Genomic DNA, 57,671 nt, shown 5'->3' on the forward strand with positions numbered 1-57,671 from the left:
CTGGTCAAGGTCATAGCAGGTGGTATTTTCGATATCGATGAGGATGCCCGGCAGACCAAGACGGGCGAAATCCTCCACATGCTTGATGTAGAAAGGCTGGCAGCAGCAACCAATAAAGGCGGGCACGCCCTGTCCTTTCATTTTCTCCAGCTCCTGCATGAGATGCTCGAAGCTGGTGATGCAGACAGTGCGCCATTTGCGTTCGCGCCCCAAGGTCCAGGCATCGCCCACAACGCACTCGCCGCAAGCGCGGCACGCCCGGGTAAAGCGCAGGTCGCAGTCCTTGAGTTTGGCGCAATACGGCAAAAGCAGCGCCTGCGGCCCCGCCGCCAGCACCTCGTCAAAACTGCCGTTGGTGGTAAAGATGCGGTTGCAGTGCTCAAGGGGGATGCCGTGACGGGCAATGGCGGCCTTTTCCATAGCCATGCGCAGGGGGATGCAGATATCTTCCGCCCCCATATCCGGTATGGCTATTTTGCCAGCTCTGAAGAAATCAGTAATAATGCCGCATAGATGATCGACGTCCAGAAGTTGCCCGCGCAGGGCGGCCTCAAGATCAAAAAGCGCCCGCGACGGAAAAGACAGAAAATCGCCGGTAATATAAATATTCTTGAGCGTTTTGCGCGGCATGTTCAACTGCATGGTCACGCGCACAAGACCGAAAGGAGACTTGCGCGCGCCCTGCACCACCTCTGTTTTTTCATAGGTGGGGCGCACCATGTCTATCCACTCCTGCGAGCGGAAATACGGCAGCTTTTGGGCCAGCAGATCCTCTTCTTCAGCCGTGAGGCCGCCAGGCCTGAGCGTGATGCCCATATGCTGCTCAAAGGCCTCCACAAGGTTGCGCTTCACCTCCCTGGTTTCGGGCACGCGGCCCAGTTCCCAGGCAAGGCAGGTCACCCTTTTTTTGATGGAATCTATTTCCTTGGCCTTGAGCTTTTCCACAGGCACGCGCAGGCATTTGAGCATGGTTTCAATGTCAAAATCCACCAGCAAAGTGCCCTGGAACAAAAAGGCCGACTCGCAGTCCGTGCCGCCCGTGCCCGAAATTTTGCGGCCTGCAACCTCGATGTCGTTGCGGGGCCTGAAGGCCGCGTCAATGCCCATGCCGCGCAGGGCCGTGATGGTGGGCGCGCACAGGCGGCGGAACAAATTGGCGTTGGGTATGCCCACGCCAAAAAAGGATTTGGCGCAAATGATCTCCCAGCCGAGCTGGTTTTCGTCAAAAAGCAGGCCGCCGCCGCCCGTGATGCGCCGGTTCACGTCAATGCCGTTTTCACGGCAGTAGGACAGGCGCACTTCTTCCTGCAAGGACTGATGAAAACCCACCAGCACCGTTGCCGGGCGGAACTGCAGAAAACGCAGGGTATCCCTGGAGTGTCCGCTTCCGCGCACCTCCACCAGCACTTCATCCAGAGCCATGTTTTCCGCCGCTGTCATGGGCGGCAAATCCAGCAGTCGCCACTGCGCTTTCATGAAACTACCCCTTGAAGTCTGGCGGGGAAGAACCGTCCCCGGCGGACCGGGGGCCTTCTCCCCGGCTTTTTGAGATCTAGAGCAGATTAACTTTGAAATGCTTCACATTCCAAAGTTTTCATTCAGCCGAAAAATACGATTCGCGGCTGAATCCACGCCACGTTGTGGCGCGCTGCATGTTCGTGCAGCGTTAGAGCATTTACATTTTTTCAAAGTTAAAATGCTCTACTAGTGCCTGTGGCGGCCCGTTTGCGGCACGCCTGTGGCTGTCGCGTGAAAAACAACTCTGCTGAACACGGGAGCCGGGGAGCGCCCGCTACCCCCCAGCCCCCGATTATTATCCCTGAGTTCCCGCGGCGCTCTCTGGCTGCGCCGCCCTGGCGGCTTCGGCCGCAGCCAGAGCCTTGCGGCCCGCCTCAATGGATTTGGCCACAAGCTGACTCATATCCATCACATCTATATTGATCTTGTTGCGTTTGGCATAGGTCATCATGGTGCGGACACACTGCTGGCAGTTGGTGATAATGGCCTCCGCACCTGTGGCCACGGCTTCCTCGACCTTGCGTTTGGCCATGGCGGCGGAAAGGTCGGGGTCGATCATCTCGAGGTTGCCGCCGCCCCCGCAGCACAGGCAATGCTCGCGGTTATGCTCCATCTCCACCAGAGTGAGGCCGGGGATGCGGGCCATAACCGCGCGCGGTTCGTCAAAAATACGCCCGCCGCGCCCGAGGTCGCAGGGATCGTGATACGTGACGGTCATAGGCAGTTCGCCAAGGGGGAGCCTGTCTTCAAGAACGAGCTGGGCCACCATTTCAGAGGCGTGGACCAGTTCGAATTCCGGGGGATAAGCTTCACGCCAGATCTGGTAGCAGGACGGGCAGGTGAACACCACCTTGCGCGCGCCGCGAGCCTTGGCCGCAGCCACGTTGTGGGCAATGATGGCGGGCAGCCCTTCGCTCTGGCCAGAACCCTGCAAAGGAAAGCCGCAGCACCACTCGTCGCCAGCCATGATGGTGAAATCAACGCCGCCAGCATCCAGTATTTCCACAAAGGCCATAGGGATCTTCTGGGCCAACGGAAAGTAGGCGCCCACGCAACCCGTGAAGTACACAACCTCAGCCGCGTCCTTCAGGCAACCGCCCTTTGGGGGCTTGCGCATGTCGTCCACCCAGTCGCCGCGCTCGTCGTTATCTTCGTCAAAGACGTTGTGGCTGCCGTCGAGATTGGAGCGGATCATGCGTATCTTGTCGGGAGCATCGCCGGTGCGCGAGAGTTCCTCGCGCAGGGCCAGCCACATGTCCTTGAGGGGCAGTCCGGCCGGGCAGACCTCTTCGCAATCGCCGCAGAGTGAACAACGAAAAACGGAGAGGCCATAGTCCTTGAGCACCTTGGGCGTGGCCAGAGGCTCCCGGCCCAGCATTTCGTTGAGCGCCTTCCAGAAGAAGTTGCGGTCGCGCAGCAGTTTTTTCAGGTTATGCATGCGCACCTGGGCCGAAAGGTCCGCATCGCCCGAGGCCGCCACGGCCGGGCACACGGTGAGGCACTGGCCGCACTCGGTGCAGGCGTCCAGGGCCATACGCTGCCTGATGCTGAATGCTGACTGGCGCATGATTTAGTCCTTCTTGAATTTCTTGATATCCTCCAGCAGCCAGGCCTCGATAACGTCCTTGCCGCCGTGGATGAGAGTGTTGATCTGGCTCATGTCCGCAGGCTTGATCTTGTACATCCAGCCCTTGCCATAGCAGTCGTTGTTGATGAGGGAGGGATTGGCCTCCAGTTCCTCATTGACGGCGCTTATTTCGCCGTCCGCCGGGCTGTAGACCGTGCCAAGCCACTTGCCGGATTCCACCTTGGCGAACTTCTTGCCCGCCGTGACGGCCTTGCCCACAAAGGGCAACTGCACAAACACTATCTGCCCGGCCAGTTTTTCCGCAAAGTCGTCCATACCTATGACCAGTTCGTCGCCGTCGACACGGGTCCAGAAGTGGTGTTGGTCGTAATACAATTCCTCGGGCATATTGTAGCCGGCAATTTCCATAACAGTCTCCTTATGTGGTTCCGGGGCTGGAGCAGTTTCACTTTGAAACTGCTCTGGCGGCTGCGGGAGCAGACGCCCGCCCTGGATGTGTAAGCACAATGTGTTTGCGCGGTTAAACGCCGTAAGTGCAGTGCCTTAAACGCTGGGAATATCCATGCTCAGCTTTAGAAAAACACTGATTTAATAGCCCCTTGGAAACGTGCAGTTGTTTCGTTTGGCAAGGCGCGATCTTTTTTTGAAGCAGGAGTGGACTCTTCCGTCCTCGACTGTTTCAAAAAAAGTGAAGCAACGCCGCCAAACGGAATAAATCAGCGTTTCCTAGTTTGCTCTAGTGCTTCCCCCTCAGGGTTTGGACAAGCAGAAAAACGGGGGTGGCGACAATGTGGCGCAACTGGCTGAAGGGCATATAGGCCACGGTGGCCGCCGTAACGATGGCGTGCGCGTACCAGCCCCAGCCGTAAACACGGGCCAGTTCCGCAGGGCTCATAAAGCCGAACAGGCTGGCCAGCGCGTAGCCCGCAAAGGCCCACTCACTGCCGTCAGGCATGCCGGTAAGGGCAATGCGCATGCCTTCCAGCACAAAGCCGGTGACGGTGATGGCCAAAAGCAGCCACAGGGCGGGCCAGTCGTGCCGCGGCGCATTGGCTGCGGCCAGCTTTTCCCTGCGCCAGAACAGGGCAGCCCACACAAGGCCAGCAAGCAAGGCCAGACCGCTGACGTCATAAATGAACGCTGTGGGAGCCCAATCCTTGTCCAGCATGAGCCAGGGCCATTCCGTTGCGGCAGCCTGATGCGAGCCAAACAGGGCCAGCATGCCCCAGCTGAAACGGATGACGAAGGGGAAGAAGATCAGGGCGTGGATGGCCCAGCGCGTGCGCGATTCACGGAACAGGCGGCGTTGCAGCAGCACGTCGTAAAGGAGCGCCAGCCAGCGGTTTTCGCCCTTGCCATGGTGTTCTGGGCGCGGGCAACCGTGGGTCTGGCCTGTGCCGTCGGCAGTGCTTTGCGTGTCTGATGTCGCGGCAAGGCTTCCCTTGCCAAGATTGGTGGTGGAGAACCAGAACAGCATCAGCGCCACAAAACCCAGCACAAAGATGCTGAATCCCAGGCGGCTGGGCGTATCCTGCACGGTAAAGGCGCCCGCGTGGCAGCCCATGCACAGCACGCTTTTGGCTGGCAGCACGGCGTCTGCCGCGCCCACGCTTCCCGCACCCGCCGGGCTGGCGGCGGAAATCGCCGGGGAATGGCAGCGCACGCAGGAAGCCGTGCCCGAAGGCAGGCGCATGTCGTGCACCATGAAGGGGCCAGCGTCCACACGCGCCACAACCATGCCGTTCTTAAGCTCGGGGGTCACGCCCTGCAGGTGGCAGCTTTCGCAGCTTACCCGGCTGTGGGCGTCATGAATGACCGATTCCGTATGGCGCGTGTGGCAGGTCAGGCAGGGCACGCGCTCCTGCCTGTTATGCGGATAGCGCGCCGCGTCCTTGTGGCAGGACAGGCAATCCATATTTTTGTGGGTCATGGCAGCCAGGGCCTGCGCGTCCATGCGGGCGGCTCCGGGCATATCCCTGCCTTCAGGCCCGTGGCAGGTCATGCACAGGGCGCGGGGTTGCAGGGCCAGTGCTTGCTGGGATTGGCCCTGCGGAGCCTGGCCCTTTGGAGTCTGGGCCTGCGAAATTTGTCCCTGCGGACTCTGACCTTGCGAAGTCTGGGCCTGCGGGATTTGGGCTTGCGGGGCAGCCCCTTTGCCAGCATCCGAAACAGCCGCCGCGCCAGAGGCCGCTTGCGCCACCCCGGTCTGCAGGCCGTGGCAGGTCAGGCAGGCGGCCACATCAGCAGCGGGCACGGGCAAAGCCTTTTTCATCTCATGGCAAACATTGCAGGACTGCGCGATGTTGCCGCCCTTTCTCAGCCCCTTGGCGCGGGACTCGGCCCCAAGAACATAGTGCGGATTATGGCAGGTAATGCACTGGGCATAATCCTGCCCCTTCACAAGGTTCTTGCCCGCGTGTTTGCCCTTGGCAAGCTCGGCCTCCACCTCGCTATGGCAGTTGTAGCAGCCCTCGGCGGAAAAAGCCGTGCTGCCAGGCTGATTCAGCCCCTTGGCCGTGGGGTGTTCGGCGGCTTCGGCAATGTCTGTGTGGCAATCGGTACAGGACAGAGCGCTGTGGGCCGAGGCGTGAAAACGCATCTCGTCAATGAGCCATGAACTGCCTGCATGGGCGGCGGCGGGTCGAAGCCAGCAGACCGCCAGCACCAGTAGAAAGGCCACCAGAAGCATGGGCAGAGAGGCGGCGGTATGGCGCGTAGTAAACCACAACTTCATGATCTTCTCCTAGAGCAGATTAACTTTGAGAATATCCATTCTCAAAGTTTACGGCACGCCACTGAGGGCGCGTGCCCACACAACTAACAAGCTTTTTCGCCACTACGGCGGGGTCTGCTGTGCAGCACCCGAACATGGCATCATGAACAGGCTCTATACATACGGCACTGAAACAATCATCTCACCACAGGCAAGGCTTGCCCAAATCTCTTTATTACGGGGATTGTTACGCAATCCCCTGCGGCGCATTGGCGCACGACATTCCCTGGCGGCCCTGACTGCCCACAACCACCTCTGTGGAAGCACTATGAGCTTGGCACGGCTGCAGCCGGGACGCGGCGGCCTGCTCTTCCAGCATGGCTTCCGCCCTGTAGGAGCTGCGCACCAGAGGCGCTGAGGCCACGCCGGTAAAACCCATGTTCAGGGCCACACGCTTCCAGTGATCAAATTCGTCCGGGGCCAGATAGCGCGCTACGGGCACATGGGCCGTTGACGGCGCAAGATACTGCCCCAAGGTCAAAAAGCGGCAACCGTTGGCATGCAGATCCGCAAGGGTCTGCCGTATTTCGTCCCACGTTTCGCCAAGCCCCAGCATAATGCCGGACTTCACGCGCAGTCCCCTCACAGCGGCATGGGCCAGAACCTTCAGCGAAAGGTCGTAGCTGGCGCGGGGGCGCACCTGGGCGAAAATGCGCCGCACGGCCTCAAGGTTGTGATTGAAGACGTCGGGCCGCACGTCGCAGACGGCGTCGATGGCATCACGGTTGCCCTGAAAGTCCGGCACAAGCACCTCAACGCTGGTATGCGGGCTGGCGGCCCGAACGGCCTTCATGACGGCCACAAAGTGCCCTGCTCCGCCGTCGGGCAGGTCATCGCGGGTCACGGAAGTTATGACAGCGTGCCGCAGCTTCATGCGCTGCACGGCATGCGCCACATTGTCCGGTTCCGCCGCGTCCGGGGGTTCGGGTTTGCCCTTGCCAACCGCGCAATAGCGGCAGCCCCTGGTGCAGACGTCGCCCAGAATGATGAATGTGGATGTGCCGCGCGCAAAACATTCGCCCTTGTTGGGGCACATAGCCTCCTGACAGACCGTGTGCAGATGCAGGCCGGACAGCATTTCCTCCACGGGACTGACGTTTTCCTCGGGCTGCAGACGCACCGTGAGCCAATCAGGCCGCCGCTCCTGCGGTTCGGGGCGCGGCGAAAAACCGAACTCGTCGGCGAACGCGCGCACAAAGCGGCGCGAAACTTCGGCAAAGTCCACATCATGCCCCAGTTCCTGCCGCATGGAGGTTATGCGCTCGGTGGGATTGCCGCAGGGCGTGATGAGGCCGAACCAGCCTATGTCAGTATTGACGTTGAGGGCCATGCCGTGAAAGGTCACCCATTTGCGCACGGCCATGCCCACGCTGGCGATCTTGCCGCCATTGACCCACACTCCCGGGCCGTGGACGCCCAACTGCGGCTCAAGCCCGTAGCCGCGCAACACGGCGGCAACGGCGGCCAGCAGTTTTTCCATATACAGGTGCAGGTCTTTTTCGTGCAGAAGGATTATGGGATAGGCCACAAGCTGCCCCGGCCCGTGAAACGTGGCCATGCCGCCCCGCTCCACCCAGAAGAGCCCCACGCCCTGTCGCTTGAGGTGCTCCTCGCTCACATGCAGGTGTTCGGCCAGACCGCCGCGCCCCATGGTGATGACCGGCTCGTGTTCCAGCAACAGCAGGGTGTCGCCGGTGACGCCGTTGATGCGGGAACTCACGCGGCTTTTCTGAAAATCCAGAGCCTCGCCGTATTCGATACGGCCAAGGTCAAGGATTTCCAGAGGCGTCGCGCATCCTGTCTGAGGCGGAGTATTTTGCGGCAGGGCTTGAACTCTGGACATGGCGCTTCTTCCTTGAAAATTGGGTGCTCCGGCCGTCTTGCGGCTGGACCGGCGCTGAACCGGCACGGTTTGCGGCGGGACGGCCGGAGCTGCTGTTACGCGGTATTATCCTCTTTTGGGCAGGTACAGGGCCCAGCCGGCGGCGTCGCGCGCGGCGTCGACCACTGTTTCGCAGAAGGCCGGATGCACGCGAAAGCCCTTGGCGAATTCACGCACCGTGCATTCGAGCTGCATGGCCAGCACCGCTTCGCCGACAAGCTCCGATGCGCAGCTGCCCACAATGTGCACGCCCAGGATTTCGCCCGTTTCGGCGTCGGAAACCATCTTCACCGCGCCGTCCACCTCGCCGCGCAGCATGGCGTAACCGTTGATGGAGTACGGGAAGCCGCCCACTTCAACCTCATAGCCCTTGCGCTCGGCCTGCTCTTCAGAAAGGCCCACTGAGCCCATTTCCGGGCTGCCCCAGATGGCGCGGGAAACCAGGTGGGCCGGGAACTTCGAAGACATGCCCATGCAGTTTTCCGCCGCGCAGATGCCCATGGCCGACGCCACATGGCTCAGCATCCAGCCGCCCGTGCAGTCGCCAATGGCGAAGACGGAGGGGCAGGCGGTGCGGCACTGGCCGTCAACCACGATGCTGCCGTCCTCGCCAAAGCCTACGCCAAGAGCCTCAAGGCCAAGCCCGGCGCTGGCGGCCTTGCGGCCGGAAATCAGCACCTTGTCCACGTCAACGGTCTGTTCCTTGTCGCCGCTCTTGAGGGTGCAGGTCTTGCCCGCCACCTTGACCAGGGTGTGGCGCGCCAGAATCTGCACGCCGCGCTCACGCAAGGACTGGGCCATGCGCTGGCTGGAATCCTGATCCTCATCGGGCAGGATGCGGGGGCCAGGCACGGCATAGACCACCTTGCTGCCAAGGATGCTCAGTAGGGCGGCCATTTCAACGCCGATATAGGTGGGGTCGGTGACAAGAACCGAAGCCGGGGCTTCCTTCATGTCCAGCAGATCGTCCGTGGTGAAGGCCGCGCCGGAAAGACCGGGCACATCGGGCATGTCGAGCATGCTGCCCGTGGCCACAATGATGTTTTTGGCCTCAAATTTTTTGCCGTCCACTTCCACGCTGTTGGGGCCGGTTATTTTTGCCATGCCCGTGATGACTTCCGCGCCGTTGTTGGCCAAAAGAGCTTCCATGCCCATGCGGATGTCATTGGACACGCCCTTTTTGCGGGCCAGCACCGCGTTAAAGTCCAGCTTGCCCACGGTCAGCTCAAGGCCGAATTCTCCGGCATTGCGCGACTGTTCAAGCAGGGTGGCGGCGCGCAGCCATATCTTGCTGGGAATGCAGCCGCGCATGACGCAGGTGCCGCCCATATTGCCGCCCTCGACCAGAGCCACCTTACCCTTGAGCTGTGAAGCGCGAATGGCGGCGGCATATCCGCCGGGGCCACCACCAATAACAAGCACGTCGTACATTTTGTTCTCCTGAACGCTGTTTGTATTTCTTCTGTGCGGGATATGCCCGCAGCCGGAATATCCGCCCGGCTTTCCCGGACCCGAGGCATTTTTGCCTTCCGGCCAATGCCTCCAAAATCCTGGCGCAACCCGCCCGTAAAACCGTACACAATTCAAGCCTGCATTCCGCCGCCAGCGCGGTTTACTGTCGCATGCGCGCTGCAAACGCGGCATGCCTCACCGTGCCCGGCGCACGAGCCTTTCAGACCTGGAACGCCTCAGAACAGCAGCAGGGCCGGTTCCGCCAGAAACTCGGTCAGCGTCTTCAAAAATTCCGCCGCCGGTGCGCCGTCTTCAACCCTGTGGTCAAAGGTGAGGCTCAGGCCCATCATGGAGCGCGCCACAATGGCCCCGTTGCGCACCACGGGCTTTTCCGTCACGCGGCCCACGCCCAGGATGCCCGTTTCGCCGGGCTTCAGGATGGGGGTGAAAAAGTCCACCACGGAATGCGCCATGTTGGTAATGGTAAACGTGCCGCCGCTCATGTCGTCGGGGGTGAGCCCGCCCTTGCGCGCACGCCCGGCCAGCAGGCGGGCCTCGCTGGCGATGCGAAGCAGGCCCATCTCGTCCGCGTGGTGCAGCACAGGAACCACAAGCCCTTCGGGCAGGGCCACAGCCACGCCCATGTGCACTTCCGCGTGGCGGGTGATGGTGTCGCCCTCAAGGGTGGAATTCATGCGCGGGTGCTTTTTCAGCGCTCGGGACACGGCCAGGATGAGCACATCGTTCATGGACAGGCGGAAGTCCTTGTCCTTCTTGTACCTGGCCCTGAGGTCGGCAATGATGTCCACGCAGGCGGTCACGTCGGCCTCGCTGACCAGGGTGAGCTGCGCGGAATTCTGCAGGCTGGCCTGCATGTTGTCGGCAATGATCTTGCGCATGCCTTCCATAGGCACGCTGCCAGGGCCATCGGCCCCAGACCCACCGGAGCAAGACGCGGACCCGGCCGGGGCCTTGGCCTCCTGGGCCACGAACTTTTCGGGGTGCAGCGCGCGCTCCACATCTTCACGCACGATCTTGCCGCCCTCGCCGGTGCCGGTGAGCGTTGCGATGTCCAGCCCGGCGCGGGCGGCCACAACAGCGGCCAGGGGCGTAATCTTTATCTTGCCCACAGCATCAAAACGGGCGCGCACATCACGTTCGAGAATGCGCCCTTCGGGGCCGCTGCCGACCACACAGGCAATATCCACATCAAGTTCGCACGCCAGCCGCCGTGCGGCGGGAGAGGAGAAGGCCCGCCCGCCTGAGCGTGGGGGCTGGGCGGCGGCTGGCGCGCTCTTTTGGGCAGCGGCAGGAGATGCGGCATCAGTATCGCCATCAGGGGAAGAGGCGGCGCCGCCTTCCATTCGGGCGGGATTTTCCCCTGGTTCTGCAATAAGTCCGAGTACCGCGCCTACGGCCACTTCCTGCTTGGGCTGCACTATGATCTGAAAAAGCACGCCGTCTGCCGGGCTTTCGACCTTGTTGGTGATTTTGTCCGTTTCCACCTCAAAAAGGTCGTCCCCCTGCTTAACCATGGCGCCTTCGGCCACGAACCATTTGGAAACTTTGCCGGTCTTCATGGTGAGACCCAGTTTCGGCATGGCAAGTTCAATACTCACTGCTGTGCTCCTGCTGATTTTATAAATGTTATGGCAAAAGGCTGTTCCGGCGGCTTTTTCATCAGCAACGTGACTGCATCAACGGTAGACCATGCCGCCGTCGATGAGCACGGCCTGGCCGGTCATGTAGTCCGAATCCGGCCCGGCCAGATAGGACACGAGCGCGGCCACATCTTCCGGGGTTTGCGATCTGCCAAGGGCGATGCCGTCACAGAATTTCTTGAAGGTTTCGCCCTTGGGCGCACCCGTGATCTTGGAAAAGCCCTCGTCTATCTGCAGCCACATGTCCGTGCCCACCACGCCGGGGCAGTAGGCGTTGACGGTGATGCCGTGGGGCGCGAGTTCGCGCGCGGCGGCCTGGGTCAGCCCGCGTACGGCGAACTTTGTGGCGCAGTAGGCCCCTATGAGTGCAAAGCCGTCGTGCCCGGCAATGGACGAAGCGCTGATGATCTTGCCCTTCTGCTTGCGGGCGCGGAATTTGGCCGCAGCAGCCTGAATGCCCCAGATAACGCCGTTTACGTTGACCTTGAAAATCTGTTCCACCTCTTCGGGCGTCACGTCTTCCAGAGCCTTGACCTGGGCTATGCCAGCGTTGTTGATCATGACGTCAAAACCGTTGAGTTCCTTTTCCGCATGATCCACCGCAGCGAAAACCTGTGCCCTGTCGGTGACGTCAGCCACAAAAACGCTGGCTTTACGTCCCAGTTCGCGCACCTCTTTGGCCACGTCCTCCAGCTTGTCCTTGCGCATGTCCACCAGGGCGATATCCGCTCCGTCTTTTGCCAGACGCAGCGCAATGCCCCGCCCGATGCCTTGGGCGGCTCCGGTGACCAGCACAACCTTGCCGTTGATAGCCATGTATCTGTCCTCCTGTATGGTAGGGCATGACCGGGAAGTTGCCGGGCATGACGTGAAGGGCGTAACCGTAAGGCCAACAATGCTCCGAATCAGGCAAAAATGCCGTCGCCGCTCACGTTGCCGAGGCCGGGGTGCACGTCAAAGCGCACAACGCCCACGGGAACCTGCACCGCGCGGGACACAAGGGCCGTCCCCTGCACGCCGAACCCGCCGCACAGTTCAATGCAGACGCAGCCTTCTTCATTGACGGCCTTTTGCGCCGCCGCCACTGCCTGGGCATACGTAGCCACGCCAATGGACAAGAGATCCACAGCGGGAGTGCGCGTCCAGTTTCTGTATTCAGCGGGAGAATCCCCCCCTGATTCCATCTTGGTAAGAAAAATGAATGCCGCCTTGAGTTTCATATGCTCCCCTTCATTTTTGCAGTTGATCCATGCCGCTCGTGCAGCGTGTGCCGACCCTGGCCTGATGTCATATTTGATGCTGTTGCCGCGTTGCCGTGTTGCCGCACGTGCTGCAAACGCTAGCGGGAGTAGCAGACCTGCGCCCCGCGCATAAAGAGTCCGCGCTGGCGCGCGTATTCGAGCGTGCGTTGCACATCCACCACGCGCAGCCAGTCGTCCGACAGCCTGACCCCGGCCCGCTGGCCCTTGCGCACTTCAACCTCGCGTTCGCCGTCCAGCGCCAGGGTGCAGGGCGACCGACGCACGGGGATGACGTCGCCGGGCAGCATCCTGTGCATGCCGGACACGCCCACATCTGCAAAAAGGCCGGGGCCGATGGCCGCGCGCACGCGACAGGCGAAATCGGGATCAATATCCAGCGCCAGCCCGCGCGGTTCTTCAGGCCTGATGCTGTCCAGCTGGCCGCCAATGGCGGAAAATCCTATGCAGGCGGGGTTGCAGCGCGAAAAAAAGAGTTGGCTTACGTCGCTCATGTCCCACAGGGCGCGCGACCCCACAAAAAGATTGTCCGACACGGCCACGTCCACCAGGGCGATGTCCACCGGCGCATCGTCCACCAAAACTTCCAGAAGGCTGACCTCGGTACAGCCCTCGCCCACAGAGACGCCGCCACAGGCCAGAACGCCCGCAGCCAGACCCGCCACCGTGGCTTCGGTCATGATGGGAAAAACATTGTTTGTGCCTGTTGAAAGGGGAAGCAACGGCGTGTTGCGCGCCCCCTTGCAGGCGGCGCGGCTGGTGCCGTCGCCGCCAAGCACGATGATGACGGCCACGCCAGCCTCCTGCATGAGGGCGGCGGCGTTGACCGTGTCCTGCTGCGTATTGTGCAGATAGATATCCACCGGAGTCACGTTTACAGGCGTCTCAAGGGTTTCCAGATCGCTGAGGGCGCGGGGCACGATGCCGTACCCCTCAGGCATGTAAAGAACATCCCGCACTCCGGCGGCGGCCAGACCAACCAGGATACGGCGCACCATGCGCACCTTTTCCTGATTGTCGAAGACGCTGCCGTGCGCGACTATGCGGCGAATGTCCTTGCCTGAAGCTGGATTGGCGATAATGGCTGCTTTCACGTGAACTCCGGTGGAAATTTCGGCCGCAGGCCATACCTGCGGCCATATCTGCTAGAGCATCTTCGGCGTATCCGCTCTTAGCGAAGGGATTTGACCGCAGCCACAATCTGTTCCGCAGAAGGAATGTAGGCCGCTTCCAGCGGAGGGCTGAAGGGCACGGGGCAATAGGGAGCGCCCACGCGAGCGATGGGGGCGTCCAGATAGTCCAGAGCTTCCTCAGCCACCATGGCGGCAATTTCAGCGCCAGCCCCGGCGGTTTTCACAGCTTCCTGAGCCACCACCAGCGCATGGGTCTTTTTGACGGAATTAAGGATGATGTCCTTGTCCAGCGGCACGAGGCAGCGGGGGTCGACCACTTCAACGCTGATGCCCTCGGCGGCCAGCTTTTCGGCGGCTTCCAGAGCCTTGTGCACCATGAGGGACGTGGCCACGACGGTCACATCGGCGCCTTCGCGCTTGATTTCGCCCTTGCCCAGGGGAATTTCATAAACGGCGTCGTCCACTTCGCCTTCCACGCCGTAGAGCAACTTGTGCTCAAGGAAGACCACGGGGTTGTCGTCGCGGATGGCGCTGATGAGCATGCCCTTGGCGTCCGCAGGGGTGGAGGGGATGCACACCTTGATTCCTGGCATATGCATGAACCAGGCTTCCAGGCACTGGGAGTGCTGGGCCGCGGCGCTGACGCCCGCGCCCTGAGGCATGCGCAGCACCATGGGCACCTTGGCCTTGCCGCCGAACATGTAGTGCATCTTGGCTGCCTGGTTGAAAAGCTGGTCCATGGCTACGCCGATGAAGTCCACAAACATGAGCTCGGCAATGGGCCGCAGACCGGCCGCCGCAGCGCCAGCCGCAGCGCCCACAATGGCGCTTTCGGTAATGGGGGTGTCACGGACGCGGCGCTCGCCGAACGTGTCGAAAAGGCCCTGAGTCACGCCGAAACAACCGCCGAACTTGCCCACATCTTCACCGATGATGAACACATTTTCGTCCCGCTCCATCTCCTGGCGCATGGCATCGTTGATCGCCTGCAGGTAGGTTTTGATGGCCATATCTTTCTCCATTATGAAAATATGAAGGTGGTTCCCTAAATTACTCCGCCGCTCCAGATGATGCTCCGGAGCGTCAGGCGTATACGTCTTCCAGCAGGTCGGCCTCAGTGGGGAAGGGGCTGTCTTCGGCGAACTTCACGGCTGCTTCCACATCGGCTGTCACCGAGGCGGTAATGGCGTCCAGTTCCGCCTGGGTGGCCAGGCCGGAGTCGACCAGCTTGGCTGCGAAACGCGGCAGGGGATCCTTGGCCTTCCATTCTTCCAGTTCCTGCTCGGAACGGTAGACGCAGGCATCACCTTCAAAGTGGCCGCGCCAGCGGTAGGTCTTGCATTCAACAAGCGAGGGGCCCTGGCCCTTGCGCGCCCGTTCCACAGCTTCTGTCACGGCTTCGTAGACAGCCAGAACATCGTTGCCGTCGACCACAACGCCGGGCATGTCATACCCTGCCGCGCGGTCGGCGATATCGGTGATGGCCATGGCCCTGTGCTGGGCGCAGGAGATGCCGTATCCATTGTTTTCATTGATGAAGACCACGGGCAGCTTCCAGGCGCTGGCCATGTTGAGCGCTTCCTGAGTGGTGCCCTGGTTGGACGCGCCGTCACCGAAGAAGCAGGCGCACACGCCCTTGTTGTTCTTGTACTGGCAGCTCAGGGCCGCGCCCACGGCCAGGGGGCCGCCGCCGCCCACGATGCCGTTGGCGCCAAGAATGCCGATGTTGAAGTCGGCAATGTGCATGGATCCGCCCTTACCCTTGCAGTAGCCCGTGGAACGGCCATAAATTTCGGCCATCATGAGCTTGAGGTCGCCGCCCTTGGCCAGACAGTGACCGTGCCCACGGTGGGTGCTGGTGATCATGTCGGTCTTTTTAAGAGCCGCGCAGGCTCCCGTGGCCACGGCTTCTTCACCGAGGTACAGGTGAACGAACCCGGGAATCTTGCCCGCTGCAAAGAACTTTTGCAGTTCGGTTTCAAAAAGGCGGATCTTGGTCATGGTGCTGAACATGTCCAGCAAGACCTTCTTGTCGGGATGTTTCATGATGCTCTCCTCCTTTACTTGATCAGTGCCTGTTCAATCCACATAGACCGACACGGTAAGAGCCGCGCAGGCCATCACAATATCGCTGCATCCCGGTCCGAAAATCGGCACTTCCAGACCAGGAACGCGCAATCCGCCGGAAACAATGGTCACGCTTTTGTCGCCAATGGGTATGGCGGTTTTTACGGCCTCCACATCCACGCCCGCAGGGTCGGGCACGGCGATTTCAGCGTGCACGTGTACTCCCTGAAAAGACGAACGCCCGAGCACTTCAACCAGACCGCAGAGGCAGGAGCGCGAAATGGCGTCCTTCACGGCGCGCCTGGCGGCCTTGGTCATGTCCGCGCCGTGCAGGTCAGCTCCGGTGCCGAGTTCAACAATGTAGCGTTGCAGCATGGTTTCCTCGCTTTGTCCGCTCGGGCTTAGCCCAGCATGCGCACCGGTTTTTCCAGCATGTCCGCCAGGGTGCGCAAAAAGCTCATGGCCGGGCCGCCGTCGGTGACCATATGGTTGAAGGTGAGCGAAAGCGTCATCATCTTGCGCACGCACACTTCACCCTCGAATACGCCCGGTTTTTCCACCACGCGGCCAACGCCAAGGATGCCCGTTTCCGGCGGATTCAGTATGGGCGTAAAGCCGTCAACGCCAAGCATGCTCACGTTGGAGATGGTGAAGGTGCCGCCGGATATCTCGTCCATAGAAAGCCCGCCCTTGCGGGCGCGAGAAGCCGCGTCGCGCACCTTTTCCTTGAGCTGCTCAAGGCTGAAGGTGTCGGCGTTTTTCACATTGGGCACGATGAGGCCGGTATCGAGAGATACGGCCATGCCCAGATTGACATGCTTGTGCAGGTGGATGCCGTCTTCACGCAGGGTGCTGTTCATGACGGGGTGGCGCAGCAGAGCGCGGCATACGGCGAAGGCGATGATGTCGTTGTAGGAAAGGCGGTACTCGGGGTTCTTTTTGTTGCGGGCCAGCATACTCTCACGCAGGGCCACCATTTCGGTCACGTCGGCTTCCACAAAAACCGTAAGCTGGGCAGCGCCCTGAAGGCTGGCCATCATATTGTCGGCTATGAGCTTGCGCAGGCCGTCCATGGGCACAATCTCATCTTCGCAACAGGGGGCGGAGCTTGCGCAGGAGCCGGAGGCTGCCGGGGCTGCCGGAGCGGCAGGAGCCTTCTGGGCGGCTTCGTGCGCTGCCCGCACGTCTTTTTCGCTCACGGCCCCGTCACGCCCGGTCCCTTGCACCGAGGCAAGGTCCACGCCCAGTTCCGCAGCCAGCCTGCGCGCGGCGGGCATGGCCCGTACGGACTCGCCGGATGCTCTGGCGGCGGCTCCGGAAGCCGCGGCTTTTTCTGTTTTGGCAGGAGCTGCGGAGGAGGCGGCATCCGCAGAGGGCTTTGCCGACACGGCTTCGCCTGATGCGCCAATGATGCCGATGACCTGCATAACCGGCACCACCTCGCCCTGAGGGGAAACTATCTGTAAAAGCACGCCACTGGCGGGAGACTCCACCACATTGGTAATCTTGTCGGTCTCCACCTCCAAAAGCGGCTGCCCCGTTTCCACCGCGCTGCCTTCTGACACAAGCCAGCGCGCAATTTTGCCGGTTTTCATGGTCAGGCCCCATTTGGGCATCTGCACTTCGTAAGCCATCCTCAAACCTCCTCATGTGGAGCGATTTTTTATGACAGACGGTACGTTCGGATTGCGGGGCGGCCCGCGCCAGCCGTAAGGCATTCTTCTTCCGGCAGAAGCCCCGACCCGGCCCATCCATTTGCTGATCTTGTCCAAGTGGTGCAACTCTGATGCCATTTTATAACATGCTAAAATTAAATATAATTTTATTTACCAACACCAATACACAGTAAAAGTGTTCGATAATGGAACATATTTACATGACAGGATACCAAATACAGGACACTTCAATATAAAAACATGACATAATCCTGCCATGATAGTTGTAGTTATCTAGTAAAATCCTGCGAAAACCCTATTCATTTTTTCAAAATACTAAGGTATTACTTACCCCAACTAGATTTGTTCCAGCGTACACAAAGCCGTCACATGTGGTGGGCGCGCCAGACCATATTGGCCAGGCGCGTGACGGTCGCGCGGAACAGGCCACGGTGCGGCCAGCCGCAGGCGGTTTACGCCACGCGAGCACGGCTAGAGGAGAAGGGTATGTACGTATTGCAGCGCAACGGTGATGTTTTTGAAATGCGGCAGGAACCCAGAGGATCATCCAAATCCCCACGCCCCGGGCTTTTGCTCGGTGGCGGCTCCTCTAGCGGCAAGCAAAAGCGGGATGTCTGGGAAACATTCATCAGAACAGGCCATATCGACGACCCCACACTTCCCCGGCCCATCGCCGCATCTTGGCAGCGTTGCCGCAACATGGGCGTCGACCCCCTTTTGCCCCGATGTTGCGAGTTCACGCCCATGACCCAGATAGAGCCGCTGGCTGATATTTATGCTGACCTCGCGGCAGATGTGGAGCGGCAGATATACGATCAGATAAAGGGAAGGGGGCTGCTTATCACAGTGGCTGACGCCGAGGGGCGCATCCTGCGCACCTGTGGCAGCAAGGAAGTTCTGCTTGAGGCCGACCGCCTGCATTTCGGGCCCGGAGCCGTGTGGTCCGAGCTCAGCGTGGGCACCAACGCCATCAGTCTGGCCATTAATGACGGCACGCCCGCACAGGTTATGGGGGTGGAACACTTTTGCAACAGCCACCAGTCCTGGGGCTGTTCAGCGGCTCCCATTTTCACGCCATTTGGCGACCTGTGGGGCTGCTTTGACATTTCCGGCCCCACCAGCGCCGACCACAGCCATGCCCTGTGGCTGGTCATGGGTGCTGCCCGCGAAATTGAGCGCCTGCTGCTCAACGCCTCGCTGGCCACTATGGAAAACAAGTCACGCAGCCTCTTGAACACCCTGTTCAGTTCCATGCCCATAGGCATACTCATGGTGGATGATGAGGGGCGCATAAGCTACGCCAATACCCTCGCCGCCCGCATGCTGCGGTATACGGGCGATCTGCGCGACTGCCGGGCCGACATGTTTTTTCACAGCCCCGCGCAGGCGCAATGGCGACAGAACAATGCCGAAAGCATACCGTTGCACTGCACGGCAAACCCGGAACTCAACGCCCAACTCGTGTCCTTTATGGCCAGCGGCGCTGGAAACCGCCATTCCATAATCACCCTGCAGGCCGATGCCCCCCGCATTCTGCCGTCGCCCGTCCAGCGAAGCCGCCATGAAGAACCCCGCCCCTTCGGCGACATTCTGTACCGCAGCGAAAAAATGGCCAGCGTTGTGGCCAGAGCCCGGCATATGGCCCAAAGCCCGGCAGCCATACTGCTGTACGGCGAAACCGGCACAGGCAAGGAGCTTTTCGCCAGGGCCATCCACCAGGCCAGCGTACAGGCTGACGGCCCCTTTGTGGCAGTCAACTGCGGCGCCCTGCCCCGCGAACTTATTCAGAGTGAACTTTTCGGTTATGAAAAAGGCGCGTTTACCGGCGCAGCGGAAAAAGGCCGCCCCGGCAAGTTCGAACTGGCCGAAAAAGGCACGCTTTTTCTGGATGAAATTTCGGAAATGCCCCTGGAAATGCAGGTCAACCTGCTGCGCCCGCTGGAAGAGCGCTGCGTAACCCGTGTGGGCGGCAAACAGAATATCAAGGTGGATTTCAGGCTTATCACGGCCACTAACAGGAATCTTGATCAGCTTATGGCTTCAGGGAGTTTTCGGCAGGACCTTTTTTACCGCATTCATGTGCTGGCGCTTGAGATCCCCCCCTTACGCGAGCGCAAGGACGACATCGGCCTCATTGCCGAACACCACTGCCGCCGACTGTGCCGCAACTACGGCCAGCCTTTTGGCGGCCTGTCGTCCGAGGCCCTGCGCATTCTGGAGGACTACGCCTGGCCCGGCAACGTGCGCCAGCTTGTGCACAGCATGGAATTTGCCGTCAATATGGCCCAGGGCGGCTGTATCCTTCCCGAACACCTGCCCGCCACCCTGCATGCCCGGCATGAGCCGCAGACCGCTGGCGGCGGCGACTGCACCATGGCCGCCCTGCCCCGCATGACGGAGTTCAACCTGGGCAGCATTGAGGCCCACGCCATCAAGGCCGCCCTGGCCCACTACAAGGGAAACATGCTGCAGGCGGCCAAGGCTTTGGGCATAGGGCGCAACACGCTCTACGCGAAGCTTCGCAAAATAGACCACTGCAACTGATCCCGCTGTAGCGCATCTTTCTTTGCTGTCTGCTCCGCCGGTTTTCTGCTCCGCCCGGTAATCCGCATAGCGGAATTCCGGGCGGAGCGGCGTTCAGGTTGTTCCATACCAGCACAGCGCAGGGCGAATTGTGTTCGGGCATGGAACAACAATCATGCGCATGGTATGACAATCAACATGTGCATTTTTTCCCTATCGAGACAGTACGCCGCCTCCCGGCCTTATTACGAAAAATCCGCACCAACTGCCATCTTTAAGGCACGACCTGTGCAAATGAAAGGGCATCATACACCCTTTTACGAGAGAGGTCGTTATGGCAGAGAGCATGCAAGCCGCAGTGTGGCACGGCAAAAAAGATGTGCGGGTTGAAACGGTGCCTCTTCCTTCCCCTCCGGCCCCCGGCTGGGTGCAGGTGAAGGTCGAGTGGTGCGGCATTTGCGGGTCTGACCTGCACGAATACCTGGCTGGCCCCATCTTTATTCCTGTGAACGCTCCCCACCCGCTCACCGGCAAACAGGGAAGCGTGATCCTGGGGCATGAGTTCACCGGCAAGGTTGTTGCCGTGGGCGATGGCGTCACCGACATCAAGGTAGGCGACATGGTGGCCCCCGATGCCTGTCAGCATTGCGGCGAATGCCAGCCCTGCCGCGAAGGGCGTTACAATGTCTGCGAAAAACTGGCCTTTACCGGCCTGCATAATGACGGGGCCTTTGCCTCCTATGTGAACGTGCCCGCCGAATTGTGCTACGTTCTGCCCGAAGGCGTCAGCGCCGAGGCCGGAGCCGTCATGGAACCGCTGGCCACGGGCTTCAAGGCCGTGCGCATGGCCGGCAGCATACTGGGGCGTACCGTGGTTGTGCTCGGCGCTGGCACCATCGGCCTCGGCACCATTATGGCCGCCAAAGCCGCAGGCGCAGGCAAGATCATTGTGGTGGAAATGTCCAAGGCGCGCATTGAAAAAGCCAAAGAATGCGGAGCGGACGTCATCATCAACCCCAAGGAATGCGACCCGGTGGCCGCCATCAAGGAACTCACCGGCGGATCAGGCGCGGACGTGTCCTTTGAATGCATCGGCAACAAAATGACCGGCCCCCTGGCCATTGACGTTCTTCGCAACACGGGGTTGGCGATTATTGTGGGCATTTTTGAAGAACCCAGTTCCTTCAACTTCTTCAGCCTCAGCGGCACCGACAAGCGCGTCATGGGCACCCTGGCCTACACGCTGGACGACTTCAAGGGTCTGGCCGCTCTCATGGCCAAGGGCGCCATCCGTGCCGAAAACCTCATCACCGGCAAAATTGAACTCAAGGACATTCTTGAAAAAGGTTTTCTGGAGCTCATCAACAACAAGGACCAGCATATCAAGATACTGGTGCGCCCCTGAAGCGCCCTGGAGCATTTTACCTTTAAAAAAAGAGTAGAGGCTTTAATGCTGCACGAGAGTGCGGCACGCCGCTACGTGGCGTGGATTCTGCCTGAAATGGCATTTTTAAACGCCGATTTTGAAATGTGAAACATTTCAAAATTACCCCGATTGCGTTGCAAACTCTGAACTTTCGGGCGTAACGGTTTGATCCTGGAGGAAGTTTTGGCGCATTGGCCTTGGGAATGCCATTCTCAAGACTTGAGGCACGCCGGTCATGGCGCGTGACAGCGCGAACTGACTGTGCTTGCGCTTTGTGGTGATATCCGCGCCCGCCGCCAGGACATTTCACGCGGTGGCTATGAGGGCGCAGCGATTATGCGAACAGGCCTTCGCACACATTGAAGGCGCCCGCTTGAGCGCGTCCCGGCGCAGACAGGCTGCGCTAGCGCACCCACGGCGAGCGCCTGCCACGCAGCCACACTGCTGACTCATGGCAACGTCGCTTGCCTATGAAGAGGCCCTACGGCTGGCCCGGCATCCTCGTTGAAGGTGTCCAGAACAGGGCATACAGCATGAATGTGCGCCGGATATGCATATATCCGGCGCAAAACCGTTTGGCCTCAGACCATATGAACCGCAGGGCGCGCACGCTCCGGCCGTAGAAATCAGACCTCGAATCCGGGTGGCAAGGCTACAGCCCCGCTGCACCCAGTCCTGCGTTGCGGCCTATGTCAGCAATGCCTTTACAATGGCTTCGCTTTTATCAAGATCTTCTTTTTCCGGGTTCCATTGCGAACGTATGTTTTCGTCCACAACCTGAAATCCCGCCTTGGTGAGCTCTTCGCGCAGCACCTTGTTGCCCTCGCCGCTCCAGCCGTAACAACCGAACACAGCGGCCTTTTTATTTTTGAACTTTAATGAAGCCAGGAAGTGCAACCAGCCAGCCACGCTGGACAAAATGGTGCTGCTGACCGTTGGCGACCCCACGGCTATGGCCCGGGACTTGAGCACTTCTGTCATGATTTCATTTTTGTCTGTTTTGGAGATGTTGAATACCTTGACCTCTGTATCAGGGCTGAGCCTCCCCGCCTGCTCCGCAATGGCGTGCGCAAGGCGCGTGGTGCCCTCCCACATGGTATCGTAAACAATGGTCAGCTGGTCTTCCTGATACTCCTGCGCCCACTGTGCGTATTTTTTGACAATCTGCATGGGGTTGTCGCGCCAGATGACGCCATGGCTTGGGGCTATCATGTCTATGGGAATGTTCAGACTGGTAATTTCTTCAAGTTTTTTAGTCACAAAGGTAGAAAAGGGATTCAGGATATTGGCATAGTATTTCATTGCCTCTTTTTCAAGCAGGCACTGGTCGGCCTTGTCGTTAAAAAGCCCTTCAACGGCAAAGTGCTGACCAAAGGCATCATTAGAGAAAAGTATATTGTCTCCGGTGAGGTAGGTCGCCATGCTGTCAGGCCAGTGCAGCATGCGCATTTCGACGAATACGAGCTTTTTGCCATTGCCTATATCAAGGGTATCGCCGGTTTTTACCACATTGAAATTCCAGCCGTGCTTTCCGTATTGCCCCTCAAGGCTTTTAACGGCATTGGCCGTGCAGTAAATGGGCAAATCAGGGCGTTCCTTCATAAGCTCTGTCAGCGCGCCGGAATGATCCACTTCACCGTGATTGGCCACCACGCAGTCAAGTTTTGCGAGGTCAATTTCTGACTTAAGATTTTCAATAAACTCAAACCGATGCGGCGCCCATACCGTATCAATGAGTACGGTTTTTTCTTCTTCAACCAGATAGGCGTTCTGGCTTGAACCATTGATGATGGAATATTCGTCTCCGTGAAAGTGTTTCAATTCCCAGTCTATATAACCAACCCAGCTGACATTGGCTTTTACGTGCTTTCTCATGGCAACATCATCCTTTTGGTTTTGGGTTGCGCGTGGTCGCCAGCGCTATCCATCATCTGAAACGCGGGATTACGCCGTGCAGCCAACGACCGTAGAAAATGCAAAAAACACAGCCATGCGGCAACGCCCCCTGAAAGCGCCTGCTTTTGCCGTCATCAACCTCACGACACGGCCAAAGCCGGTTCACCCTGAAATTGCCTGACGGCTCCAAGGCCTGAAACTCGCCCTCGGGACGCAAACACGGCATTTTGCGCTGATGCGCGCCGATGCGGGCTTTCCAAACAGTTGAGAGCGTGTATCCGCAAAGGCAGTTTGCTCCAGTTTCACACGACTATGGCGATTGAGTAAAGCCCAAAAAAAGAATGCCCCGGTCTGGCAGCGCCAGATCGGGGCATAATATTCAATCAGATTGATACGGTCTTTCAGGGCCGTAGCAGCGCTTTGAAAAAAAATGTACGTTAGAACGTGTATCCTACCGAGAACATGTAAATGTTTGCCTGCACATTTTCAGAGTGCCCGCCCTTGATGCCACCGGTATGGATGCCGGAGGACGTGGTAGTGTCATAGTCCACAGGGTAGATCCACAAATGGGCATAAGCAAGATCGAGGGTCCAGTTGTTCCAGGTGACGCCAGTGCCCAGGCTCATGATGGTGCGGCCATTGGTGGGCATCATGTAGTCGCTGTAGCTTTCATTAACCACGGGGGTTTCATAGGCGACGCCAGCGCGCAGGCTCCACCAGTCCAGAGGCTTGTACTCGACGCTGCCGTTGAAATTCCAGCCGTCACGCCATTCCTTGTTGTTGACCGAGGAATAGTCGTTGCCCATGTTAATGTTCAGGGCATTATAGGTGGACCAGCGGGTAAAGACCGTGCCCACTTCAAAACTCAAATTTTCAAGTGGCTTATATGAAAGACCCCAGGCGATGGAGTCGGGTAGCTGCAAGGTGGCGTTGGCGTCGCGGTCCCGGGCCACCGGCAGATTGCCTGCCTGGGGGAGATAGTTGCCTCCCTCATAGCTGAAATCCACGTCGCCATAAAGATTGAGCGTAACCTGGCTCTTGTACGACAGTCCCATGGACCACTGGTCATTGAAGCGCATGTGCATGCCAAGGTGCGCGCCAACCCCCCAGCCGCTGCCTTCAAGCTGCAAGTCATTATCAAAAATCCTAGGAGACACAGAGGGATTGTAAGTAGGAATCTTGTTGCCCCTGTAAACATGGGCGTTCATGACTTCAGCGCCCACGGACAGGGAAAGCGTGTCATTGACCTTATAGGCCAGAGTGGGAACAAAGGACATGGTTTTCAGGCCGATGTCATACATATTGTATTTGCCGACCCAATTGCTGTCGAAGGAATTGCCCAGACCAAAACGGCTGAAGGAGGCAAACCCCAGCCAGACATTGTCATTCAGCTGGTGGCTGACAAAGCCATGCGGGGCTATCCACACATCGGGCTTGGTGGAGGTGTACTTTGTCCCGCCTGCGTCCAAATCGGCCACAATAGTGCCCATAGGCGCGATGAAGGCCAGTCCGCCCATAATATGGGTGCCGGGTACCTGGGTTATGCCCGCCGCGTTGTAGGCGAGGGTGGAAACATCGTCGGCGCGCCCTATGAGGCCGCCAGCAAGAGACACGCCGCGCGCGCTCCATTCATTGAGCGCGAAACCCTCGGCCCGAACAGTGGCCGAACAGCAGAAAACCAGCGCCAGCAACAGCGCCAATGCGCGAAAAACCTTCATCCTTCCCCCCTGTGCCTTGAGCCGTAACGGCCTGTACTCAAGAACTCACCAGACGCCGCCAGACAAGCCATTCTTGCGAACGGTTTGAAATTGCCCTCAGACGGGCGGACAACACTGGATAAACAGCCGTCCTGGTTCCCGGTACGGGAAGACGGCCAGCCCCACTAACAGCCTGCAAAATGCAATTGCCATTCACAACATATTTACAGGATCAAGGTCAAGAAAAAGTCGTAGGTTTTTGGTAGATTTTTGTGTTGAGGCAAAAAAATACAGAGCGCGTATGGCCTGCCAATCCTGCCCTTTCACAAGGCAGGAATAACGGCGGCGGCCCCGCAGCAAGGCCAGCGGCGCAGGGGCAGGCCCCAGCAGTTGCAGGCCAAGCTCCGCCGCCCTGCCACGCATGGCGGCGGCCAGATCGCTCAGGGCAGCCGCGCCGCCGCTGTCCTCCACCGCGTGGGAAATGCGGATGAGCGCCAGGCGCACAAAGGGCGGATACTTCCGCAGTTTGCGGCGGGCCAGTTCAGCGGCGTAAAACCCCTCATAATCGGCCTCGCGCACATATTGCCAGCAGTAGTGGTTCACGTCGCGCGTCTGGATAAGCACCTGCCCGGCCTTGTCGCCCCGCCCCGCCCTGCCGGACGACTGCACCAGCAACTGAAACGTGCGCTCTGCCGCGCGGTAGTCGGGCAGGTTGAGCCCGAGGTCGCCGTCTGCAATCACCGCCAGGGTCACGTTGGGAAAGTGGTGCCCCTTGGAAAGCATCTGCGTGCCCACAAGAATGGGGGATTCCTGCCGGGCGAAGGCCGCCAGAATCTCTTCCATCCGCCCCGGACGCCGCGTGCTGTCCCTGTCCAGACGCAGCACAGGCCCGCCTGCCAGCACGCTCAGGCGCTCGGCAAGGCGCTCTGTACCCTCACCCATGGGCAGAAAATTCATGCCCTTGCACTCCGGGCAGGGAGACGGAAATGGCCGGGAGTAGCCACAATAGTGGCAGACCAGCTTTTCGCGTCCCTTATGGTAGGTCAGGCCTATTTCGCAGTGCGGGCAGCGCAACGTGCGCCCGCAGTCAAGACAGTACATGAGCGGGGCGTAGCCACGGCGGTTGAGCAGAACCACAGCCTGCTCTCCCCTGCTGATGGCCGCCTGCAGGGCCTGCTCGCTCTGCGGGGCCAGAAGTCCGCCCTCTGCCGTGGCGGCGGGTGAAAGCAAACTGATGTCCACCAGTTCAACCGGGGGCAGGTCGCGCCCGCCCACGCGCCGGGGCAGACGCAGCACAGGCAGCAAGCCGCTTTCCGCAGCGTGAAATGTTTTCAGATCGGGCGTGGCCGATCCCAGTACCAGCAGACCGTGGGTCTGGGCCATGCGGAACCAGGCCACTTCCTTGGCTTGGTAGGCAAGACTCTCGTCCTGCTTGAAGGATGCGTCATGCTCCTCATCCAGCACCACGCAGGCCAGATGCGGCACAGGCAAAAACAGGGCCGAGCGCGTGCCCACCACAAGGCAGGGCTCCTGCCGGGCCGCCAGTTGCCTGTATGTCGCCTCACGCCGGGCCGGCGACTGATAGCCGTGATGGAAAAAAAGCGGAACGTCCGGCAAAGCGCAACTGGCGTCACGCCGCAGCTTGTAGGCCAGCGCCACTTCCGGCGCGAGCAGGAGCACGCTTTTGCCCGCCGCAAGGCAGGCTCGGGCCAGATCAAGATATACGGCGGTTTTGCCGCTGCCGGTCACGCCGTAGAGCAGGCGCGAAGCCGCCTTTTTTTCCCGCTGGGCCGCCTCAAGCGCGGCCTTCATGTCGCTCAAGGCAGCGGCCTGATCGTCATTGAGGCTAAAGGGCGCGGGCGGAGGCGGCAAAAGGCTTTGCTCCACGGCTTCCACTTCATCTTCGGCGTCCTGCCGCGTCAGCGCAACGTGCCCCGCAGACAAAAGAGATTGCAAGGGCGTGCTGACGCCCTGCCCCAGGGCACGGGTAAGATTGCGACGGCTCACGGCCCCGTGCTCAAGCAAATATTCCAACACCTCCAGCTGCCGCGACGCCGAAGCACGCACTGGCCAGGGCGGGTCCACACGCAGGACGCAAAATTCTTCGCTGGCAGCGTCTGATCCTGGGGGCAGCAGTCTTGCCGCGCCCTGGGCCAAAGCCTGCGCAAGCTCGCGCCGCATGGCATCATCCGCCCCACGGATGCGGGCCAGCGGCCATGAGGCCGCACCCTTTTCATGCAGGAGCCGCAGCCGCACCCGCGTGAGACGCAGGCCCTGCGGCAGCGCATGGCCAAGGATATGCCCGGGGCTCAACGCCTGCCGCAGGGCGAGGTCTTGGGCAAGAGCCAAAAGATCGGCTGTAAGCAGGGGCTGCTCTTCAAGGGGCCAGCAAACGCTCTTGCAGGCCACGCCCTCGGGCAAATCAAGGTTGTCGCTGGTTTCAAGCACCACCCCGGCGCGCAGGGCGGCCTTTTCGCCCCGCCCAAGGGGTATGGCCACACGCAGGCCGGGCCGCCAGAAATCCTGAGGAAATTCCGGCGGCAGAGCGTAGCTCAGGGTAGCGTATGGGGGACTCAGAAGAGCGATGCTGGCGTACATGTGGGGCAGAGTTAACCAATACCGGGGGGAAAGCAAGCCTCCCCCGGCCGCAAAAATCACGGCCCGATGGAGAATAAATGAAAGGCAGTCATCTACTGGGGCACACTGCGCCCTGTCAGACGGCGCACAGACGCCAGAGATTTTTCAAGGTGAAATGTTTTGAGTAGAGACACTCTGAAATGGCGTGATGCCTGGAGGGCGTCGTCTCTGGCGCCCCAGTTTCGGATTTAAAAACATTTTGTGCTATGCTGAAATGCCATAAGAGTTTTAGGGCGTGGGGCGTGTGAGAGGAGACCCTTTTGCAAAAGGGTCCCTCCCCCACAAAACATCCCCCAATAAAACTATCCTAGTGAAATTGCACAAAATTTTTGAGCAGATTCAGCAAATCGTAGCGCAATTCTTCATCCTGAAGGGCAAAATAAATATTGGCCGTCAAAAATTCGGCCCAGTCGCCAGCGTCAAAGCGCATGCCTGACATACGCACCGCCATCATGCCCTTGTCCTGAGCCAGAGCCTGAAGGGCGTCGGTCAACTGAATTTCACCCCCATGGCCAGGGGTGACTTTTTCAAGATAGTCAAAAATATCGGGAGTAAGCACATAGCGTCCCACAATGGCCATGCGGGAAGGCGCTTTTTCTCTGGCGGGTTTTTCCACCATATTCTTGACCCTGAACACGCCGGGGGCCACTTCATCGCCTTCGATGATGCCGTAGCGGCTGACCTTTTCCCACGGAACTTCCATAACGCCGATGACGGGCATTTTTTCCGCCATGGCCACTTCAATAAGCTGCGCGATGCCGGGCACTCCGCCAAACATGAGGTCGTCGCCCACCATGACGGCAAAGGGATCATCACGCACAAGCTCGCGCGCGCAGAGCACCGCATGGCCAAGGCCAAGCTGCTTTTTCTGGCGCACGGACATGATGTTGACCATTTCAGCCACCTGGCGCACTTCGGCAAGCTTGTCCAGCTTTCCGGCGCGTTCCAGCACGGATTCCAGCTGCAGGTTGTAGTCAAAATGGTCTTCAATAACGCTCTTGTCGCGGTTGGTTACAAAGATCACGTCCTGGATATTGGCCTTCTGGGCCTCCTCAACCACATACTGGATGACAGGCTTATTGTAGATGGGCAGCATTTCCTTGGGAATATTCTTGGTCGCAGGCAATGAGCGCGTACCCCATCCGGCTACGGGAATAATAACCTTGCGAATATCCTTCATGCTCGCCTCCGCTGTTTGTTTAGCTTGCTATATATTCGGTCAAAACTGGAACGGATGCAACAACCGAAGTGCAGCGGCGCGGATCATAGGGATGCGAAACTTGCGTCGCAGGCAACCACGACCGATGCGGGGCCGCCGCACCATCCCGGCATCCACGGCAAATCCGCTGCGCCGTTCCATTTTTGGGCACAGTGGCCTGACAACTAGAGCATTTAACACTTGAAATGCGCATGTACGGCAGGCAAAAGCCTGCCTGTTCGCATTTCGTGGCAAGGGTTTTCCTGAAAATCCCTGCAGAGCAGTCAATCCATTTCATTCGTAGCCTGCTCAAAATAACCAGAATTCCGCCCGCCGTCAGCGCTGTTTCACGTTGCCATTGCGCTGGCGACGCTGTGAGCCGACAACGATGTAAAAACCTCGCCGTAATGGCGTAAACGCCGCCTGGCCGCGCTGTTACGCGCCGCTGCGGGCGCGCCAAAAGCTTTGAAAAGCCTTTTTCAACGTTGACCGGCTCTGGATCAGATTACCTATCAAATGCTTCATATCTCAATTTGGCATTCTGCCGAAAATACGATTTTCGGCAGAACCGCGCCATATGGCTGGCGCTGCACTCACATGCAGCGCCAGAGCATGCGCCCTTTTTTAAGGAAAAAACGTTCTAACGCAGCTCGCGCGCAACCACCTGCGCCAGATCTTCGGCGTATTCACGCACCTTGTCCGCATTTTCGCCTTCCACCATCACACGGCAGAGGGCTTCAGTGCCGGAGTAGCGCAAAAGCACCCTGCCGCGTCCGCCCAGCTCCTTCTCCACCTGTGCCACGGCTTCGCCAATGGCCGGGCGTTCTTCGAAGGGCAGACGCTTTTCAACCCGCACGTTGATGAGCTTTTGCGGAAAGGGCGTCAGCAGGCCAGCCAGTTCGGAAAGGGGGCGCTCTTTTTCGCGCATGATGCGCAGTATCTGCAGGGCGGCCAGCAGGCCGTCGCCCGTTGTGCTGTACTTGTGGAAAATAAGATGCCCGGACTGTTCGCCGCCGAGCATGGCCCCTTCACGGCGCATGGCTTCCATGACGTACCTGTCGCCCACCTTGGTGCGCAAAAGGCGGCCGCCATGCTCGCTCATAAAGATTTCCAGGGCCATATTGCTCATGGCTGTGGCCACCAGCAGATTGCCCGGCAACTCGCCCCTGGCCATCATGGCCTGGGCGCAAAGGGCCATGATCTGGTCGCCGTCCAGAATAACGCCGCGCTCATCCACAACGATAAGACGGTCGGCATCGCCATCCAGCGCCAGACCCACGTCTGCCCGCACCTCACGAACCTTGGCGGCCACCACTTCAGGATGGAGGGAGCCGCAATGCTCGTTGATATTGGTGCCGTCAGGGCTTGTACCGATACGGAAGACCTCGGCTCCAAGCTCTTCAAGAGCCAGGGGGGCCACCTTGTAGCTGGCGCCGTTGGCGCAGTCCACCACAATGCGGAGGCCGGACAGCGTCAGATGCGCCGGAAAACAGCTCTTGGTATACACTATATACCGGCCGCCGGCGTCCTCGATCTTGGTGGCCCGGCCCACGCCGCGGGAATCGGGATAGGGCCAGGAGAAGCCTTCGTCCAGCACCATGGCCGATATTTCATCCTCAGCCAGGTCGGGCAGCTTGTAGCCATCGGCGTCAAAAAACTTGATGCCATTGTCATGAAAAGGATTGTGCGAAGCCGAGATAACCACGCCAAGATCCGCCCGCATGCTGCGCGTCAGAAACGATATGGCGGGCGTCGGCAGCGGCCCGGTCATGATGACCTGCATACCCGCCGCGCACAGACCGGCCGTGAGGGCTGATTCGAACATATAGCCCGAAAGGCGCGTGTCCTTGCCGATAACCACCTTATGCTGATGCTGCCCCCGCCGGAAGCGCACCCCGGCGGCCAGACCCAGACGCAAGGCCACATCCACGGTCATCGGATAATTATTGACCGTACCGCGCAAACCATCGGTGCCGAAAAGACGATCGGCCATGCCATCTCCTTCAGGCCGCAAAGCGGCCTCCAACCCCCTGCAACCTGCCGGGAGGCCGGGCTATTTTTTCTTCCGGCTTACCGTAACTTCTTCTGTGCCAGGGTTCAAGAGCGTCATGCCCTCCGGCAGGCGAAAGCGTATCTCAACCTTGCGGCTCTCCCCTTCCACCATATCGGGCGGGCTGACCGTGGCTTCCAGCTGCTTGAGATACTGGGCATTTTTGGCCAGAGCCTCCGGCACCTCAATGTGCACGGTGACTTCCGCTGGCGTCACCGTGTACTGACGGCGGTTTTCAGCCAGAATTTCCACCTTGCAGCTATGGGTTATCTCAGAGCGGCCGCTTGTGATGCTGTACTGCACCTTGACCGTCGGCGGCAGAGGGGTGACGAGTCCCGGCGTGTCCAGCGTAACCACCTGCTGCACAGTGCTGCCGGCGGCCTTGGCGTCCGCCTGAATGGACACAGGCACGCTGGTGATGTCTTCCACCACGGCCTCGGGCCCGCGCAAAACCACATTGGACGGGCTGACTTTGACGTTTTCCACCGTCAGCGCGCCGTTGCTCAGGGACGAACCCACAGCGACACGAACAGGCACCGAGCGTTCTATCAGGTTGTCAGCCTTAACCACAATGCGGGGCGGCTGCACGTCTATGAGCTCAAAGGCGCGAAAGCCCGGACCCAGATGTTCGGCGGTCAGGGGCACCACAGTAACGCCCTTTTTGATATGGGAAAGGTCAACAGCCTGAATCAGCTTGCCCTGCGTCACGGATCGCAACAGGGTTTCCGGCCCGCGCAGACGAATCAGAACCTTGTTTATGAGGCCATCGGTGATCACGAGGTTGGACGGTATGCCGTAATAGTCCAGAGTGACTTCAAGCTGTGCTTCAACGCGCTCACGCACGCTGACCACGTACCACATGCTCACGGCAGCCAGAACGGCCACCAGCATGGACATAAGGTGCGGCGAACGCCGGGAGGAACTAAAGAACTTCATTGAGAACCTCACGCAAACGGGTGGCATCCAGGGCGCGCATAAGTTCGCCCTTCATGGCCACAGAAATTTCGCCCCGCTCTTCTGAAACGACAATGGTTACAGCGTCAGTTTCTAAGGTTACTCCGAGAGCCGCCCTGTGGCGGGTGCCGAAGCTCTGCCCCTTGGCCTCGGCCAGGGGAAGGATGCAGGCGGCGGCCATAAGTCTGCCGTTGCTGATGACCACAGCGCCGTCGTGCAGAGGGGCCTTGGGATAAAAAATGTTCATGAGCAGCTGACGTGAAAGCTGCGCGTCAACGCGCACGCCTTCGCGCTTGATCATATCGCCAAGGCGCATGCTGCGCTCAACCACAATAAGAGCGCCCACACGCAGGCGGGCCATTTCCACGCAGGCCATGACCACTTCTTCAACACCGTCTTTCAAAAGCTGTTTTCGGCGGAACAGACGTCGTGTGCCCATTTCGCCCAAGGCCTGCCGGATGTCGGATTGAAAAATGACCACAATAAGAATGAAAAGGGAGCTGAAGATATGCTGTAATAGCCAGTTCAGCGTATACAGCCCCATGGCCTTGGCAAAAAAGAACAGGAGGGTCAGCACGCCAAGGCCGGTTAGTACAGCCAGGGCGCGCGAGCCGCGCACCAACTGGATAAGCTGGTACAAAAGCACGCTGACCACGCCTATATCCAGAAGATCGCGCCATTCAATGGGTATATTGTCCAGCACCGTTTATGATCCTTGACCTGAAGATATCAGAACTTGTATGGCCGCGCCCGCCAGGCCATGACGCCGGGCAGTTCGTCCCTTCCGTTTTCACACATTTTCGCCTGAACGACAGCCTGCGGAGCACCCCTACCGGGCGACCTGCCGCGTATGCCCCCGACGGCGTTCCTTATCCAGATACATGGCCTTGTCGGCCCGTGAAAGCAGCTCGTCAAGCGTCTTCCCGTTTTCAGGATAGCCTGCCCTGCCCACGCTGAAAATGATAGGCTCGTCCAGCCCTTCGTCGGGCAGACCGTTTGCCAGGGTTGCGGCGGCCCTGTCCAGCGCGGCAGTCATCTGCGCATCTGTGTACCCGCTGAACAGCACCAGAATGAACTCGTCGCCGCCCATGCGGGCAAACACACTGCCTGGCGGCGCGACGGACTGTATGACAGCCGCGAAATGTTGCAATACTCGGTCGCCAGCTTTATGTCCATAGGTATCATTAATAGCTTTAAAGCGATCTAAGTCTAAGTAATACAATATGAATTTTTCACCTTGTTCTTCCACCGCACGGGCCGCCATGGTATAAAAAAGCCCGCGCCTGTTGAAGGCGCCGGTAAGCGTGTCTTTATACACCATTTCTTCAAGGCGGCAGTGGGCTTCGGCCAGGTCCCGGTTTTTCTGGGCAAGCGAGGCAAGCAAAAGGCTGAGCAGCGCGGCGGAAAAAATATAGAACCAGTTTTCAAAAAATCCGTGCCATGCTTCATTGTAGGAGATGCGAAACTGCCAGTTGGCGTCGAAAATCTGTAAAGGCATGTTCATGTGCGGCGCGTCTTCATCAAAAGGGCGGGCACTGGCGGCAATGGACATCCACTCATGTTTCTGGCGATCGAAGTACAGGATGTCATAGCTCAAACCCTGCTTTTCAATCAGGTCAAGATCGGCAACATCAAGTAGCTGCGGGAACTTGAGCGCAATGAAGGCCATACCCCAGAACCTGTCCTGACCGTCGCCATCCTTCAAGAACACCGGCAGAATCCCCACCAGCGCCTTCGTGCCGTCAGGCAGTTGCAGCGGGCCGAAAACACTGATGTCCTCATGACTGCGTGAAGCGACAGTGGCTTCACCATACGGGGGATCGAGAAGGTTCATTCCCAACAGGGCTTCATGCCCCTTCAGGGGATACACATAGGAGATGACCCCGGCAGGAGCCACACCCAGGATATCCATGTGCTCGGTATGGGAAAGATACTGGGCAACGTCGTCAAAACCGGCCACCTGCCCGTCATTATGGACGACAAGAGCGGCCAGGGCCCGCGCTTTGAAAAGCAGGCCGGAGAGATCCGCCCTCAGATCATCCCTTTGCGCCAGGATGATGTTTTCCAGACGGGAGAATTCCACCTGCGCCCGACGCTGCACAAGAAAAAACACCGCAATCAGACAGCAGCACAGGCTCGTCACGAATACCGTCAAAAAGGTTCCGGATTTTCGCACGGCATTGAATGTTGTTTGTGAATGACCGCGGACGCATGCCATGCTTTTACTCTGTTTGAGCAATGATTATTATGAGTTATGATCCACCAAAAGCTGTGGCTACCGCAAGCGCCTGCCTGGCTTCAGCCACATGGTGCACCCTGTGCCAGAATATGCCCCTGGCCCACAGAAGCGCCGTGGCAGCCACGGTGGCGGCGCCGCGACGCGACGGCGGCAGTGACAGCAGGCCGCCGAAGACCGACTTCATAGACAGGGCCATAAGTACGGGCCTTCCAAAGCCGAGCCAGTCTTCAGGGTGAGCCAGCAGTTCGAGATTGTGCGCCAGGGTCTTGCCAAACCCTATGCCAGGATCAAGCACAATGCGGTTTTCCGGCAGCCCTGCCCGTACCAGACGTGCAAGGTTGCGCTCAAAAAACTCCCGAACTTCACGCCGGACATCATCATAGCGAGGGTTTTGCTGCATGGTCTCCGGACGTCCCTGGCTGTGCATGAGCACATAGCCCGGCTTGTATTGCACAAGCACGTCCAAAAGACCGGGATCAAAGGCGCAGGCTGAGATATCGTTGATTATGACCGCCCCCAGATCCAGAGCAGCCGCGGCTGTGGCCGCATGGTAGGTATCGACCGAAACGGTTGTCCAGGGGGCATGGCGGCGCAGTCCCATAAGCACGGGCGCAAGGCGCTGTATTTCTGCCTCCGGCGGCAACTCGGCCGCGCCAGGCCGTGAGGATTCTGCGCCAAGATCCAGAATGTCCGCGCCCTGCTCAATCAGGGTCAGGGCATGCTCAAGACCGGCGGGCGGCATGTGGTGCACGCCCCCATCGTAGAAGGAATCTGGCGTAAGATTGACAATGCCCATAACGCCAAAGGGGGAAGGCGTCTTTAACGCCCGCCCCCCCTTAACGTACCAGGTTGCGTCCTCTACCGACGCCTCCGGGAATGCATTTTTCATTACTGCTGTCGCTTGTTGTCGTCTTTATCGCTCTGGTCTGCGGCTTCGCCGGACTGGGGTTCAACGCCCCCGGCCGATGTGGGCGCTTCATGCGGCGCAACGGAACCGTCCACCGGGTCAGGCTCAAGCGTGAACTCGGCAGGCTTGCTGGCAGAAGCGCCAGCAGCATCAGCGACATCGCCGCTCTTGCCATTTCCGCTGCCTTTATTGGGACGGCTCGGCGCTTCGGAATACTTTATGGGCTTGCCATTGTTGTCCAGAGGCGGCAGTTCCTTGTCTTCCAACAGAAGATCAAGCTCTTCGCCCGTGATGGTTTCGCGGTCAAGCAGGGCCTGCGCAATGCGGTGCAGTACTTCTTCATTGTCCTTGAGCAGTTCTCTGCAGCGCTCGTGCGCTTCATCGACAATGCGCTTGACTTCAGAGTCAACCAGACGCGCGGTGCTTTCGCTGAAGTTCTTGTTCTGCACCCATTCGCGCCCGATGAAGACTTCTTCACCTGTTTCACCGATGGCCAGCGTGCCGACGGCTTCGCTCATGCCCCACTCGCACACCATCTTGCGGGCCATGCGCGTGACGCGTTCAATGTCGTTGGAAGCGCCGGTGGTGATATCGTCAAAAATAAGCTCTTCAGCCACACGGCCACCCAGCAGCACCACAAGGGTATTGCGCAGATATGAACGCGAATAGCCGTGGCGGTCTTCTTCGGGCAGCTGCATGGTCACGCCAAGGGCGCGGCCGCGCGGGATGATGGTGACCTTGTGCACCGGGTCCGACCCAGGCAGCAGACGGGCCGCCAGGGCGTGGCCACCCTCATGATAGGCGGTGATGCGCTTTTCATCATCGGACAAGATAAGGCTGCGACGCTCGCGGCCCATGAGCACCTTGTCCTTGGCATATTCAAAGTCGTGCATGTCCAGCCTGTCCTGGTTCAGCTTGGCGGCCTGCAAAGCCGCTTCGTTGACCAGATTTTCCAGATCCGCGCCGGAGAAACCGGGTGTGCCGCGCGCCAGAACGTCCAGATCCACGTCGCCAGCCAGGGGCGTACGCTTGGTGTGGACTTCAAGGATGCGGCGTCTGCCACGCAGGTCGGGCGTGGGCACGACCACCTGACGGTCGAAACGGCCGGGGCGCAGCAAGGCCGGGTCCAGCACGTCGGGACGGTTGGTGGCGGCAATGAGGATAACGCCTTCATTGCTTTCAAAACCGTCCATTTCAACCAGCATCTGGTTCAGGGTCTGTTCGCGTTCGTCGTGCCCGCCGCCGAGCCCAGCTCCGCGCTGACGGCCCACGGCGTCAATTTCGTCAATAAAGATAAGGCAGGGGGCATTTTTCTTGCCCTGCACAAAAAGGTCGCGCACGCGCGAAGCGCCCACGCCCACAAACATTTCCACAAAGTCCGAACCGGAAATGGAAAAGAAGGGAACCCCCGCCTCACCAGCCACGGCTCGCGCAAGAAGGGTCTTGCCCGTGCCTGGAGGCCCCACAAGCAACACGCCCTTGGGAATGCGCCCGCCAAGGCGGGTAAATTTTTTGGGGTTGGACAAAAACTCCACAACTTCGGCCAGTTCGTCCTTGGCCTCATCGATCCCGGCCACATCGGCAAAAGTGACCCGTGCGCTGTCCTGACTGAGCATACGCGCTTTGGAACGGCCAAAATTCATGGCCTTGCCGCCGCCGCCCTGCATCTGGCGCATAAAGAAAATCCACACGCCCACAAGAAGCAGCATGGGGAACCACGAAACCAGCAGGGTCATATACCAGGGCTGTTCTTCAGGCGGTTCTGCCTTGACCTCCACCTTTTTTTCAATAAGGCGGTTGACGAGCCCCAGATCCTGCGGAGCATATGTCTGAACAGTTTTGCCGTCTGATGTTTTACCTGTGAGCGTGTGACCTTGCATCGTAACAGACAGTATCTGCCCGCCCTCGACCTGATTCAGAAAGTCTGAATAAGGCACCCGTTGCATTACGCCCTGCGGCTGCTGGAACATATTAAAAAGCATAACCATCGCCAGGACGATAATAGCCCATAGCATCAGGTTGCGACTCATCTGGTTCAACATTGCCTCCATTACGTTTTCCGCGCGCAGCAACGCGCGGCCAGGACCCAGATATAGGCCCACGCAAGCAGAGAAATACTACCTGCACGTAGCCGCTGTCAAATGGACGGACTCCACGCTCACCGGCATTACCTTTTTTCACATATAATGCCTGCTTATGGTTTGGCAATGGCAAAAAGACACTTTGAAAAGATCGCGCCCTGCCACTTGCGGGGTTTTTCATTTTCGCTTAACATACAGGGAATTATGCGGAGACGTTTCGTCACCGGTGTGGCGCCCGGTCTTCAAAACCGGTGGCAGGCTTTACGGTCTGTGGTAGGTTCGACCCCTATACGTCTCCGCCAAATGCTTATTCTGCAGTCCGGAGGCTGACGGCAGGCTACGCCTGCGCAACTCTGCTTATCTTTTCGTTTTATCCCACTTATCCCACAATCCACCCAAGAGAACCAATACCCCTTTGAGGCTTTGCCCAAAGGGGTTTTTATTTGCGTTTTTTGTCGGACATCGCCCCAGGGCATTGACCGCCCTGCCCGCTTCATACCCCTTCATTGTGCCGCACTTTCCCTGGGCTTGCCGCTCTCTTGCAACTGTTTTTTGCAAGCCAGTGCAGATTCATTTTTTTCATTTTTGGCTTGCCGCCACAAAATCTGAGTGAACATATTTTGTTATATTCGTGTGCTCCCCTGCCATGAACACTAACTTATGGGCGGAATAATCTACTATGGAATGCTGTGCGCCAGGCATTGTACGCCACTTACATCTTGAACGTCAGCACGGCTTTTTACAACAGCGATCTGAACAGATTTCATGCCATGCAAGAACGTGACGCATCAGGATCAGATCTCTTTAATTTAGGCGAATACATCCCATAACATACTATTTTTATAATATATTTCATGTTTCTAATTGTTGACATGCGACGCATTTCTTATACCATTCAATCATACCAATATTACGCTAGGAGTTTTTATGGACAGAAGATTTTTCCTTCAATTATCCGCCATTGCAGCTGCTAGCTCATTGGTAGGATGGAAATTCGCAGGAGCAGCACCAAAAACAGAAGATGGCGCCTACGATGCCATTGTTGTAGGAGCGGGCTTGGGAGGATTGACCAGCGCTGCTTATCTGGCAAAAAATGGATTCAAGGTACTGTTGCTTGAGCAGTATGATGTGCCCGGGGGCTATGCCACGTCTTTTCTGCGCGGGTCGGACAAGGGTGATTTTTTGTGCGAGGTTTCTCTGCATTCTTCCGTGCTCGGATCTGGAGATACCAAGGCGTTATTGGATGACCTCGGCATCTGGGACAAGCTGGAGTTGATCGACCATCCGCACGCATGGTCTTCACGCTTCCCTGATCTGGCGGTGGATATTCCCGCCAAATGCGGCCTTGAAGGGTTCAAATGGCAGATGACGGACATGTTCCCGGCCGAGCGCCAGGGCCTGAATGACTATTTTGGGATGTGGCAACGTGTCATGGATGAATCTGCGGCTCTGGCCAAAGGGCTGTCCGCATCGGACGAGGCGCGCTTCCCACAATTGTTCCCCACTTTGTGGGACATCAGGGACAAGACGGTGGGGCAGCTTCTTGACGCTCATATACATGACCCCCGGCTCAAGGCTCTTCTGGGGCAAAGCTGCAGCTACTACGGCCTGCCGCCTTCGCGCCTCTCGGCCTTCTATTACCTGGAACCCACGGGCGACTACATTGAAAGCGGCGGTTCCTATATCAAGGGCACGTCGCAAACATTGTCAAACGCGCTGGCCGGGGTTGTCACGGCTGCTGGCGGCGAAGTGCGCTATGGAGCCAGGGTTGAATCCATAGTGCTTGCCAATGGAAAAGCGGCAGGCGTCAAAACCACCGACGGGCGGGAATTCAAGGCAAAGGCCGTGGTGTGCAACGCCAGCGCGCCGCAGGTTTTCAACAAGCTCCTGCCGCAGGGAAGCGTTGCCAAAGAAGAGAGCGACAAGCTGAATACCTATTCCTTCAGCCCCGGCAGCGTCATCGTGTGGCTTGGACTTGACCGGGACATTACCAAACAGTTCCCGTACCCCGAAGTTTCCTACTACGCCAGCGTGGACTTGGACGCCAATTACAAGGAAGCCATGCAGGCCAATTTTGACAAGTCAGGTTTTTCGCTCATGGTTTACGACAATCTGGAGAAGGGATTTTCTCCAGAGGGCTGCACGAGCCTCAGCATAGTGGCCAGTTGCTCGCAAGACGTATGGAAAGAGATGGAGGCGGATTATCTGGCGGGCAACAGCCCTGCCTATGACAAAAAGAAACAGGAACTGACCAACCTGCTCATCGCTCAGGCCGAAAAGCTGGCCATTCCCGGTCTGTCCAGCATGATTATCATGAGCGAAAGCTCCACGCCATTGACCAATTACCGCTTCACGCTCAATCCGGGTGGCGCGCTCTATGGCTACAACCAGAGTGTCGACAACTCCTTCATGACCCGTTTGCCCAACAAAACAAAGGTGCCGGGCGTGTATCTTGCCAGCGCCTGGGGCTCGCCGGGCGGAGGATATGGAGGCGTGCTGCTGGGCGGAAAGGCAGCTTTCAAGGAAGTTACGGACTATTTGTCACAGGGATAGCAAGCGGGCAACAGATTCATTTTTATAGCAAATCAGAACCAGGCGAGCCTACCTCATCCCTGGACACAGACAAAGAAAGGGCGCTTTTAAGCGCCCTTTCTGTCTACATAAGGATTTGAACGGATCAGTTAACGGTCGGCCATATTCCCAGGCGAAACTCTTGTGCTTTTGGCGCAACAGGTTCTTTCGTGAGCGGGCGGCCTTTCCCAGCCCGCCTGATCCAGAGCCGCCAGGGCCTGAAGCTCGGCCAAAGTCAAAAACGGTTACCGGCACGACGTGGCTTCAGCCTTTAGCCAAAAGCCCGCGATCTGCGCTGAGCCTATCAGCCAGGCCTCTGGCGGCACACTGCTGCACGGCGGCGAAAAACAGCAATCCTGGGGCTTCAGGCAATCCCGGAGGTGCAGTGATCACTGGCGGTTGCAGTGCGGCCAGTCAGACTCACACTGCCGAATCTCCCTGTGCGTCCACGCGCCGCAGCGCAGATTATTTCCCGTATTTCATAATATTATACGGAGCTTGATTTTTTCATTTCTTCCATCAGGCGATTAAGCACATCAGCCTGGGTGGAAACCTCCTGCACGGCCTTGGCAGACTCGTGCATGATGTTGACCACTTCGCCGGAAATGCCGTTGATATTCGTCAGCGAGCGGTTAATTTCCTCGGATGTGGCCGACTGTTCCTCGGCGGCCGTGGCAATGGCGTGCACCTGATCAGCCGTGACGTCAGCCATGCTGACGATTTCCTGCAAAGCTGTGCCTGACAGGTTGACCAGACGGGTCGCCTCTTCAACAGAGACCACAGCCTCATCCATCTGACTGGTGCTTTCTCTGGCCGAGGCCTGGATAGCAGCGATTGTCCGGCCCACTTCCGTGGTGGAGGCCATGGTTTTTTCGGCCAGCTTGCGTACCTCGTCGGCCACAACGGCAAAGCCCCGTCCGGCGTCGCCAGCGCGGGCCGCCTCAATGGCGGCGTTCAGGGCCAGCAGATTGGTCTGGTCCGCAATGTCGGAAATGACGCCCATAATCTGGGTAATGCCCTTGGCGTCATCATCCAGCTGCGCCATATTCTGCCGCAGCTTGAGCGATTGCTGGCGCACGGTTTCCATGCCGTTAATGGCCTCATGCACGACGGAAGCCCCGCTGCCCGCCTTTTCACGGGTGGCGCCGGAAGCGTCGGAGGCCTGTCCCGCGTTTCTGGCCACTTCCAGTACGGTGGCGTTCATTTCTTCCATGGCGGTTGCGGTTTCCGTAATATGCGAGGCCTGCTGGCCCGCTCCGCGTTCGGCCCGGAGCACATGCCCCTCAAGCGTCTGCGTTGTTTCACCCATAGCTTTCACCACGCCCTCAAGCTGGGTCGCCGCCGCCAGCATGCCCTCGGCCTTGGCCCGCTCGGCCCTGATCTTGGCCTCTTCGGCCTGCTCCATGGCCACACGGGCTTTTTGCGATTCTTCCTGGGCGCGCTGGCTGGCCTGCTCGGACTGGCGCAGCATTTTGTCCAGATTGGCTATCATTATATTAAGGGCCGTACACAAGGCCCCCAGTTCGTGTCGCATGCCCGTGAGCTGCGGTACGTCAAGCCTGCCGGAGGCAACCTCGTTGGCATAGTTGATGAGCGTCCTGATGGGCCCATTGATGGAACGTATGACCAAAACAACCATAAGCAGGATCAACAGCACCGCTCCACCCATGACAAGGTACATACGGGTGAGCGTGGCGGATGCCTGCTCATAGGTCTGGTTCATGTTTTTTTCGAGAGCGGCGAACTCTATGTCGCGTACGTTGGCCATGGTATCAATGATCGACGTCATGTTCTTGAAGAACACCTCGCCGGAAAAACCAAAGTTGCCCTCCCCGTAATGGGCCAGCACGGCATAAAAAGCCTTGTCGGCGTCCTGCCAGGGCTGAGAGCTTTGCATTGCGTTCAGAGTTTTTCGCCCTTCGGGCACCAAAACCATTGTCTTGGAAAAGACATTGGCGTCCATCTGGGCCTTGAGCGCCACCAGCCGCTGAAAGGCTTCCAGCGTTATGCCCTTGTCTGCGGTGAGCACGCCGGAAAGAGCGGCGCGCAACCGGCCAGCGCTTTCTTTGGCGTTTTCCAGAAGTTCCACCGTGGTGAATATTTTGTCGATGCCAAGAAAATTGCGTAAATTGGCAACGATTTTCTCATGTTCCATTACACGGGCAATGAGGCCGGTATAGGCAGCCAGCATATCCACAGGCTTGCCGCCCTGCTCTACCTTCTGGCGCACGGCCGCCACCTCTTTGAGCGTGGCGTTGAAATCCTGCACCTGCTCGGCGCTCAGGGGGGCGGCGCTGATGGTTGCGGGCAGATCGGCCAGAATGGCGTCCACTTGCTTGCGTTGCCTGTCCATGTCGCTTCTGTTCGCGCCAGCCAGAAAGGCGCTGGTCAGGCCGCGCTCTTTCTGTAGTTCGTGGATGAGGTGCGAAGTGGGAATAACCAGGTCAATGTTATGCCTGATTTCAACAATGGCGTCTTTTTCATTACTCCAGATGCGGGAGTAGATGACGCTTAAAACTAAAAAGGCCAGCAAAGGAACACAACTGATGCACAAAAGCTTATGCGAAATTTTCATATCTTCACCCTGGAGAAAGTATTGCTTTCCAAATCGGTCGACTCAGTTGAAAGATTAGAGCCAGCAAATTATTGCAACGAGTTTTCGTGCGATGTCACTTGCGATGAAAACAAGACAATCTATATTTTAATACACAAAAACGTTATTTACTGAAACTGTTTTCCTACAAAGAGCGTATCACACTATACCAGGCCATGAAACAGTAATTTTATTACATTAAAAAACATGGTATTATACGATAGTATGACTTGTATTTCAGGTTTGAAATCATATTTTATCCATAAAAACTCTGTCTGATGGCACTTTAAACAGCCCATGTTTCTCCATCAATTCCACGACAAACAATACATAAAAACATAAGCGGAGAGAAAATTATTTTTAGCAATATTCAAGGTACTACTCTACTTTTCAACAAGCAAAACAACCGCCTTTGCGTCGAGATGCACAGAAATGCGGCTTTGATCTCCACATCCATTGGATAAATACTGCATACCACATTCTTTCCCCATGCGTGCGCATCAGACGAATGCCGTAAAGCGCGTAAACTGCGGGCGCTGCCTTCAAGGGCAGCTTGTTGCCTGGCCCTACAGCCGCCACGCAGGCCAGAAGCATGTCTTCCCCGATCAGGCATCCCGGCCCCGTCATCCCGGCCCAGTCGTGCCCCTCAGGCCGAGCTGCCTATACTAACAGGAATGCAACGGGCTCATGACTGGATCGCAGAGCCACAGACAGGCAAGTATAAAAACTGATCCTCTGCAACATGATAGAAATAAATATATTTACGGCAGTAAATGACATATCGACAAATCAGTTCTGACAGAATGAACCCTATTTTTCTTTATTGATAATCTTTCTTGCACACCCTCAATAAATAAAATATGAATCGTGCGTAGGCTATAATATCCCATCCTCGCGAGTTTCTTATGCACACCGAATCCAGGGCACGATCCCTGACCTTCCTTTCCTTGCTCTGTTTTGCGCTGGCCGACGTACGTGACGGTCTGGGGCCATTTTTTGGAGTTTTTTTGCAAAGCAAAGGCTGGCTGCCGGACGAAATCGGCTATGTCATGACGGCCGGCGGGCTTGCTGGCATGCTTTGCACCACCCCTCTGGGCGCGCTTGCAGACAGGGCCGACAAAAAGCGGCTGCTCCTTGGCTCCACGGTTATTCTGATTGTTGTGGCTTGCGGCGGCATCTTTTTATGGTTCAACACCGTTTCCGTCTGGTCATCCAGAATATTGCAGGGCGCTCTGGCAGCGGCCATTGCCCCGACCCTTTCCGGCATAACCCTGGGCATGGTCGGCCAGAAGGGATTGCCTGCGCGCCTTGGCAAGAATGAGGCATGGAACCATTTTGGCAACGGCGCTACGGCTGTTCTCGGAACTGTTGTCGGCTATTACTACGGCATTCCTGGCGTCTTTTTTGTCATGGCAGGCATGGGGGTGCTCTGCATTATTTGCCTCGGCGGCATCAACCCCGCGCACATTGACAATGCAACGGCGCGCGGCCTTGAAGAAACCCAAGGAAAGCCAGAAACCGCGCCAATCCCCCTGCGGGCGCTTTTTTCTGACCGCGCCCTGCTGGCCATAGCCATTACCCTAGCGTTTTTTCATCTCGGCAACGCGGCCATGCTGCCCCTTCTGGGGCAATCGGCCGTCGCCCGCTTTGCCGTGAATCCTGCGGCCTACACCGGAGTGACAGTAATCATTGCCCAGGTGACCATGATAGCCACAGCGCTCCTCGGCGCGTGGATAGCGCTTCGGCGCGGTTATGGCATGCTGTTCTTGATCGCATTGCTGGCTCTGCCGGTGCGGGGCCTTGTGGCCGGTTTTTACGACAGCCCCTGGAGTGTTGTGCCTGTGCAGATTCTGGACGGCATAAGCAGCGGCCTGATGGGCGTTGCCACGCCGGGTATTGTGGCCAGAATCTTGCGCGGCAGCGGGCACGTCAATCTGGGCCTGGGTTTTGTGCTTACCATTCAGGGCATCGGCGCGGCGTTCAGCACAACGTACGGCGGCCTGTTCGCGCACTATATCAGCTACAGCGCGGCATTTTTGGCCCTGGCAGTCGCTCCGTGCGTGGGTTTGGCGGTCTTTATTTTCGCGAGCAGGCGGTACCGCTCGCTTACGAACGCAGCTACGGCTTTCAGCTGACGCGCCGTGCCGATGCGGGCAAACCGATTTTGGGGAACACGTTGAAATACTTTTGGGGGCCCTTTTGCAAAAGGGTTCCTCTCCCATGCCCCCTCTAAAACTCTTATTGCATGTAAGTATGCTTCAAAGGGATTTTCTGATCTGAAGCGGGAGTTTCTGAGACAGTGCCTTCCCGGCACACAGCATCTCAAGGGTCGCCTGCGCCAGCTGCTGCCAAAGTCAGATGCACTAAACAGGACAATCTGTTTCCCTGCCTCGATGGGAATACTGGCTGAGTGTCTTTGAAAGGCATCGTACAACGCATACAAACGCAGCAGACAGGGCTGTTTAGAGCTTTTTAACTTTGAAAAAGTTTGAATGCTCTAACGCTGCGCGAGAATGCGCGCGCCATAACATGGCGTGGGTTCTGCAGAAAATTGCATTTTTCTGCAGAATGACAACTTTGAAATGTGAAGCATTTCAAAGTTAATCTGGCCTAGTGGGCCTTTGGCGCCCGCAAGGTTTCATTTGGCGACGCCAGAACACCCGGATGGGGTTATTACAGGGGCAAAATCTTGCAACCTATACCACAAATAAGAGTAACTAACTAAATATATTTATATTTTTATTTCCTTAACAAATCATTGCTACCGCTCCGGGCAGCAAACAATATTGACTATCTATTATCAACTGCTATGCTGGGAATTAAGAACTTTCTGGGGAGGAGGCATCGGTCTGTCAATTTTTCAACACGAAAACATACCATAAGGAGTTAACCATGGAACGAGTTCTGCCCGAACTTCCCTATGCTATGAGCGCCCTTGCACCCGCCATCTCACAGGAAACACTGGAATATCATTATGGCAAGCACCACAGGGCCTATGTTACGAATCTGAACAATCTTCAGGAAGGCACCGACTATAAGGACATGCCGCTTGAAGAGATCATCAAAAAAGCCCCTGATTCGCCCATTTACAACAATGCCGCTCAAGTTTGGAATCACACGTTTTTCTGGAACTGTATGAAGCCCAATGGCGGCGGAAAGCCCGAAGGCGCATTGGCTGATGCCATTGCCGCACAATGGGGCAGCTTCGACAAATTCAAGGAAGAGTTTTCGGCCAAAGCTGCCGGCAACTTCGGCTCAGGCTGGACATATCTTGTCAAAAAATCCAGCGGCGCGCTGGAAATCCAAAACCTGGGGGCTGCGGGCAACCCGCTGCGCACCGGCGATACCCCTGTTATGACGATCGATGTATGGGAGCATGCTTATTATATTGACTATCGTAACGCCCGCCCCAAGTTTATTGAAGCTTTTTTGGAAAAGCTGGTTAACTGGGAATTCGCAGCCAAAAACTTTAAAGGCTGACCCTCTTGAGACGATCTGAAATAAGGGGGCACGCTTGCGCATGCCCCCTTATTTGGTTTGAGCGCCCCGCAGCACCTTCGCATAGGGCATGCACATAACGGCGGCAAAAAACATACGACGCCTGCCCGCGCATGCCGCTCCAGTACTAGGCCCCAAACATCTCCCCGCCGCCATTCCCGCAAATGTGGATAACAGGCGCGCATGACGTACAGCCCCCGACAAATATTTTTGTATTTGCTCAGGGACTCCAGACCAGATTACCGTTGAACTACTTCACATTTCAATTTTTATTGCCGAAAAATGTGATCTTCGGCAGAGTCCACCCTAGGTTGCGGCGCGCTGCGCTCTTGTGCAGCAGCAGAGTATGTAACTTTTTCAAAGGTAAAATACTCTAAACCGCACCTGTCGTTCCACAACATACCAATAAAACCCACAGTTGCGTTAAAGCACCTGTATGACCCTGGAGAATCCGTATATGAAAAACATTCTTGGCCTTGTTCTCACTGCCGCCCTTACCCTCTGCGCCACCCTTGCCCTGGCTAACGAGGTGAAAACCCCCCATTTTTCCATCACGCTCCCCAGTGACTGGACACAGCCCAACGAAATCATCAGTCAGCAGGGTTCCAGCGTTGTTTTATTTCAGAACACCACAGACGGCACTGCCGTGACCGTTACTGTGGTTGACGCTCCTATGAGCGCCAAGGACGTGGCCGAACAGACCATCAAAGGCATGAAGAGCGGCGGCATTGCCGCCACCGCCCCCAAGGAAGAAAACGGCTTCTACGTGTCGTCCTTTGAGCAGGACGGGGCCAAGGGCATCTCGTACTTCGGCTCCAACGGCAAAACCTTTGCCGTGACCTCCATTGTCGGCCCTGACCTGAATACAGGAAAAGCCCTGCTCAAGAATCTCAAGGTCACTGACGCAAAACTGATCCCCGCGTTTTAGGTTTTAGAACAGTGTCACGTTAAAATGCTTTGTGGGGGAAGGACCCTTTTGCACAAGGGTCTTCTCCCCCACCCCCCTAAAACATTTATCGCAAGAGCGTGCCCTGGCCGTGGGGCATAGCCGCCTTGACTGCGCCTGCAAAGCCTGCTCTCACACGCTGGAACCCGCCAACATGGGCCAGTACCGGCCAATGTGGGGCAATCGGGCCAGTACGGGCATGCCGCAAGCGGCAAGAGCCTGCATTTGCGACGGCTATCAGTTCTCCCATAGCGGCAGCGCATCCAGCGCTAAAGGCAGTCATTTGGGCCGGGCATTCTGCGGACCGACAATGCAAACAAAACCCCGGCCAACGCCGGGGTTTTGTTTGCACATGCAGCGTCAGCCACGCAAAAGCCCCGGGCCAAGACCCGGGGCTTGCATAAACCGGTTAAAAGTCGTTCTGATCCGACCTGTTAGGCGGACTTATTGTGATCGTTTCCGTTATTGCGAGCGGTTATGTCAATTTCGTCCGGCTCCGTGGTCGCCTTCTTGAAATTTTTGATAGCCCTGCCAAGTCCGCCGCCTATTTCTGGCAATTTTTTAGAGCCAAACAACAACATTACCACTACCAGCACGACCAGCAAATGCTGTATACTCAATGCGCCCATAAAAACCGTCCTTCCTGTTAAAGGCCGTAAGTTGGCTGCCGGAGCAGAGCCCTACATTCAGCCATTTTCAAGATTATACTCTCTCACGAAACAAAAGCAAACAGCCAGAAAGCGTTTATTATGGCCTACTTCAGATTTTTTTATTCGCACCGGGGCAGAAAAACGTATATTCGACCGTATGATACTCATTGTGTATTACCCCAGATGAGGCTATATTTTTCTCCCACGAAATTTTCTTCCGTTAAAATCTTATCTCAGGACTAGCATGACCGCATCGTTTGAAGAGCTGGGTTTATCCCGCGAATTATTGAAAGCCGTTGAAGATCTGGGCTTTGAAGAGCCCTCCCCCATACAGATACTGGCTATTCCCTCCCTGCTTGCAGGCCGGGATGCGCTTGGTCAGGCACAGACAGGCACCGGTAAAACGGCAGCCTTTGGCCTGCCCATTCTTGAAAAGCTGACGTCCGGCAAAAACGTGCAGGCTCTGGTGCTTTGCCCTACGCGCGAACTGGCCATTCAGGTGTCAGAAGAGTTGAACAAGCTCGCCACCCACAAGCGCGGCGTCGCCATTCTGCCCATTTATGGCGGCCAGCCCATTGAACGGCAGCTTCGCGCCCTGGCCAAAGGCGTGCAGGTCGTGGTGGGCACACCGGGCCGGGTTATGGATCACATGAAGCGCGGCACTTTGAAGCTGGACTCCATCCGCGTGGCCGTGCTGGACGAAGCCGACGAAATGCTGGACATGGGCTTTCGTGAAGATATCGAAGCCATCCTTGAGCAGACCCCGGCCGACTGCCAGCGTGTGCTGTTTTCGGCCACGGTGCCCGCTCCCATCCGCGAACTGTGCAAGCGCTTTTTGCGTGATCCTGAGATGCTCACCATCGCTCAGAAGATGCTTACGGTTCCTGCCATTGAGCAGGTCTATTACGAGGTTCGGCCTCACCAGAAAATGGACGCGCTTTGCCGCCTGCTTGACTCGCAGGGTTTTCGCAAGGCTCTTGTCTTCTGTTCCACCAAGCGCAGCGTTGATGAAGTCACCCTGCACCTGCAGCAGCGCGGCTATCAGGCTGACGGCCTGCACGGCAACCTTGCCCAGTCGCAGCGTGACCGCGTGATGCAGCGCTTCCGCACTGACGGCCTGGACGTGCTTGTAGCTACGGACGTGGCGGCGCGCGGCCTTGACGTGGACGACGTGGATGCCGTCGTCAACTATGACATCCCCCACGATGTGGAAAAATACGTACACCGCATTGGCCGCACGGGCCGCGCTGGCCGTGTGGGCAGCGCCTTCACCTTTGTGACCATGCGCGAACACTACAAGATGCGCGACATCATCCGCTGCACCAAGGCCCGCATTACCGAAGGCCGCCTGCCGAGCCTGCGCGATGTGGACAGCATCCGTACTTCCCGGCTGCTGGATGAAGTGCGTCAGACCGTTGAAAGCGGCACGCTTGAGCGCTGGCTCATGCTGGTGGAAGAATTTTTGTCCGCGCAGTTTCCCGATGGCGAAGTCACCAACCGCGACATCTCTGCGGCCCTGCTCAAACTTCTGATGCAGAGGGATTTTGGCGATCAGGACAAGCCCCTTGAGCAGGACCCCCTGGCCATGGCCCCCCGGCGTTCGTCAAGCGAGCCGTCCGGCAGGCGCGATGGGGACAGGCCCGACACAAGATCGCAACGGCGCGAAAATGACGGCCCCATGACAAAGATCCATATCAATGTCGGTCATATGCAAAAGGCCAGTCCCCGCGAACTGGTTGGCGCGATCACGGGCGAAACGGGCATTTCAAGCCGCAACATTGGCGCAATCAGCATCCAGAAAGGCTTCAGCCTTGTGGAAATCGCCTCGGATCTGGCGGAAGATGTGATGACCGTACTCAACAAGGGCGTGTTCATCGCTGGAACGCGCGTGACGGCAAAAATGGACAGCGGCAGGCCGGGAACGCCCCGTCCCCGCAAGCCCGGCGCTGCCGGTTCACGCCGCCAGCCGCCAGCCCGGTACAGCAAAAAACCGCGTGGCTTTCTGGGCGACCGCGACGAGCAATAGGGCAACCGCCCCTGACCAGAGTTAAAAACCGTCCGTTCACTGCAGTGTGAACGGGCGGTTTTTCTGTTTACGGCGCCGTTCCACCAGCCATTCCCCCCAGCGCGGCCCCCATCTGCACGGCACGCTCGCGCATTTCTTTTCCTCGCTCCGGGGCTGGCTGTCCCAATCCACGCTTTCTGAGAAAAATGCTCGTCTGGCTGTCGTGCGCTGGCGCGGGGCATGCAGTCGCAACGTCCCCGTTCTTGTTCACGGGGCCGCATGAACAGCTGGCGAAATCGACATGCCCATACCCGCGCAACGGGCAAAAACGCCAGTGGCCATTGCATGCGGCTGTCCGCCGTAATCGCTGTGCCGGACACAGTGAAAATGCTTACACTCCAAAAGGTAATCTGCTATGCTGACTCCAGACTCCGTAATGACGGGCTGGCGGCGGCATGCGCGCCTTTACATTCACAAGCGCGCTGCCATCTTGCCAGGCAGGCTACATGACCCGCCTGGGCAGCGCCAACATACTCTTAGCGTGCATCATAAGCTGCAAGAAACCAGTTGGTTATCATATTCGCCACTCTTCGGCATGGGCATATTTTTTCTCTAACTTGCCATAATATAAAACTTCAGGCAGTTAAAAGTATACATCATAGTGGTCAGTTATCTACTTCTTTATGTGCTCTTTAGAGCCCGTCATTTGTCGTCGGCCGTCAACTGCTCTTAACAGGCTGGCATTTAAGTTTATTATAAGGAGTGGACTCATGAGACGTGGCTTGATGACTAAAATGATCCTTTTCATCCTTGTCCCGGCGATTCTTGGTCTGGTGCTGCTCGCTGGCATGAGCTACAAAATGTCAGAAAAAATCCTGCGCACGCAGATTGAAACCGACATGACAACGGTGTTGCAGACCCAGGCCTCAGGCGTACATGCCGTTATTATGGGATTAAGAGATTCCCTTGCCATAGTATCACAGAACAACAGGATCACGCAGTACATAAATCTCTACAACACTGGCGAGCCAGACGTCCTTTCCTCACCGCAGGCCGCAGCGGTGGATAACGCCTTGCGCGAATTCACCGAAGTCAGCGGCAATATCGTCTACGGTGCGCTTATAGCTCCAGACGGAAAGGTGATCGCCCACCATGTCAGAGGGCAGAGCGGCCCCAGCAAGACCGTTGGAACGGATTTTTCCACGCGCCCCTATTTTCCCAAAGCCTTGAAGGGCAACACCAGCATCTCGGATGTGGTCAGCCTCACCACAGGGCAGCCCACAACGGTTATTGCCCTTCCGGTTAAACGCGAAGGCAAGATAGTTGGCGTCGTTACCGTGGGCATTGACGACGCCAATCTGGCGGACGAAACGACCAACCTCGTCAAGGTGGGACAAAAGGGCTTTGCCTTTATCTATGACATGAACGGCAAGATGATCATGCACCCGGACCCCAAGGTGCGCACCCGCGAAGACGGCGCGCTGGCTCATGTGCGGGAGATGGTCGGCACAAAGCATGGCCGCGTCACATACACCGATGCCCAGGGCGAGGCCAAGATCATCTATTTCCAGCAGTTGCCTGAAGAAAACTGGATTATCGGCCTTGAACTCGACAGCAACGAAATACTTGCGCCGGTGCAGCAGTTGTTCACCAATGCCCTGCTGCTGGCAGGGGGGTGCGTGTTGATTGTCGGGCTCATGATCATTGTTTCAGCGCGCGGCATTGCACGCATGGCCCGCGGTTTTTCCCACATGGCTGAGGCCGTGGCCGGAGGACAGCTGGATACGGACGAGAAAAGACAGCTTCTGCTCAAGCACGCCCGAAACCGCAAGGACGAATTCAGTGTTCTTGCTCAGGGCATGGAACATATGGTTGCCAACATAAAAAGCCTGCTTGAAGAAGGTGAACAAAAAACGCTGGCCGCCGAGCAGGCCGCCGCTGCGGCGCAACAAGCCACAGTACAGGCCGAAGAGGCGGCACAGCGCGCCGAGCGCGCCAAGCGCGAGGGTATGCTTGCCGCTGCGGAACAGCTGGAAGGGGTGGTTTCCATCATTTTCTCCGCCTCCAGCCAGCTTTCTGCCCAGATTGAGCAGTCCGACCACACGGCGGTGGGGTCGGCCCAGCGCCTGGGCGAAGCCGCCACTGCCATGAACGAAATGAACGCCACCGTGCAGGAGGTTGCCCGCAACGCTTCCGCCGCCGCGTCCGTGTCAGCCGAAACCAAGGTCAATGCCGAGACCGGGGCAAAAATCGTGCAAAGCGCCCTGCAAAGCATCGATCAGGTGCACAAGGTTTCGCTTGAGCTTAAAGAAGACATGGCAAAGCTCAGCGAGCACGCGCAGGCCATCAACCGCATCATGAGCGTCATTTCGGACATAGCCGATCAGACCAACCTGCTGGCGCTTAACGCCGCCATTGAAGCGGCCCGCGCCGGCGATGCCGGACGGGGCTTTGCCGTGGTCGCCGATGAAGTGCGCAAGCTGGCCGAAAAAACCATGGCCTCAACCCACGATGTGGGCGGCGCCATTGCCGCCATACAGGAAAGCGTTTCCCAGAGCGTTTCCGCCATGGACAAGGCCCTGCACGAGGTGGAGACAGCCACCCTCTTTGCCAACCAGTCCGGCGACGCCCTGCGGCAGATCGTCACCAATGTTGAAGCCTCGGCGGATCAGGTGGGCGCAATCGCCACGGCCAGCGAAGAGCAGTCCGCTGCCAGCGAAGAGATCAACCAGTCCATCACGCAGGTAAACGAGATGTCCAACCAGACGGCCCAGGCCATGGGTGAAGCCGCGCAGGCGGTGGCCGAGCTGGCGCGGCAGGCGCAAGCCCTCAACCAGCTTATCGCAGAGATGAAACAGGGATAAGGCGCGTTCAGGCCAGCCCTGAGCCAGCGTCGGGGGCCGCCATAGTCGGAACGGCAACCAGGGCAGCCCTTGCCCGCTGCGTCAGGCGAAGAGTGCGGGGTGCAGCCCACTGGCAAAAGGCAGGTTTTTGCGGCATGGTGGTCATGACCAATGGCAAGAATACGCGTACCGAGCGGGATTTATTGCTCTTGTATAACAGATTGCCTTTACGGATACATATTCGCCAAGGCTGCGGCGCGTAACTCTGCGGGTGCGCAGTGCATGACAGCGCTGATGCGCCGCGCGGCACGGCCAGACCACGCAGCCCGTGCATTTTCTAAGTAAAATCACGTCTCCCCTCTCGCTACGGCCCGACGATCTCACAACAAAAGGCAGACCTCATGCATATTCCCAAATCTTCTTCGTGGTTTGACGGCCTGCTGGCCGACGATTGCCCCGGCCCGGACCTGACTGTCGAAATGCTGGGCATTGGGGCGCATACCGGAGCCATGTTTTTCAGCCCCCGCCAGCAAGGCGTTATCAGCGGTGTGGAAGAAGCCGAACAGTTGCTGCTGCGCTGCGGCCTCTCTGTTACACGGCTGATCAACAATGGCGACGTTGCCGAAGCGGACCAGGTATTTCTTGAGGCCAGGGGAAGCGCTGCGGGCCTGCACCGGGGCTGGAAGGCAAGCCAGGCGCTTATGGAATACATGTCGGGCATTGCGCGGCGTTGCGCCTTTATGGTGGAGCGCGCCGCCGCCGTGCGCCCTGGCGTGCGGGTAGCCGTAACGCGCAAAAGTTTTCCCGGAGCCAAAGCCCTGTGCCTTGAGGCGGCAATGAACGGCGGAGCCATTATTCACCGCCAGAACCTTTCAGACTCCATCCTGGTTTTTTCACAGCATCTACAGTTTTTCGCCAATGACAACCAGCAGACGCCCATGGAGTTTTTTGCCCGTCGCGTGCAGGACCTGCGCGCCAGCATGCCTGAAAAAAAACTCTCCGCCGAGGTGGACAACCTTGAGGACGCCCTGCTCACCGCCGCCGCCGGAATAGACATTGTTCAGTGCGAAAAATTCTCCTGCGCGGACCTGGCCGCTACTGTGGGAGCTTTGCGGGGCACGCGCCCGGACATTCTCATTCTGGCCGCAGGGGGCATTACGGGCGAAAACGCCACGGAATACGCGGCCACGGGCGTGGACGTACTCGTGACAACCTGGCCCTATTTCGGCAGACCAGCGGATATCGGGGTAGTTATGGAAGCTGACGGCGGCATGTAGCCGTTGCGTAGCAAAAAGCCCGCGCAAAGAGCTATCTCTTGCGCGGGCTTAATTTTTCAGCATGCCTGGCGGGCTGCACACTGCCTGGCTACGGGCAGCAATGTTGCAAAACGCGGTTCTCTCTAACCCCGCTCGCCTGGCCCCACCCGTTGCTAACCAGGTTTGCCACCCGGTTTGCCCACCCTTGCCCTACACTACCTGCCCTACCCGGCCTGACATCACCCGGCTTGTCGCGCGCTGGCAACCCTGCCTCATCGACCTGGGGAATGAAAAGGGGATTAAAACCTGCGGGCACAGCACACCGCCACATCCAGAGCCTGTCGCCTAAAATTGCTCTGGCGACGGCAAGAGGCAGCTTTCGCCGTGAAGCCCCACGCGGCGGAGGGGCAGCAGCATTGTCGCACGTCGTGTCAGGCGTACCGTAAGCTTTGAGAATGCATTTTCTCAAAGCTTTTACCGTCTTCAGGAAGCGGCGCTCTCCCTGTGCGCGGCAGCCCTGGCCGCGATACGCAAAAACTTTTCGCCCAGTACGCCGGGCGCGATCTTTGCCTTGGCCCCGGACGAGGTGCGCACGCTGCCCGCAAGCTCCATTGGCTCGCTGTTGTATGCGCCCCGCAAGGCTTCTTCCATGGCCTGACGCAAAAGCTCAAAAGAAGCCTCAACTTCGGGGTAGCTGTTGTCTTCACGCCAGGGGAGCAGCAATGTGCGCGTCCAGGCATGCCCCTTGTGCGAGGGGGCTTCCAACACGTGAAAGTTTTTGGGGCAGTAGTTTGCGGCGCGTTCCAGCAAACCGGGATAGCAATAGTCCTGCCGGTCTTCCTCGGGTTTGGGAATGCGCGAAACAATGCTCACCACGGGCAGAGCCAGCGCCTTTTCGTGATCTTCAAGGTGAACGCAGTAACTGAGTACAGGCCGCAGGTTGCCGCGTTTTTTGGTTATTTTCCATTCAATCTGCATGGTTTGCTCGCAAAGGCACAGGCGTGCCCGGTTGTTGGCCCGGCAAACGGGACGCATGGCCCGTCAGCGTTACAAGTTCGCCAAAAGGCGGCGCGTCGGGCCGGGGTTCGCTGCACACCCACAGCACGGGGTAGTCTGGTTCATCAGGAAAACGGCTGCATTCAAGATCTGTAAACCAGACAAGGCAGGTGGGGCGCAGTTGCCGCTCGTCAATATGCGCGCAGACGGGGCGGTAGTCCGTGCCGCCGCCGCCAACGGGCGTCAGGCTTGAGGGCATGCTCATGCGGTCAAAGGTCATTTCGCCCTGAATTTTTGTATCGTGGAACAGCACGGTGAGCATGGTGTCATAGGCATCCAGCACAGAAAACAGCTCGGAGCAGAACAGCGACAGGGCCGCCTCATCCACGGAGCCGGAACAGTCCACGGCCAGAACCACATGGGGCAGGCGCGCCTCGCGCCGGGCTGGCAGATAGATATGCTGGTACAGGTAGCGCCTGTTGGGTGTGGACCACGCATAGTCATTGTCCGCGCACTGCTCAAGAAAGCGCCGCAGGAGTTCGCGCCAGTCCAGTTCCGGGCGGCGCTCCCTTTTGAGCAGCCGCGTGAAGCCCGCAGGCAGGCTGCCCATATGTCTGGCCCGCTGCACCGCTTGCGAAAGGGCCACGTCGGCCTCCTGCTCCATCAATTTCAGGGCGTGCTCGTTCTCCAGACCCTGCAAGTCGGGGTGGTCGCGCACCTCGCCGGTAAAAGAGGTTTTGCCCTCCCCTTTTACCGGAGCACCCGATTTTTTGTTTTTTGCTGCCTTTGTGCCGGCCTGGGCCTGATCTTCTCCATCCTGTCCGGGATGTTCTTTTTTGCCGCCCTGAGAGCGCGCGGCGCTTTTGCCGCCCAACTCCTTGCCGCCGTCAAAATTCATGGCCCCCGCGCCCGCTTCATCCTGACCGTCCGCACGGGCGGAATCATTGTCGGCCTCGCCTTTGGAGGCGCTTTCCTGAAGGGCCGCAAGGGCCTCATAAATATCATCCGCAGACATGCCCGCGTAGGTTGGGTCGTGCGCAAAGCCCTCTGGCAGGTCAAAGCCCGCTTCAAGCAGAATATGGTTTATGGCCAGATCGCAGGCGCGGTTCCACAATTTTTCTTCACGGCTCTTGCGGCGCAGATGATGCCCAAAGGCCAGATGCATAACTTCGTGAGCCTGGGCCGCCACAAGTTTGGCCTCTGGCAGGGTGGCCGCGTATGCAGGATTGAAACCCAGGTTTTTGCCGTCCGTCCACATGTCCGCGCAGCTCGTGTCTTCCTTGAAGCGCAGGCGCAGGGCCAGGGAACCGAAAAAAGGATGATCCAGCACAAGGGCCGTTCTGGCTTTTTTCATGGCAAGGGCAGCCTTGCCAGAGAGCGCTTCCGGCCCGGCAGAGGCGGGCGCGGCCGGGCAGGCAGCGACTGCGGCTGGGGCAGGGGCTTCCGGCCCGGGATCAGCAGGCCCGGACTCAAGGTTTACGGCACTGGCGTCTTGCTTCATGACCTACATCAGCACTTCGGCATTTTTTTCTGCCCAGCGTGAAAAGGCCTCGGAGTGCACGAGGTCCGTATCCTGACACACGGCGTCGCGCATGAGCAATACGCCGAATTCCGAAGGCAGGCGTTCGGCATAGGCCGTCAGCGCTTCGATGGTTTCTGTGCTGGCCCTGAGGCTCAAGGCCTCGCACATGGCGTAGAGGGCGGCGGGCTCAAGGGGAACCATGGCTGAAGCCGGAGCGGCCAGCACTTCATCCACCGTGGGCAGTTCGCGCCATACGGAAAGAAAGCCCATAAATTCCGCAGCGCCAGCCGAACCCACCGTGCCCTGAAACAGTTCGTACTCCACATCGGCGTCGGGCCGGGCATCAAGAATGCGCGACACAAACTCCCAGGAGCGCGGCGAAGCAAAGGCCTTTTCCGCCTTCTGCGGGTCAAAATCGTGCAATAAACGGGGTCGAAAGCGCAAAAACGCGCAAACTTCAGCGCGTATGCCAGCCCCCTGCGCCCAGGAGAGCCAGTCGTCCAGATGGGCGTCGCACTCCAGGTGCACCAGACGGTTGGCCAGGGCCGACGGCATGCGGTACGACACGGCCTTGTCCTTTTCCCTGTTGCCCGCCGCCACGATGGACCAGCCGTCGGGCAGGCGGTACTCACCAATGGCGCGGTCAAGAATGAGCTGGTAGCAGGCGGCCTGCACCAAAGGGGGCGCGGCGTTGAGTTCATCCAGAAAAATAATGCCCTCTTCCGGGTCCGAAGGCGTGGGCAGAAAGGCTGGCGGGCACCACACCGAAAGCCCTTGATCGGTAATGCGCGGCAGCCCGCGCAGATCGACAGGATCAAGCAATACGGCGCGAATGTCGCGCAGGGCCAACCCCCTGGCCTGGGCCACCTGGGCTACTATCTGGCTTTTGCCTACCCCCGGCGCGCCCCAGATGAAAACCGGCTGCCGGATGGAAAGAAGAGAGTTCAGGGCTGAGACTATTTGCGAAGGAGTCATGATAATCCTGTGTGCATTTCAGACAGATGGTTAAGAATGCCTGCACACTGCCCTATATGAAAATGAAAGTCAATGTCACAGAACTGCGATGCGAGCACTCCCACTGGGCAATCGTCCGGCGACTGCGAAGGCAAGCCCCCCGCTCCGCTGGTGCTGCGCTAAAGCAAACATTTTTGAGATGGTGTGATGCCGGACGACGCGACCTCTGAAAGCACCGCTCCGGGTCAGCAAGCTCTTTGCGATATACCAAGATTTGATAAGAATTTTAGGGGGTGGGGGCGTGGGAGAGGGACCCTTTTGCAAAAGGGTCCCTCTCCCACAAAAACTCCGAGCCTGGCCCGCACATCTTTTGCACGACACTACCGACTGCCCTGTCCCCGCCGCTGCAGGGACTCTGCTTTTCTTCGCACGCCGAACTGCCGGATTTCGGACACCACAAGGCCCGCCAGGGTCAGGGCTGTGCCCAATGCCGCCATCCAGGTTATGCGCTCTTGCAGTATGAGGGCGGCGGTAATGACCGTCACTACCGGCACAAGATAAATATACACGCTGCTCTGCACCGCTCCCAGCCGCTTGATGGCGAACGTCCAGGCCACAAAGCACAGGGCCGACGCGCCGAGGCCCAAAAAGACCACGTTGCTCCAGTTCACGACAGCGCCAAACCGGGCAAGATCCCAGTGAAAATTCATGAAAGGCAGGCAGGGAAGCATGAACAGCAGTCCGTAGAAAAAACAGCGCCGCGTCACCTGAAGGCTTTTGTAGCCAAGGGCCAGAATCTTGCGGGTAAGTATGGAGTAAAAAGACCAGGCCAGCCCTGCCAGCACTGCCAGCAGGTCTCCAATGGGATTAAGCTGCAACTGCGTGCTGCCGCTGAAGCTTATGAGGCCAATGCCCGCAATGGCCGCCGCGAAGCCAAGAAAGAAGTTGAGGCCAGGTTTTTCAGCCTTCAGCAGCCAGAAAGACAGCAAGGCCGTGAAAAACGGCGACACGCCCACAATAACGCCTACATTGGATGCGAACGTGTGGGTAAGGGCGATATTTTCCAGCAGAAAATACAACGTTACGCCAGCGAGCCCCGCTCCGGCGAACAGCCACTCCTGCTTGCGCTCCGTAAGCCGCAACGCATGCGGGCAGGCCAGCCACAGGGCCGCAAAACCCAGGGCAAAACGGAAAAAAAGTATCTCGATGGGGCTGAAGTC

At 58.2% G+C, this 57,671-nt stretch carries 39 protein-coding genes and 1 tRNA gene (2 of these 40 cut by a window edge); 10 read left to right on the plus strand and 30 right to left on the minus strand.

Features of this window, described 5'->3' with window-relative positions; all coding sequences use genetic code 11:
- The 14 genes from BCS36_RS10675 to BCS36_RS10740 all read right to left on the minus strand — a co-directional run.
- Window positions 1–1,476 carry the 5' portion of a DUF116 domain-containing protein gene (locus BCS36_RS10675; RefSeq protein WP_291302878.1) on the minus strand. It extends 213 nt beyond the left edge of the window, so the window shows 1,476 of its 1,689 coding nt (coding positions 1–1,476); its start codon is at window positions 1,474–1,476; the stop codon falls past the left edge of the window.
- A gap of 337 nt (window positions 1,477–1,813) precedes the next feature.
- Window positions 1,814–3,085: a (Fe-S)-binding protein gene (locus BCS36_RS10680; protein ID WP_291302879.1), complete on the minus strand. Its 1,272-nt coding sequence runs from the start codon at window positions 3,083–3,085 to the stop codon at window positions 1,814–1,816.
- A 3-nt stretch (window positions 3,086–3,088) separates the two neighbouring features.
- Window positions 3,089–3,514, minus strand: coding sequence for a glycine cleavage system protein H (locus tag BCS36_RS10685; RefSeq protein ID WP_291302880.1), 426 nt, complete (start codon window positions 3,512–3,514; stop codon window positions 3,089–3,091).
- A 328-nt stretch (window positions 3,515–3,842) separates the two neighbouring features.
- Window positions 3,843–5,840 carry a respiratory nitrate reductase subunit gamma gene (locus BCS36_RS10690; RefSeq protein WP_291302881.1) on the minus strand — a complete coding sequence of 666 codons (1,998 nt, stop codon included), beginning with the start codon at window positions 5,838–5,840 and terminating at the stop codon, window positions 3,843–3,845.
- 226 nt (window positions 5,841–6,066) lie between these two features.
- On the minus strand, window positions 6,067–7,722 hold the full coding sequence (gene lipA / locus BCS36_RS10695; protein ID WP_291302882.1) for a lipoyl synthase: 1,656 nt from the start codon (window positions 7,720–7,722) through the stop codon (window positions 6,067–6,069).
- A 105-nt stretch (window positions 7,723–7,827) separates the two neighbouring features.
- Complete coding sequence (locus BCS36_RS10700) at window positions 7,828–9,192, minus strand: NAD(P)/FAD-dependent oxidoreductase (RefSeq protein WP_291302883.1); 1,365 nt, start codon at window positions 9,190–9,192, stop codon at window positions 7,828–7,830.
- A gap of 257 nt (window positions 9,193–9,449) precedes the next feature.
- Entirely contained in the window at window positions 9,450–10,832 is a 1,383-nt protein-coding gene (locus BCS36_RS10705; RefSeq protein WP_291302884.1) for a 2-oxo acid dehydrogenase subunit E2, read from the minus strand.
- Window positions 10,833–10,910: 78 nt separating this feature from the next.
- Window positions 10,911–11,690 (minus strand): acetoin reductase, encoded by a 780-nt coding sequence (locus BCS36_RS10710; protein ID WP_367209424.1) that lies wholly within the window; start codon window positions 11,688–11,690, stop codon window positions 10,911–10,913.
- Window positions 11,691–11,779: 89 nt separating this feature from the next.
- Window positions 11,780–12,094, minus strand: a complete 315-nt coding sequence (locus BCS36_RS10715) for a DUF6506 family protein (RefSeq protein ID WP_291302885.1) — start codon at window positions 12,092–12,094, stop codon at window positions 11,780–11,782.
- 119 nt (window positions 12,095–12,213) lie between these two features.
- The gene (locus tag BCS36_RS10720) at window positions 12,214–13,227 is read right to left on the minus strand and encodes an NAD(+)/NADH kinase (RefSeq protein ID WP_291302886.1); all 1,014 of its coding nucleotides are present in this window, start codon (window positions 13,225–13,227) and stop codon (window positions 12,214–12,216) included.
- 77 nt (window positions 13,228–13,304) lie between these two features.
- A complete protein-coding gene (locus BCS36_RS10725; RefSeq protein ID WP_291302887.1) occupies window positions 13,305–14,276 on the minus strand; it encodes an alpha-ketoacid dehydrogenase subunit beta in 972 nt (323 codons plus the stop codon).
- Between the two features lie 73 nt (window positions 14,277–14,349).
- Window positions 14,350–15,312, minus strand: coding sequence for a thiamine pyrophosphate-dependent dehydrogenase E1 component subunit alpha (locus tag BCS36_RS10730; protein WP_291302888.1), 963 nt, complete (start codon window positions 15,310–15,312; stop codon window positions 14,350–14,352).
- Between the two features lie 33 nt (window positions 15,313–15,345).
- Window positions 15,346–15,708: a Lin0512 family protein gene (locus BCS36_RS10735; protein WP_291302889.1), complete on the minus strand. Its 363-nt coding sequence runs from the start codon at window positions 15,706–15,708 to the stop codon at window positions 15,346–15,348.
- 26 nt (window positions 15,709–15,734) lie between these two features.
- Complete coding sequence (locus BCS36_RS10740; RefSeq protein ID WP_291302890.1) at window positions 15,735–16,967, minus strand: dihydrolipoamide acetyltransferase family protein; 1,233 nt, start codon at window positions 16,965–16,967, stop codon at window positions 15,735–15,737.
- A 528-nt stretch (window positions 16,968–17,495) separates the two neighbouring features.
- Between BCS36_RS10740 and BCS36_RS10745 the strand changes: the two genes are divergently transcribed.
- Both BCS36_RS10745 and BCS36_RS10750 read left to right on the plus strand, forming a co-directional pair.
- Complete coding sequence (locus tag BCS36_RS10745; RefSeq protein WP_291302891.1) at window positions 17,496–19,553, plus strand: sigma-54-dependent Fis family transcriptional regulator; 2,058 nt, start codon at window positions 17,496–17,498, stop codon at window positions 19,551–19,553.
- Window positions 19,554–19,866: 313 nt separating this feature from the next.
- Window positions 19,867–20,937, plus strand: a complete 1,071-nt coding sequence (locus tag BCS36_RS10750; RefSeq protein WP_291302892.1) for a 2,3-butanediol dehydrogenase — start codon at window positions 19,867–19,869, stop codon at window positions 20,935–20,937.
- A gap of 708 nt (window positions 20,938–21,645) precedes the next feature.
- Here BCS36_RS10750 and BCS36_RS10755 read toward each other — a convergent pair.
- The 10 genes from BCS36_RS10755 to ftsH form a co-directional block, all read right to left on the minus strand.
- Window positions 21,646–22,833 (minus strand): MBL fold metallo-hydrolase, encoded by a 1,188-nt coding sequence (locus BCS36_RS10755; protein ID WP_291302893.1) that lies wholly within the window; start codon window positions 22,831–22,833, stop codon window positions 21,646–21,648.
- 458 nt (window positions 22,834–23,291) lie between these two features.
- On the minus strand, window positions 23,292–24,572 hold the full coding sequence (locus BCS36_RS10760) for an OmpP1/FadL family transporter (RefSeq protein ID WP_291302894.1): 1,281 nt from the start codon (window positions 24,570–24,572) through the stop codon (window positions 23,292–23,294).
- A gap of 192 nt (window positions 24,573–24,764) precedes the next feature.
- The gene (priA, locus tag BCS36_RS10765) at window positions 24,765–27,149 is read right to left on the minus strand and encodes a primosomal protein N' (RefSeq protein ID WP_291302895.1); all 2,385 of its coding nucleotides are present in this window, start codon (window positions 27,147–27,149) and stop codon (window positions 24,765–24,767) included.
- A gap of 346 nt (window positions 27,150–27,495) precedes the next feature.
- Window positions 27,496–28,368 (minus strand): UTP--glucose-1-phosphate uridylyltransferase GalU, encoded by an 873-nt coding sequence (gene galU, locus BCS36_RS10770; protein ID WP_291302896.1) that lies wholly within the window; start codon window positions 28,366–28,368, stop codon window positions 27,496–27,498.
- 658 nt (window positions 28,369–29,026) lie between these two features.
- On the minus strand, window positions 29,027–30,379 hold the full coding sequence (gene glmM, locus BCS36_RS10775; RefSeq protein WP_291302897.1) for a phosphoglucosamine mutase: 1,353 nt from the start codon (window positions 30,377–30,379) through the stop codon (window positions 29,027–29,029).
- A gap of 60 nt (window positions 30,380–30,439) precedes the next feature.
- Window positions 30,440–31,372: a CdaR family protein gene (locus BCS36_RS10780; protein WP_291302898.1), complete on the minus strand. Its 933-nt coding sequence runs from the start codon at window positions 31,370–31,372 to the stop codon at window positions 30,440–30,442.
- Entirely contained in the window at window positions 31,359–32,093 is a 735-nt protein-coding gene (gene cdaA, locus BCS36_RS10785; RefSeq protein WP_291302899.1) for a diadenylate cyclase CdaA, read from the minus strand. The genes BCS36_RS10780 and cdaA overlap by 14 nt, the downstream gene beginning before the upstream one ends.
- 126 nt (window positions 32,094–32,219) lie before the next feature.
- Window positions 32,220–33,566: a diguanylate cyclase gene (locus BCS36_RS10790; protein WP_291302900.1), complete on the minus strand. Its 1,347-nt coding sequence runs from the start codon at window positions 33,564–33,566 to the stop codon at window positions 32,220–32,222.
- Window positions 33,567–33,642: 76 nt separating this feature from the next.
- Window positions 33,643–34,518 (minus strand): dihydropteroate synthase, encoded by an 876-nt coding sequence (folP, locus tag BCS36_RS10795; RefSeq protein WP_291302901.1) that lies wholly within the window; start codon window positions 34,516–34,518, stop codon window positions 33,643–33,645.
- Window positions 34,518–36,575 carry an ATP-dependent zinc metalloprotease FtsH gene (ftsH, locus tag BCS36_RS10800; RefSeq protein ID WP_291302979.1) on the minus strand — a complete coding sequence of 686 codons (2,058 nt, stop codon included), beginning with the start codon at window positions 36,573–36,575 and terminating at the stop codon, window positions 34,518–34,520. The genes folP and ftsH overlap by 1 nt, the downstream gene beginning before the upstream one ends.
- A gap of 250 nt (window positions 36,576–36,825) precedes the next feature.
- Between ftsH and BCS36_RS10805 the strand changes: the two genes are divergently transcribed.
- Window positions 36,826–36,919: transfer RNA gene (locus tag BCS36_RS10805), tRNA-Sec, on the plus strand.
- A 625-nt stretch (window positions 36,920–37,544) separates the two neighbouring features.
- Window positions 37,545–39,170, plus strand: coding sequence for an NAD(P)/FAD-dependent oxidoreductase (locus tag BCS36_RS10810; RefSeq protein WP_291302902.1), 1,626 nt, complete (start codon window positions 37,545–37,547; stop codon window positions 39,168–39,170).
- Window positions 39,171–39,675: 505 nt separating this feature from the next.
- Here BCS36_RS10810 and BCS36_RS10815 read toward each other — a convergent pair.
- Window positions 39,676–41,763 (minus strand): methyl-accepting chemotaxis protein, encoded by a 2,088-nt coding sequence (locus BCS36_RS10815; RefSeq protein ID WP_291302903.1) that lies wholly within the window; start codon window positions 41,761–41,763, stop codon window positions 39,676–39,678.
- Window positions 41,764–42,686: 923 nt separating this feature from the next.
- Between BCS36_RS10815 and BCS36_RS10820 the strand changes: the two genes are divergently transcribed.
- From BCS36_RS10820 to BCS36_RS10830, 3 genes are all read left to right on the plus strand, one after another.
- The gene (locus BCS36_RS10820) at window positions 42,687–43,916 is read left to right on the plus strand and encodes an MFS transporter (protein WP_291302904.1); all 1,230 of its coding nucleotides are present in this window, start codon (window positions 42,687–42,689) and stop codon (window positions 43,914–43,916) included.
- Window positions 43,917–44,673: 757 nt separating this feature from the next.
- On the plus strand, window positions 44,674–45,261 hold the full coding sequence (locus BCS36_RS10825) for a superoxide dismutase (protein ID WP_291302905.1): 588 nt from the start codon (window positions 44,674–44,676) through the stop codon (window positions 45,259–45,261).
- Between the two features lie 475 nt (window positions 45,262–45,736).
- Complete coding sequence (locus BCS36_RS10830; protein WP_291302906.1) at window positions 45,737–46,207, plus strand: hypothetical protein; 471 nt, start codon at window positions 45,737–45,739, stop codon at window positions 46,205–46,207.
- A 452-nt stretch (window positions 46,208–46,659) separates the two neighbouring features.
- Here BCS36_RS10830 and BCS36_RS10835 read toward each other — a convergent pair whose 3' ends face one another.
- Window positions 46,660–46,854, minus strand: a complete 195-nt coding sequence (locus tag BCS36_RS10835) for a twin-arginine translocase TatA/TatE family subunit (RefSeq protein WP_291302907.1) — start codon at window positions 46,852–46,854, stop codon at window positions 46,660–46,662.
- A 265-nt stretch (window positions 46,855–47,119) separates the two neighbouring features.
- On the opposite strand from BCS36_RS10835, the gene BCS36_RS10840 reads away from it, so the two are divergent.
- The 3 genes from BCS36_RS10840 to modD all read left to right on the plus strand — a co-directional run bounded on the left by BCS36_RS10840 (window position 47,120) and on the right by modD (window position 53,000).
- On the plus strand, window positions 47,120–48,901 hold the full coding sequence (locus tag BCS36_RS10840; protein ID WP_291302908.1) for a DEAD/DEAH box helicase: 1,782 nt from the start codon (window positions 47,120–47,122) through the stop codon (window positions 48,899–48,901).
- A gap of 749 nt (window positions 48,902–49,650) precedes the next feature.
- Entirely contained in the window at window positions 49,651–51,744 is a 2,094-nt protein-coding gene (locus BCS36_RS10845; protein ID WP_291302909.1) for a methyl-accepting chemotaxis protein, read from the plus strand.
- Between the two features lie 380 nt (window positions 51,745–52,124).
- Entirely contained in the window at window positions 52,125–53,000 is an 876-nt protein-coding gene (modD, locus tag BCS36_RS10850; protein ID WP_291302910.1) for a ModD protein, read from the plus strand.
- Between the two features lie 462 nt (window positions 53,001–53,462).
- Here modD and BCS36_RS10855 read toward each other — a convergent pair whose 3' ends face one another.
- The 4 genes from BCS36_RS10855 to BCS36_RS10870 form a co-directional block, all read right to left on the minus strand.
- Window positions 53,463–53,957, minus strand: coding sequence for a hypothetical protein (locus BCS36_RS10855; RefSeq protein WP_291302911.1), 495 nt, complete (start codon window positions 53,955–53,957; stop codon window positions 53,463–53,465).
- A complete protein-coding gene (locus BCS36_RS10860) occupies window positions 53,947–55,476 on the minus strand; it encodes a VWA-like domain-containing protein (protein ID WP_291302912.1) in 1,530 nt (509 codons plus the stop codon). The genes BCS36_RS10855 and BCS36_RS10860 overlap by 11 nt, the downstream gene beginning before the upstream one ends.
- 3 nt (window positions 55,477–55,479) lie before the next feature.
- Window positions 55,480–56,472 carry a MoxR family ATPase gene (locus BCS36_RS10865; protein ID WP_291302913.1) on the minus strand — a complete coding sequence of 331 codons (993 nt, stop codon included), beginning with the start codon at window positions 56,470–56,472 and terminating at the stop codon, window positions 55,480–55,482.
- Between the two features lie 359 nt (window positions 56,473–56,831).
- Window positions 56,832–57,671, minus strand: the 3' portion of a protein-coding gene (locus BCS36_RS10870; RefSeq protein ID WP_291302914.1) for a DMT family transporter. Its footprint extends 96 nt past the window's final position; the window shows 840 of its 936 coding nt (coding positions 97–936); the start codon falls outside the window, past its right edge; the stop codon is at window positions 56,832–56,834.

Source organism: Desulfovibrio sp. MES5 (genome assembly GCF_002237645.1).
Taxonomy (GTDB): domain Bacteria; phylum Desulfobacterota; class Desulfovibrionia; order Desulfovibrionales; family Desulfovibrionaceae; genus Desulfovibrio.

What these genes read in the sequence shown, in the direction of transcription:
- BCS36_RS10865 (WP_291302913.1), bottom strand. Translation starts at nt 56,472, where the DNA reads ATGACTCCTTCGCAAATAGTCTCAGCCCTGAACTCTCTTCTTTCCATC.
- BCS36_RS10855 (WP_291302911.1), bottom strand. Translation starts at nt 53,957, where the DNA reads ATGCAGATTGAATGGAAAATAACCAAAAAACGCGGCAACCTGCGGCCT.
- BCS36_RS10725 (WP_291302887.1), bottom strand. Translation starts at nt 14,276, where the DNA reads ATGGCCATCAAAACCTACCTGCAGGCGATCAACGATGCCATGCGCCAG.
- BCS36_RS10700 (WP_291302883.1), bottom strand. Translation starts at nt 9,192, where the DNA reads ATGTACGACGTGCTTGTTATTGGTGGTGGCCCCGGCGGATATGCCGCC.
- BCS36_RS10840 (WP_291302908.1), top strand. Translation starts at nt 47,120, where the DNA reads ATGACCGCATCGTTTGAAGAGCTGGGTTTATCCCGCGAATTATTGAAA.
- BCS36_RS10680 (WP_291302879.1), bottom strand. Translation starts at nt 3,085, where the DNA reads ATGCGCCAGTCAGCATTCAGCATCAGGCAGCGTATGGCCCTGGACGCC.
- BCS36_RS10815 (WP_291302903.1), bottom strand. Translation starts at nt 41,763, where the DNA reads ATGAAAATTTCGCATAAGCTTTTGTGCATCAGTTGTGTTCCTTTGCTG.
- BCS36_RS10830 (WP_291302906.1), top strand. Translation starts at nt 45,737, where the DNA reads ATGAAAAACATTCTTGGCCTTGTTCTCACTGCCGCCCTTACCCTCTGC.
- BCS36_RS10740 (WP_291302890.1), bottom strand. Translation starts at nt 16,967, where the DNA reads ATGGCTTACGAAGTGCAGATGCCCAAATGGGGCCTGACCATGAAAACC.
- galU (WP_291302896.1), bottom strand. Translation starts at nt 28,368, where the DNA reads ATGAAGGATATTCGCAAGGTTATTATTCCCGTAGCCGGATGGGGTACG.
- BCS36_RS10685 (WP_291302880.1), bottom strand. Translation starts at nt 3,514, where the DNA reads ATGGAAATTGCCGGCTACAATATGCCCGAGGAATTGTATTACGACCAA.
- BCS36_RS10845 (WP_291302909.1), top strand. Translation starts at nt 49,651, where the DNA reads ATGAGACGTGGCTTGATGACTAAAATGATCCTTTTCATCCTTGTCCCG.
- BCS36_RS10760 (WP_291302894.1), bottom strand. Translation starts at nt 24,572, where the DNA reads ATGAAGGTTTTTCGCGCATTGGCGCTGTTGCTGGCGCTGGTTTTCTGC.
- BCS36_RS10755 (WP_291302893.1), bottom strand. Translation starts at nt 22,833, where the DNA reads ATGAGAAAGCACGTAAAAGCCAATGTCAGCTGGGTTGGTTATATAGAC.
- modD (WP_291302910.1), top strand. Translation starts at nt 52,125, where the DNA reads ATGCATATTCCCAAATCTTCTTCGTGGTTTGACGGCCTGCTGGCCGAC.
- BCS36_RS10860 (WP_291302912.1), bottom strand. Translation starts at nt 55,476, where the DNA reads ATGAAGCAAGACGCCAGTGCCGTAAACCTTGAGTCCGGGCCTGCTGAT.
- glmM (WP_291302897.1), bottom strand. Translation starts at nt 30,379, where the DNA reads ATGGCCGATCGTCTTTTCGGCACCGATGGTTTGCGCGGTACGGTCAAT.
- BCS36_RS10825 (WP_291302905.1), top strand. Translation starts at nt 44,674, where the DNA reads ATGGAACGAGTTCTGCCCGAACTTCCCTATGCTATGAGCGCCCTTGCA.
- BCS36_RS10750 (WP_291302892.1), top strand. Translation starts at nt 19,867, where the DNA reads ATGGCAGAGAGCATGCAAGCCGCAGTGTGGCACGGCAAAAAAGATGTG.
- BCS36_RS10715 (WP_291302885.1), bottom strand. Translation starts at nt 12,094, where the DNA reads ATGAAACTCAAGGCGGCATTCATTTTTCTTACCAAGATGGAATCAGGG.
- BCS36_RS10745 (WP_291302891.1), top strand. Translation starts at nt 17,496, where the DNA reads ATGTACGTATTGCAGCGCAACGGTGATGTTTTTGAAATGCGGCAGGAA.
- BCS36_RS10690 (WP_291302881.1), bottom strand. Translation starts at nt 5,840, where the DNA reads ATGAAGTTGTGGTTTACTACGCGCCATACCGCCGCCTCTCTGCCCATG.
- priA (WP_291302895.1), bottom strand. Translation starts at nt 27,149, where the DNA reads ATGTACGCCAGCATCGCTCTTCTGAGTCCCCCATACGCTACCCTGAGC.
- BCS36_RS10780 (WP_291302898.1), bottom strand. Translation starts at nt 31,372, where the DNA reads ATGAAGTTCTTTAGTTCCTCCCGGCGTTCGCCGCACCTTATGTCCATG.
- lipA (WP_291302882.1), bottom strand. Translation starts at nt 7,722, where the DNA reads ATGTCCAGAGTTCAAGCCCTGCCGCAAAATACTCCGCCTCAGACAGGA.
- BCS36_RS10835 (WP_291302907.1), bottom strand. Translation starts at nt 46,854, where the DNA reads ATGGGCGCATTGAGTATACAGCATTTGCTGGTCGTGCTGGTAGTGGTA.
- BCS36_RS10820 (WP_291302904.1), top strand. Translation starts at nt 42,687, where the DNA reads ATGCACACCGAATCCAGGGCACGATCCCTGACCTTCCTTTCCTTGCTC.
- BCS36_RS10735 (WP_291302889.1), bottom strand. Translation starts at nt 15,708, where the DNA reads ATGCTGCAACGCTACATTGTTGAACTCGGCACCGGAGCTGACCTGCAC.
- BCS36_RS10710 (WP_367209424.1), bottom strand. Translation starts at nt 11,690, where the DNA reads ATGGCTATCAACGGCAAGGTTGTGCTGGTCACCGGAGCCGCCCAAGGC.
- folP (WP_291302901.1), bottom strand. Translation starts at nt 34,518, where the DNA reads ATGAAAAATGCATTCCCGGAGGCGTCGGTAGAGGACGCAACCTGGTAC.
- BCS36_RS10730 (WP_291302888.1), bottom strand. Translation starts at nt 15,312, where the DNA reads ATGAAACATCCCGACAAGAAGGTCTTGCTGGACATGTTCAGCACCATG.
- BCS36_RS10810 (WP_291302902.1), top strand. Translation starts at nt 37,545, where the DNA reads ATGGACAGAAGATTTTTCCTTCAATTATCCGCCATTGCAGCTGCTAGC.